This is a genomic window from uncultured Henriciella sp., from assembly GCF_964005855.1.
GTDB lineage: Bacteria > Pseudomonadota > Alphaproteobacteria > Caulobacterales > Hyphomonadaceae > Henriciella.
Genome location: NZ_CAXFSW010000006.1, coordinates 1 through 54977, shown reverse-complemented (window position 1 = coordinate 54977; position 54977 = coordinate 1). Strand labels below are relative to the sequence as shown.

Genomic DNA, 54977 nt, shown 5'->3' with positions numbered 1-54977 from the left:
TACACATTCTCCGTTGCACCCATGATGGACTGGACAGACCGGCATTGCCGGATGTTCCATCGGGCCCTGTCGGACAAGGCGCTGCTGTGGACCGAGATGGTGACGGCGGACGCGGTCATTCATGGGGACCGGGAGCGGCTGATCGGGTTCAGTGAGCAAGAGCATCCTGTCGTGCTGCAGCTTGGCGGGTCCGACCCGGCAAAACTCGCCGAGGCGAGCCGGATCGCAGAGGCGTTTGGCTATGATGAGGTGAACATCAATTGCGGCTGCCCGTCGGACCGGGTGCAGTCCGGCCGGTTCGGGGCCTGCCTGATGCAGGAGCCTTCGACAGTAGCCGCCTGTGTCGCCGCGATGCGCGCAGCGGTGTCCATTCCGGTAACTGTCAAATGCCGTGTTGCCGTCGATGAGGACCCACCGCGCGAGACGCTGTTCGGCTTTGTCGATGAGGTCGCCGATGCGGGTTGCGAGGTTTTTACCGTGCATGCGCGCAAGGCCTGGCTGTCGGGCCTCAGCCCGAAGGAAAACCGGGACATCCCGCCGCTGGACTATGGTCTGGTTGCAGACCTCAAGGCCGAGCGCCCGGACCTCACCATACTTCTCAATGGCGGCATCAAGACGATGGGCGAGGCCGGCGAACACCTGAAGACATTTGACGGCGTCATGTTGGGTCGGGCCGCCTATCAGACGCCTGCCTGCCTGCTGGCGGCGGACCGGCTGATCGAGACTGGGACTGGCGAGGACGCGTTCGACATGGAAAGCGCGCTCGCGGCATTGGAACGTTACCGCCCCTATATGACCGCCCGTCTGGAGGAGGGTGTGAAGCTATCTTCCATGACGCGTCATATGCTGGGCCTCTTTGCCGGCCAGCCGGGCGCGCGGGCCTGGCGCCGGACACTTTCTGAAAAAGCGGTCCGCGAGGGCGCCGGTCTTGAGGTGCTGGATGAAGCGCTCTCTCACCTCCAGCTGGAAAGCGTCACCGCCTGATGGAGAGTTTTCTCGCGGAATATGGCGTTCTCATCATTTCGCTGGTCGCCGCCGGGATCGCAGCCGGGCTGGCTGCGGGCCTTTTTGGTATTGGCGGCGGCGCCGTCATCGTACCGGTTCTCTATTTCCTGTTCGTCGGCCTTGGCTATGAAGAGACGGCCATGCATGTCGCCGTGGCGACATCGCTCGCGACGATCATCCTGACCTCCATACGGTCTGTCATGGCGCATAATGGACGCGGGGCGGTCGACTGGGCTGTCCTGAAAGGGTGGGCGCCGTGGATCGTGATCGGGGCCTGCCTCGGTCAGCTGGTGGCCGGGTTCGTTTCCAAGGATGCGCTGACGCTCACTTTTGGCGGGCTGCTGCTCATCCTCGCCTTACAGCTCTATTTCGGACGCCCGACCTGGAAGCTCGCTGAAGATCTGCCGGGCGGGGCGCCGCGCGCAGGTCTCGGCACGGCGCTGGGCGCGCTGTCGGCCATCATGGGGATTGGCGGGGGTACGTTCGGGGTCAGCCTCATGACGATTTGCGGGCGTCCGATCCATCAGGCTGTCGGCACGGCCGCGGGCTTTGGTGTGGCAATCGGCCTGCCGGGCGCGATCGTCGCGATCCTCAACGGGCTTGGGCGCGACGGGCTGCCGCCATTTTCGCTCGGCCATGTGAACCTGCCGGCCTTTGCGCTGATATCGGTCTGTACCGTGACCATGGCGCCGTTCGGCGCCGCCCTTGCGCACAAGCTGGATGCGGGCCTGCTGCGCAAGCTGTTCGGCGTTCTGCTCGTGCTCGTGTCGGCACGGATGATCTGGAAGACTATTGCCGGATGATCAGCCGGTCGCTGCGAAACTCATAGGAATAAAGCTCACGCAGGAAGCTCATGCCCAGAAGCGACTGGGAGAGGACATCCTGCATGACGACGCCGCGCACATCGCGGGCTTCGACCTCACCGATCCGGATGGACTCGATGACGACATCGGCGCCATAGGTAATGCCGCCCGCCGTGCGGATCTCGATGTCATAGGTCAGCGTATGCGGGCGAAGGCCCATTTTCTGGGCGTCATCCTGTGTCAGGGCGACGGTGCTGGCGCCCGTATCGACCATGAAGTCGACGCTGGCCTTGCGGTTGACGAGGGCGCGCGCCCAGTAATGCCCGTCGGATTTTATCAGCATGACAGCGGTCTTGCGCATCTCGTTCGCATCGCCGGTGTCTTCGGTATCCATGACGTTCACGGCTTCCTCGCGGGGGGCGCCGGCGTCCCGGGCGGCCTCAAGCCTTGGATTGAGGACGAGCATCACCGCGGCCGCAATTGCGCCCGCGCAGAGCATCAGCGTCAGGAAACGGTTATTCATCGAAAGGCCTGCTCCTTCAGCCCAGCTTGCCGAGAGATTTCAGCCGGTCCATGCGGGCATCGAGCTCGGCCATCACGCTTTCGCGCTCGTCTGGCGTGAATGTCGACCATCCACCGATCTCGCGCAATGTCCGCCCGCAGCCAAGGCAGAGACCCGTCTGGCCATCGACGGCGCAGACTTTCGTGCAGGGGGTCTTTATCGGTGGGGTGGCAGGTGATGTCATGGGACCTGTTCTTCAGCAGCAGTTGCTCTATGTCAAAAATTCACGAAAGTATCGTTGACTTAAAAGACCGGATCAGGCGGTTGTCCGCCCGAATGACGGCGAGGAATGTAGAGTGAACGACGCGGCTGAATCTTCGACACCTTTTGACGATGTGCGCGAACTCGCGATGCGCGACATCGAACCCGACGCGGCCTGCAGCAAGAAAGTGCATGAGGCGCTTCTGGGTATGGGGCGCCAGGGCGACTTCGGCAAGCTCGGCCAGGCGGCCGAGTGGCTGGCCGGCTGGCAGCGGCGCTACCCTCCGCGTATCGAGAATGCGACTCTTGCCATTTTCGCGGGCTCCCACGGGGTGACATCGGCCGGCGGAACAGTGTCGCTATCGTCTGATGAGAATACCCGCGGGCGGGTTGAGGACCTTCGGGCCGGCAAGGCGCCGCTTTCTGCCATTGCCGCGGCCAACCAGACCAATATCCGTGTGTTCGAGCTCGCTATTGAAAAGCCGACCGCCGACTTTACCGATGGTGCGGCCATGAGCGAGCGCGAATGCGCCGCAACGATTGCCTATGGATTCGAGGCGCTTGAGGGCAAACCAGACCTTCTGGCCCTTGGTGTGGTTGGCGCGGGCATCGGCACGGCGGCTGCCGCTGTGGCCTGCGCGCTTTATGGCGGTACGCCTGACTATTGGGTGCGGCCCGGCCCCTCCACGCCGAAAGATATCAGCGCCGCCCGGGTCGAGGCGGTCAATGCCGGTCTCGCACGTCACCGCGGCCGGCTGGAGGATCCGCTTGAGGCCCTTCGCTGTCTGGGCGGGCGCGAGCTTGCCGCCTGCGTCGGCGCGATCCTGGCGGCCCGCATCCAGTCGGTCCCTGTCGTTCTGGACGGGTTCGCCACAACGATTGCGGCAGGCGTTGCGCATGCGCTCAATCCGCACGCGGTCGAGCATCTTCTGGCCGCCCATGTGACACGCCGCCCGGCCCACCAGGCTGCGCTCGACCGGCTGGACCTGCCGCCGCTTCTGCCACTGGAATTCAATACAGGGGGCGGAATGGGCTCCGTGACGGCTGTTGGTCTGCTGCGGACAGCCTGCGCGCCGTTTCTTGGCGCCCCCGCCGCCAGCGACAGCTGATCTTCCAGACCTAACAGGTGCGACAGGCTGACGTTGACGTTCGCGTCAACTTGCTTTCGCTGCGGTAGAGAGGCAGAAGACCTCCAGACAAAGCATAATGAGGAGCGCGCCCATGAATCTCGAATTCACGCCTGAAGAAGTGGCCTTCCGTAAGGAAGTCCGCGAATTCATCGAAAAGAACTATCCAGAACGCCTGCGCGGCGTTGGCGCGCGTGAGGATCTCGGCAAGGACGACATGCTCGCCTGGCACCAGATCCTTGGTGAGAAGGGCTGGTCCGTTCCGGCATGGCCGGAAAAATACGGCGGCACCGGCTGGACCCCGACCCAGAAGTATATCTGGTCGGAAGAGAACGCGCGCATGGACACGATCATGCCGCTGCCGTTCGGCGTCTCCATGGTCGGCCCCGTGATCTACACCTTTGGCTCCGAGGAAATGAAAGCCAAGCACCTGCCGGGCATCCGTGACGGGTCAGTCTGGTGGTGTCAGGGCTATTCAGAGCCGGGTGCAGGCTCCGACCTTGCCTCGCTCAAGACGACGGCTGTCCGCGACGGCGACCATTATGTCATCAACGGCCAGAAGACCTGGACGACGCTGGCCCAGCACGCCGACTGGGGCTTCTTCCTCTGCCGCACCGATCCGAACGCATCCAAGCCGCAGGAAGGCATTTCCTTCATCCTGGCTGACATGCGCACGCCGGGCATCGAAGTTAAGCCCATCAAGACCATCGATGGCGGCCATGAGGTCAACGAGACCTGGCTGACCGATGTGCGCGTGCCGGTCGAAAACCTCGTCGGCAAGGAAAATGAAGGCTGGACCTACGCCAAATTCCTGCTGGCGCATGAGCGGTCCGGCATTGCTGGCGTCGCCCGCTCCAAGCGCGGCGTCGAGAAACTGCGCCAGATTGCCTCGACCGAGCTTCTGGAAGGCAAGCCGCTGATCAAGGACGATGACTTCCTGCGCAAGATCTCGCAGCTTGAGATTGACCTGACGGCGCTTGAGTTCACAGAACTGCGCACGCTGGCGGGCGAAGCACAGGGCAAGGGCCCCGGTCCGGAAAGCTCTATCCTCAAGGTGAAGGGCACCGAGATCCAGCAGCGCCTGACGGAGCTGACGCTGGAAGCCGTTGGCCAGTATGGTCATCCGTATTTCCGCGGCTTTCCGGAAGACGGCTCCAACGAGTTCCCGATCGGTCCGGACTATGCCCACCAGGCAGCGCCGACCTATTTCAACATGCGCAAGACCTCGATCTATGGCGGGTCCAACGAGATCCAGCGCAACATCATCACCAAGATGATCCTCGGGCTCTAGACCCGTGACCCGGGTCGCAACTGTACTCGCAGGGCTTATTCTTGGCGCCCCGGCCCTTGCGGCTGGGGCGCAGGATATGCTCGAGCCGGCGCCGGGCGTGACCCTGTCCTGGACGAGCCATTATGACGATTACAGTTCCGGCTTTCGTGAAGTGATCGTTGCCGCTGGTGACGACTGGGCGATCTATCAGAGCCTTTTCGACGATGATCCGGCGCATGAGGTGGGAGCTGACGACTATTACATCGTCTTCTCCGGTATCGACTATCGCGCCTGCGTGGAGGCTGAGTTGCCGGACGAGGCCGAGCGGGAAGCCCTCGCCGCGCTCGCACTTGGAGAGCGGCAGGTGCTTGAGGACAGCTCGATTCAAGGAAATCCAGCTGTTCGCGCCGGGGAAGAGGTCGACTTTTTCCTGATGGGTGAAACTGTCACCGCGCGCGAGATCGTGATCGATGTCGCAGAGGATGACGAAGACAATACAGACCAGACAATCACCGTACTGGGCGCCCACCCCTATACGGCCAAGATCGACTGGGGCGACGGCACCATTGATCGCCTCATGTTGATCGCCGAGGCCGAGACGGTGCCAGACATGCCGCCCGCAGAGCTGCTTGGCGATTGCGCGGCGTTTTTGAACAAGACAGAACAGTAGGAATTCCGGAGGAGACCGATATGGATTTCAATTTTTCAGACGAACAGACAATGATCCGCGACAGCCTCGCCCGGCTGCTGCGCGATCAGTATGACTTCGACACCCGCCGCAAGGTGGTTTCCAGCGAGTCAGGCTGGCGCCCGGAGATGTGGCAGCAATTTGCAGAGCTGGGCCTCCTGGCCGCGCCCTTCTCCGAAGACGATGGCGGTCTCGGCGGCGGCGCGGTCGACTCCATGGTTATCATGGAAGAGTTCGGCAAGGCGCTGGTCGTTGAGCCCTACGTGCCGACCATTGTGTGCGCAGGCGGCTTCCTGAAACATGCCGGTACGGACGAGCAGAAGTCCGAGCATCTGGAAGCGATCATCGGCGGCGAACGTGTGTTTGCCTTTGCCTATGCAGAGCCGCGCGGGCGCTATGACCTCAACGATCTTGAGACCACGGCGAAAAAGGACGGCGACAGCTACACGCTGAACGGCCACAAGGCGGTCGTGATCGGCGCGCCGTGGGCAGATCATCTCATCGTGACGGCCCGCACCTCCGGCGACCGCCGCGACAAGGATGGTATCTCGGTCTTCATCGTGAAGAAGGATTCCGACGGTATCACCACGCGCGACTATCCAACTGTCGACGGCCGGCGCGCATCGGAAGTCTATTTCGAGAACGTCTCGGTCCCGGCCGGCAACCTGATCGGCGACGAGGGCAAGGCCCTGCCGCTGATCGAACGCGTTGTCGACGAAGCAACGGTTGCGACCTGCGCCGAGGCGATGGGCGCCATGGGCGTCGCGCACAAGCAGACGGTCGAATATTCCAAGCAGCGCAAGCAGTTCGGTGTGGCCATCGGCAAGTTCCAGGTACTCCAGCACCGCATGGTCGACATGTTCATGGAGCACGAGCAGTCGATCTCCATGACCTATATGGCGACGCTAAAGCTCAGCGAAGATGAAGTGACCCGCAAGAAAGCCGTTTCGGCGGCGAAGGTCCGTATCGGACAGGGCGGGCGTTTCGTCGGCCAGGAAGCTGTCCAGATCCATGGCGGTATGGGCATGACGGATGAGCTTGCCGTCGGCCACTATTTCAAGCGCCTCACCATGATCGACAGCGAGTTCGGCAATGTGGACTTCCACATGCGCCGCTATTCGCGCCTGTCGGGTGAAGACCAGGCGATGGCCGCCGAATAGGCGCGTTCGCATAGACTGACATAGAGACCCGGCCTGCACGCGCAGGCCGGGTTTTCTTTTGACGCGCGAAGGCCTCGACATGTTTTGCCAGCTGCCATACTCCCGGTCATGACATACAAGACACTGCGCCCAGACACTGAGGGAGACATCATGTCCGTTATCAAGCTCGAAAAATCCGGATCCATTGCAACTCTGACGCTGACGCGTCCGGACATGATGAATGCGCTGGGGCAGGAAGGCGACGGCCCGGCGGTTACCGCCGCCTGCGCAGAGATCGAGGCCGACCCGGATATCCGGGTCGCTATCCTGACGGGTGAGGGCAGGGCGTTTTCTGCGGGCGGCGACGTGAAGGCGATGCGCGACAAGACGGGCGCCTTTGGCGGCAGCCCGAATCAGATCCGCAACGGCTACCGCCGCAACATCCATATGGTTGTGAAGTCGCTCTATAACCTCGAAGTGCCGCTGATTTCCGCCGTGAACGGCGCGGCCATCGGGCTGGGCTGCGATGTCGCCTGTATGGCGGATGTGCGTATCGCGTCCGACAAGGCGAAATTCGGCGTGACCTTCCTCAAGCTCGGCCTCATTCCGGGCGATGGCGGGGCCTGGCTGCTGCCGCGGATCATCGGCAGTGCGCGCGCCGCGCAGCTTCTCTTTACCGGCGATGTGATCGATGCGGAAACGGCGCTCGACTGGGGGCTGATTTCTGAAGTGCACGCGCCGGAGGCCCTGATGGATTCGGCGATGGCTCTGGCTGAGCGGATGGCCGTACAGCCGCCGCAGGCCCTGCGCCTTGCAAAGACGCTGCTGCGTCATGGGCAGACGGCCTCCTATGACACGATCATGGAGCTTTCGGCCGCCTCGCAGGCGCTGATGCACGAAACCGAGGACCATATGGAAGGCGTCCACGCCATCCTCGAGAAACGCGCCCCGAAGTTCGAAGGGAAGTAAATCCCATGCCGTCTCCCCGCCGCCTCATCTCCACGGGCTCACCTTTCGAACAGACCATGGGGTATTCGCGTGCCGTTGTGCAGGGCGACTGGTGTTTCGTGGCGGGCGTCACGGGCTACGACTATGCGACGATGACCATGCCCGAGAGCGCGGCAGAGCAGGCAGAGAACTGCTTTGCCACGATCGATGGGGTGATGCGTGAGGCGGGCTTTGCCATGAGCGATATCGTGCGCGTGCAATACACCGTCACCGACCGCCACCATGTCGAGGAGATTGTGCCCGTCCTTGGTGCAAATCTGGGCGAGATCAGGCCGGCGGCCACGATGGTCATTGCAGGGCTGATCTCGCCGGAAATGAAGGTGGAGATCGAGGTGACGGCCTTTCGCGGATAGGGCCCTCCGCGACGTCATGCCTTGTGAGCTTTCCGCTTGTCGATAAGCTGTCTATCAATAGAGGCGAACAAACGCCCCAAGGGAGGACTGCATGATTGGAATCGTGGCGAAGCTGCATATTGCCGAAGGCAAGACCGATGAGTTCGAGCAGGTCGGCAAGGACCTGATGGCGAAGGTGAAAGGCAATGAGCCGGGCTGCCTGACCTATCAGCTCTACCGCTCCCATTCCGATCCGCAGACCTATATCTTCATGGAACAGTACGCCAATGCCGAAGCGCTCAAGGCGCATGGCGAAACGGATTATTTTCGTGAGGCCGGACCCAAGATGGCAGGCTGTTTTGCCGGAAAGCCCGAAATCGAACGCTACGATATCGTTGAATAGATCCTGACGCCCGAGCTGCTTCAGGAGGGTCCGATATGGTCGAAACCGGCAAGCCAAGCCTCGCCACACGCATCGCCTATGGTGTGGGCGGCGCAGCAGGCGGCATCAAGAATAACGGGTTCGAATACGTCCTTCTCCTGTTCTACAGCCAGATCATGGGGCTGTCGGCCGTGCTGGTCGCGGCCGCGCTCTGGATTGCGCTGCTGATCGACGCCTTTTCCGACCCGATCGTCGGTTACTGGTCGGATAATCTGAGAACGAAATGGGGGCGGCGCCACCCGCTCATGTACACGGCCATGATCCCGGTGGCGGTGGCCTATTTCTTTGTCTGGAATCCGCCGACCGGGCTGTCGGGGCTCAACCTCTTTGGCTGGCTGCTTGGTTTCACGGTCATTGTGCGCCTCATGTACACCTTCTTCGAGGTGCCAAGCACGGCGCTCGCGGCCGAACTGACGCAGGACTATGATGAGCGCACCTCGCTCATGTCCGTGCGTTATTTCTTTGCCTGGGTCGGTGGGCTGACCGTACAGATCATCCTCTTTTTCTTCCTTCTGGTACCGAGCGAGGGAGATCCGTCCGGCTTCTTCCATCTTCCGGGCTGGCATACTTACGGCCTGATCGGCGCAAGCTGCATTCTGGGGTCTATCGCGATCACGAGCTTCGGCACGCACCGCCACATCCCGCATCTGAAAGCCCCGCCGGCGGCGCGCAAGCTGACGCCGCTCAAGATCCTGGGCGAAATCTGGGAGACGGTCTCCAATCCCTCTTTCCGGGCGCTTTTTCTCGCCACCCTGTTCGGGCTTCTTGCCAGCGGCATCTCCGCGACGCTGAACCAGTATATCAACGGCTTCTTCTGGGAGTTCAGCAACGACCAGATCGGCGGGCTGACCGTGGCGGTCTATGTCTCGGCTGTGCTGGCGCTGTTTGTGGCACCTTTGGCGGGCAAGGTGTTCGGCAAGAAGAAGGCGGCGATCTGGGTCGGCGTGCTGGCCTTCACCATTGCGCCGATGCCGGTTCTCCTGCGCCAGTTCGGTCTTCTGCCGCCAAATGGCACCGACCTTCTCTACATTATCGTGCTCAGCGTCACCGTGTTCGATCTGGCGCTCATCATTGCGTACCAGATGCTGGCAGCGTCCATGGTGGCCGACATTGTGGAGCAGAATGAACTGTCCACGGGCCGGCGCTCTGAAGGCATCTATTTCGCGGGCATCAGTTTCATGCGCAAGCTGGCCCAGGGTGTTGGTGTTCTAACCGCGTCTTTCATCCTGGCCGTCGCCTCGATCACGCCCGGCATGCGGGCCGCCGAAGCGAGCGATGAAGCGATCCGCATACTTGGCTGGGGCTATGCGGTCAGCCTCCTCGTCCTCTGGAGCATCATGATGATCTGTATCAGCTTCTACCGGATCAGCCGGGCCGACCATGAGGCAAATCTTGAAGCGCTTCGCACGGGGGCGACCACGCCGCCGCGCTTTGAGAAAAGCTGAGGGTGTTTTTCTGTCCATCTGCCTGACAGAATTGTCATGAACCGCCCGATTGCGTGCGCGGCATGGCCGCAATAGAGCCATTTTCATGATGCAGAACAAACTCATGACCCGCCATGTGTCCAAATTTCTGTTTGCAGCCATCTTCGCTGTCCTGGCCTTGCTGGCGGTGGTGGTGAGCCCGCTCTTCGCCGTCGGTCAGCAAGCCGAGCAGCCCGCGCCGACCCAGACCTCCAGTGAGCGCGCGCACGGGAATGCCTTTGCCCCCGAGCGGCGGGTGCCCCAGAGCCAGTCGGAAATCCAGCTCTCCTACGCGCCGCTTGTCCAGCAGGTCTCGCCGGCGGTGGTAAACGTCTACACAAGCCGCGTCGTGCGCGAGAGCGCCTCGCCCTTCGCCAATGACCCGATCTTCCGCCAGTTCTTTGGCGCGACCCCGCAGGCACGTGAACGTGTGCAGAACTCCCTCGGCTCCGGCGTGATCGTGTCGGAGGACGGCGTCATCGTTACCAACAGCCATGTGGTGAAGGATGCCGACCAGTTCCTTGTCGTCCTGTCGGACCGGCGCGAATATGAAGCGGAGCTTGTGCTGTCCGATGAGCGCACCGACCTTGCCGTCCTGCGTATCGATACCGATGGCGACCCGCTTCCCACAGTCGACTATGCCGATACCCGCGATACGCAGGTCGGCGATATCGTTCTGGCGATCGGCAACCCGTTCGGCGTCGGCCAGACGGTGACCACCGGCATTATCTCCGCCACTGCACGCACCGATGTCGGCGTTTCGGATTACTCCTTCTTCCTGCAGACCGATGCGGCCGTGAATCCCGGCAATTCCGGCGGTGCGCTGATCAATTCACGCGGGGAGCTGGTCGGTGTGAACACCGCGATCTTCTCACGCTCGGGCGGCTCGAACGGGATCGGCTTTGCCATCCCGGCAGAGATGGTCCGCCGCGTCGTGGATGCCGCCGTCAATGAAGGCATGATCGTGCGGCCATGGCTGGGTCTAAAGGCGCAGTCGGTGAGCTATGACATCGCTCAGGCCCAGGGGCTCGACCGGCCGGTGGGGGTCATGGTGACCGAAGTCTTCAAGGGCGGGCCGGCAGACGAGGCCGGCCTCTCGCGCGGCGATCTCGTCACGATGATCGATGGACGCGAAGTCTTCGATGAACGCGGCCTCAAATTCCTCGCCGCGACGCGCTCGCCGGGCGAGAAGTCGGAGCTCACCCTGTTGCGGGGCGGTAATTTCGAGACGGTGGAGGTTGAACTCGCCCCTCCGCCCGGCGCCACCGAGGCCGAACTTGAATTGCTGGAAGGCCGCAACCCGTTCTCTGGCGCGGAAGTGGCAGAGCTTTCGCCGCGCCTTGCCGAGGAGCTTGGCCGCGATCCCTTCGAGACAGGCGTACTGGTGACGCGGATCAGGCGCGGGGCCTATGCCTGGCGCGTTGTGCGCCCCGGCGATCTCATCGTTTCGGTGAACAATAAACAGATCGAAGGCCTTAGCGACCTCGACAAGGCGCTGGCAGAGGAAACCTCGACCTGGGCGATTGAGCTGGACCGCAATGGCCGGCGCATCAGCGGGACGCTGCGCCTCTAATGCCTTCGATAAAGTGACCCACTGAGCCTCGCCACCTGCGAGCGGCGGTGCTAGCGTTCGCGCATCTATTCGATGCGGAGGCGACACCTATGACACTCAGAACCGTTCTGGCGCTTGGCGCGTCAATGCTGGCTTTCGGCTGTGCCCAGACGCAGGAGAGCGGCCCTGTCGCACCGCCGCAGCAGGCCGCGCCGCCGGTGGATGTGGAAACCTATCCCGCGGCCCTGTTTCACCAGACCACCAGCTACAGCCTGGGCGCGTCCAGCGGCTATGTCTTCTCTGCCAAAGATGGTGACATCCTCGCTTCGACCGACGAGAGCGGCATTTTCAACGCGGTGACCCTGGACGAGACGGGGGCGGTCACACAGCTCACCCAGTCGAATGACGATGCGATCTATGCGCAGTCCTTCTTCCCGGAGGATGACCGCATCCTTCTGACCTCTGATGGCGGCGGGGATGAGATCTTCCATGTCTATGTGCGCGAGGAAGACGGCACGCTGCGTGACCTCACACCGGGCGCCGAGGTGCGCGCGAGCGTTGTCGGCTGGCGCGGCGATGGTGAGGTTTTCTATGTCCAGACCAATGAGCGCGACCCAGAGACCAATGACCTCTATGCCTATCAGGCCAGAGATTATTCGCGCGAGCTGATCTTCCAGAATGACGGCAAGGACATTGCGGGCCTGTCGCCCAATGGGCGCTGGCTGGCGCTGTCGAAAGAGCGCACAAACGCGGATTCCAACATCTTCCTTGTCGATCTCTTCGCCGATGAGCCCGCGCAGAAGCTGATCACGGAGCATCAGGGCGATATCGCCTATGGCGTCTATGACTTCACTGCCGACAGCGAGACGCTGATCTATGCCACGAATGAATATGGCGAGTTCAATCAGGCCTGGACCTATAATCTCACCAGTGGTGAACGACATCCGCTGATTGAGGCCGACTGGGACGTCTCATACGTTTTCGACAGCCCCACGGGGCGTTACCTCGTCTCGGCCATCAATAATGATGCGCTGACCGAGCTCACCATTTTCGACAATCAGGCTGGCGAAGAGGTGGTGCTTTCGAACATTCCGGACGGTGAGGTCGGGCAGGTCCGTTTCAACCGAGATGAGACGGCCATTGCCTTTGGTGTGAACACCGATACGTCACCGTTCAATCTCTATCTGGCCGGCCTCGAGACGGGTGAGGCGACGCGTCTCACCTCCGCCTTGCCGGAAGAGATCGATGAAAGCGATCTCGTTGCGGCGAAGATCGTCCGGTATGAGAGCTTTGATGGGCTCGAGATTCCATCGGTCTTCTACATGCCGAAACAGGCGTCCGCCGAGACACCGGTACCGGCGCTGGTCTGGGTGCATGGCGGGCCGGGCGGGCAGACAACGCGCGGCTATTCGGCGACGATCCAGCATCTCGTCAATCATGGCTATGCCGTCCTCGGCGCCAACAATCGCGGCTCGTCAGGTTACGGCAAAACCTTCTTCCATCTGGATGACAGGAACCATGGCGAAAGCGACCTTCAGGACATCGTCTACGGCCGCAAATATCTGGAAGGCGTGGAAGGGGTCGACCCGGACAAGATCGGTATCATTGGCGGTTCCTATGGCGGCTTCATGGTGGCTGCGGCACTTGCCTTCGAGCCGGACGTCTTCGATGCCGGGATCAATATTTTCGGCGTGACGAACTGGCTGCGCACGCTTCAGAGCATCCCGCCATGGTGGGGTTCGTTCCGCGATGCGCTCTATGATGAGATGGGCGATCCGGCAGAGGATGAAGAGCGCCTGCGCCGGATTTCGCCGCTCTTTCATGCCGACCAGATTACCAAGCCGCTTCTGGTCATCCAGGGCGCCAATGATCCGCGCGTGCTTCAGGTGGAAAGCGACGAACTGGTCGAGGCAGCACGCGCCAATGGCGCGACGGTGGAGTATGTTCTGTTCCCGGATGAAGGTCATGGCTTCCAGAAACGCGAAAACCGCATCACGGCGTCTGAGGCCTATGTCGATTTCCTGAACACCTATCTGAAGGGCGAACCGGCCCAGCAGCAGGAAGATGGCGGCGAGGACATCGCCGCCGACTAGGCGATCAGAGTTTCACCTCGCCTTCGTCCATCCCATCCCAGTAATGGATGCGCGTGGCATCGACCTTGATCATCACAAGGCCTTCGGTATCGACGCCGTTTTCGAACCATTCATCGAGATCAGGCGTCCAGTGTTCCTTGAAGGCGGCCTTGTCGCGGACAAGATCCGCGTCGCCCTCAACATGGATGAAGAACGCCTTGTCGCCCTGAAAGCTGAGGCCGACATTGGAGTTCTTTGCGATGTCGCTGACGGTGCGCGTGTCATCCAGGGTGAAATAGAAGGACTGGCCTTCATAATCGACGTCGCGATTATTGCTCATCGGGCGCGCGGCGATCTCCTTGCCGCTGGTATGGGTCGACATCATGGTGATGTCGATTTTCTTCATCTGGCTGGAAATCTCGCTGAGGGTCTTTTCGCTCATACTGGGTGTCCTTGAATGATGTATCAGACAAGGAATGCCGCCGCGATGAAACGCGTTCCCGGAAGCGCCAATGAAAGAGCGGTCATGAAAGGACCGGCCGCGATGGGCCGGTCCTTGAAGAGGTCTGAGACTAGCGGTCCAGCAGTCTAGAGGCCGCTGACCATGAGCTGCAGTTCTGAATTGGCCGCCGTCATCGCGGATGCGTCGGCGTCGAGCGTCTCGGGCCGGTTTGCCGTCGGATAGGCGTCAGCGAGTTGAGCGAGCACGGTATCGGCCTGTTCGGTGAAGTCCGGCGCTTCTGCCTCGATGGCGGCGCGGTGATCCTCCAGCAGGGCGCTCGCCGTGCTGTAGAAGCCATAGCCGTCAAGATAGGGTTCGTAAGCGTCGGTATTGGTGGCCGAGCTGTACTGCGCGACCGCGCGGTCGATCTGGTCGGCAACGACCTTGGCTTCGACAATGGCGTCGCTGTCGCTGCCTTCCGGCGCTTTTTCGCTGGCGGCGCGGATGGTGTCGATAATGTCCTCGGCGCGGGCGCGCAGGTCTTCCGCCGACTCATCGGCAAAGACGGCAGCCGAGGCGTCGCTCAGCTTCTGGGCGAACGGTTCTACGCCTTGCTGGGTGAGAACGGGCTCGAAATCCATCAGGATCTCGCTGACCGGGTGGGCGAACATTTCGCCGGCGGGCCGGCGCTCACCGGCATCCAGCGCATCAATGCCGGCACGGATATGGGCTTCAACCACTGCGAGGGCGCTGCGATAGACGGCCGGATCTTCGGCAGCGGCAGCGATGTTCACGCCGCCTTCGCCACCTTCACCCTCTCCGCCTTCGCCTTCACCTTCGCCGCCGGCCATGGCGTAGGAGCCGGTGTCGGCCTGCGTATCTGGCGCTTCGGCGGCTGGGGTCTCGGCCTCTTCCGGCGCAGCGGTCTCGCTTGGGGCAGGGGTGGTTTCGGGCGTCTCATTGCTGCAGGCTACCAGGCCGCCGAGCAGAGTGGTCGACAGGCCGAGCGCAGCTAGGGATTTGTACTTTGAAGCCATACTTATGCACTTTCATTGTTGCGGGTTTTGCAATACGCGCTAGGTATATCTGCAAATCATTCTCATACGCAAGATGCTGATTACAATTCCCGATATACTGAATGCTGGCGAGCTGGATGAGGTTCGCGATCTGCTGGCAAAGACGGCCTGGTCTGACGGGCGCAAGACCGCCGGCCCCGAGGCCGCCAAGGTCAAACGCAATGAGCAGGCCGACCTGTCCTCGCGCACCGGCGCTACGCTGCACACAAAGCTCAATGACGCGATCCGCAAGAACGCGGTCTTCCAGGCCGCCGCGCAGCCTGCGCGCCTGTCCCGGCTTCTGGTCAGCCGCAGCGGCGTGGGGCAGGGCTATGGCACCCATGTCGACAATGCACTGATGGGGACGGGCGCAAACCGCCTACGGACCGATCTCTCCTTCACCCTCTTCCTGAGTGAGCCGGATGAGTATGAGGGCGGGGAACTGACGATTGACTGGGCCGGCATGGTCCATTCGATGAAACTCGAGGCCGGCTCGCTCCTCCTCTATCCTTCCACCAGTCTGCACCGGGTGGAACCCGTCAGCTCAGGCCAGCGCACCGTCTGCGTCGGCTGGGTCCAGAGCCAGGTGCGAACGAGCGAACAGCGCGACATCCTGTTCGATCTCGCCAACCTCAAAGTGTCCATGCGCAGCTCACTGCCAGAAGCCGCGCCGGAGCATCTCGCGCTCTCCAAGGTCATCGCCAATCTGCGCCGCCTCTGGTCTGAGGTCTGAGACCTTCAGGCGGGGGCGTAGCTTCCAATGGTCGTGCGATGGAGCAGGCGATCGTGGCCCTGATAGCCGCCGGTCGCCATGTGCAGGCAGGAGCGATTGTCCCACATGAGCAGCGTGCCAGCCTGCCATTTGTGGCGGTACTGGAACTCCGGCCGGGTCTGCCAACGATAGAGCTCGGTGAGGAGGGCGAAGCCTTCTTCCTCGCTCATGCCCTCAAAGCCGATGATATAGCCCGCGCAGCCGAACAGGCCTTCCTCGCCCGTCTCAGGGTGTTTGCGGATGATAGGGTGGGTCTGGGTCGCCATGGCTTCATCGGAGGAGCGGATATCCATGCTCCGGCCTTCGTCCTTTTCGCCGTAGAGCCCGGCCTTGCCATAGCCGTTGCGCGCTGAATGGACAGCCAGTTTCCCCTCCAGCTTTTCACGCAAAGCTTCCGGCATGTCGGCCATTGCCTTGTGCTGATTGGTGAAAAGTGTGTCGCCGCCCACTGGCGGTATGGTGATCCCATAGAGGCAGGTGCCAGCCGGCGGATGGGGCTGAAAGCTCCAGTCGGAATGCCAAGTCTCGGCAAAGACCGGGCCGGTCTCATCCGCGTTTCGTTTGACGGCGATGATATGTTTGCGGCCCGGAATGGGGGCGATGAAGGGATCGTCACCGAACGGGCCGAAATACTGCGTGAAGCGCTCCAGATCGTCATCGTCGAGCGACTGTCCGGGAAAGGCAAGGACGTGGTGGGTGAGCCATGCGCCGCGAATATCCGCGACGGTGGTCTCATCCAGGGGACGGCTCAGATCTATGCCCGTAATGCTCGCCCCGCACGCCTCACCGCTTGGGGTGATGGTCAGTGTCATGGTTTCCTCCATCTGCCACCTTATCATGGGCGCCGGCGCGGGCTAGGTGTGAGCCATGAGTGATCTCTTCTCCGCATCCGGAATGGCTGATGAGGCGCCGCGGCCTCTGGCGGACCGGCTTCGTCCGCAATCGCTGTCCGAAGTGGTCGGGCAGGACCATCTGCTGGGTCCGGACGGGGCGCTCGGGCGGATGCTCGCGACCAAGCGGCTTTCCTCGATAATTTTCTGGGGCCCGCCTGGCGTCGGCAAGACAACGATCGCACGCCTGCTGGCGAAGGAAACCGATCTCGAATTCGAAGCGATCAGCGCGGTCTTTTCCGGCGTGAAGGATCTGCGCGCCGCCTTCGACCGGGCCGAGAACCGGCGCTCCACCGGCAAGGGCACGCTGCTCTTTGTCGACGAGATCCACCGCTTCAACCGCGCCCAGCAGGATGGCTTCCTGCCCTTCGTCGAGGCAGGCGTCGTCACGCTGGTCGGGGCGACGACGGAGAACCCCAGCTTTGAGATCAATGGCGCGCTTCTGTCGCGTTGCGCCGTCCTGACGCTAAAGCGGCTGGGGCCGGAGGCGCTTGAAGAGTTGTTGACCCGCGCCGAGGAACTGGAAGGCCGCAAGCTGCCGCTGGAGCCGCGCGCCCGCGAAGCCCTGATCGACATGGCCGACGGCGATGGCCGCTACATGCTGAACCTTGCCGAACAGGCCTTCACGCTGGCTGAAGACGGAAAAACCCTCACGGCCGAAGCCCTGTCGCAGGCGCTCCAGAAGCGCGCGCCCGCCTATGACAAGGACCGCGAGGAGCATTACAATCTCATTTCCGCCCTCCATAAATCGGTGCGCGGGTCTGATCCGGATGCGGCGCTCTACTGGCTGGCGCGGATGATCACGGGCGGCGAGGATCCGCTCTATCTGGCGCGCCGTATCGTGCGCATGGCGTCAGAAGACATCGGCCTTGCCGACCCCACCGCGCTGATGATCGCCGCCGAAGCGGCGCGTACCTATGAACGGCTTGGCAGCCCGGAAGGTGAGCTCGCGCTGGCGCATGCCATCGTCCATCTGGCGACAGCGCCGAAGTCCAATGCCGTCTATACAGCCTGGAAGGCCGCCCAGCGCTCGGCGAAGGAAACCGGCTCCCTGATGCCGCCCAAACATATCCTCAACGCGCCAACCGCCTTTATGAAGGGCGAAGGCTATGGCAAGGGCTATGCCTATGACCATGACGCCGAAGAGGGGTTTTCCGGCCAGAACTACTTCCCGGACGGGATGAAGCGTGAGCGCTTCTACCAACCAAAGGGCGAAGGCCGCGAAGGTCCGATCGCCGAGCGGCTCAAACGTTGGGCAGAGCTGCGAAAAGCGCGCGGCGAATAAAGGTCAGGACATTGCGGTACGGTCCGGCTTCTGCTGGTATCGGGCCACATTCATTGAAGGGGTTATCGGCATGATGGGTTTTGGTTTCAGGAATGGTCTCATGATGGCCGCAGCGCTGACAGTGCTGGCGGCGTGCAATCCGGACGCAGAGCCGAGTGGCAGCGAGATCATCGCGCCGGCCGAAGCGCAGACGGCAGAGACCGAGGCTGCGGCGCCTGCGAGCGTTTCCCAGAATGTCGAGACCATTCATGACGGCATGCTGGTCATGGACACTCACCTCGATACGCCGGCCTACTTCCATTCCAGCGACTATAAATTCTCCGAGCGCCAGACCTTTGAGGAAGACGGCACACATGTCGATCTGCCGCGCATGAAGGAAGGCGGCCTCGATGGCGGCTTCTGGGTGATCTTCACCGCGCAGGGGCCTCTGGACGAAGCTTCCTATCATGCGGCCCGCACATCTGCCGTTCTGCGCCAGATGGCCATCCGAGAACTGGCGGCAAAATATAGCGATGATGTGGAACTGGCCTTCAAGGCCGACGATGCCGAGCGGATTGCCGCCGAGGGCAAACGTATCGTCTATCAGAGCATGGAAAATTCCTATCCCCTGGGCACGGATGTCTCGCTGCTCGAGACCTTCTATGCGGGCGGCCTGCGCATGGTCGGGCCGGTCCACTTCCGCGACAATCAGTTCGCGGACAGTGCCACCGATGTGTCCACCAATTCCTATGGCGGGCTCTCCCCGCTGGGTGAGGAGCTGGTTGCGAAGGCCAATGAGCTTGGCATGGTCCTCGACGGCTCCCACGCCGCTGACGAGACTGTCTATGACATGATTGAGCTCTCCACGACGCCGATCATCCTCTCGCATACCGGCGTTGACGGGGTCTACGACCACTACCGCAACATCCCCGATGAGCTGCTGATGGCTGTCGCCGAGGATGGCGGGGTCATCCAGATCAACGCCTATGGCAGCTATCTCGAAGCGCTTGAGCCGAGCCCGGAGCGTGAAGAGGCGATGGCCGCGCTGGAGGAGCGCTTCGGCGCCAGCTATTACGATCTCGACGAGGCGACGCGCGAAGAATACGTCGCTGCCCGCGAAGAGATCGAGGCGCAGTATCCAGCGCCCCGCTCCACCTTTGAGAAGTTCATGGAGCACCTGCTCTATGCGCTCGACAAGGTCGGGCCGGATCATGTCGGCATGGGGGCTGACTGGGATGGCGGCGGCGGTGTCGATGGGATGAGCGACATCACCTTCCTGCCAAAGGTCACCGCGGCACTGCTGGAAGCGGGCTATAGCGAGGCGGATATCCAGAAAATCTGGAGCGGCAACATGCTGCGCCTTCTGCGTGAGGCCGAAGAGGCCCGCACATCCGAGCTCGAATCGCCGAACGTGCTGAACTAGGCCGCGTCGGCGCGCCGGGGAGGCGGAACATGGCAGACTGGCTGACACTGCTTCCGCCTTTGCTCGCGCTCGCCATTGCGGTCTGGAGCCGCAATGTCTACTGGGCGCTCGGCTTGGCCATATGGACCTCTGAAACGCTGAACGCCGGGTACAACCCGGCGCTCGGCTTTCTGGCCAGTGTTGAGCGGGCGGTCTCCGTGTTCGGCAATGAGGGTAATACCCGCATCCTCCTTTTCTGCCTGATCATCGGCGCGCTGATCGAATATATGCGCCGTTCCGGCGGCATCGCCGGCATGGTCGACTGGCTGATCCGGACGGGGGCGGCCGGAACGCGCCGCCGGGCCGGCTCGGTCACTGTCCTGACCGGCATGCTGATCTTCGTTGAGACCAATATCAGCCTGCTCACCACCGGCATCATGGGCCGTCCACTATTCGACCGCCTCAAGATGAGCCGTGAGCGCCTTGCCTATATCATCGACTCCACCTCCGCGCCGGTCAGCATCCTGATCCTCCTGAATGGCTGGGGCGCCTTCGTGCTGGGCCTCATCTCAGAATACGATCTCGGCAATCCGCTATCGGTGCTCGTCGCGACGATCCCGCTTAATTTCTACGCGCTTTTCACCCTGGCTGGTGTCTGGTTCACCGTTCTGGGCGACCGCACATTCGGACCGATGCACAGTGTCGAGCGGCGCGTCTGGGCGGCCAATGATGATGTCCCGGAAGACGAATCGGGCAGTGGCAGCGCGCTGAATATGGGCCTGCCCATCCTTGTGCTGGTCGGCGGCGCGCTGGGGCTGATGCTGTGGACGGGCAACGGCAACATGCTGGAGGGGTCAGGCTCACAGGCCATTCTGTGGGCAGTTTGCCTGGCGACAGTGGTCGCCTTCCTTCTGCTTGCGCGGTCCGGGAATGAGCCGAAAGGCACACTGATTGAGATCGGCTTCAAGGGCATGGGCGATCTCCTGCCGGCAGTCACGGTGATCTTCCTCGCGCTGGTGCTTGGCGCGAGCCTGAAGGCGCTTGGGACCGGTGAAGTCCTGGGCGGGATGGCGGCCAATATCCCCTTTGCGTGGGCGCTGCCTGCCATCGTCTTCGTTGTGGCGGGGGTCACCTCATTCACGACCGGCACCAGCTGGGGCACCTATGGAATCCTTGTTCCGGTTGCGATCCCGCTGGCGCTCGGCAGCGGCGTGCCCCCTTCGCTGGCGCTGGCGGCCGTCCTCGGCGGCGGTGTTTTCGGCGACCACTGCTCGCCCATCTCAGACACCTCTATCATCGCGAGCCTCGCAGCCGAATGCGACCACCTCGACCATGTGCGCACGCAGCTGCCCTATGCGGTGGCCGCCGGGCTTCTGGCCGTGATCGGTTATCTCGCGGCGGGGCTTGCCACCACGCTCTGAAGCGTCCGGCCATTATCTGCGGACATAAAATAACGGCGCGCCCGGATAGAGCGCGCCGTCACTTGGAAACCTGCTGAGGTCTCTCGGAAAGCCAGACCGGCTAGCCGAAAAGTTCTTCGAGGAAATCCTTCAGGATCGCAAAGCTGCGGCGTTCGGCGGTCGGGTTATAGACCGTGCCGAAGTCGGGGTCGTTCGCTTCCGGGTTGGTGAAGGCGTGCATGGTGCCGCCGAAGGCGTGAAGCTGCCAGTCGGCGCCTGCTTCGGTCATTTCCTTTGAGAAGGCCATCACGTCTTCGGGCTGTGCCATCGGGTCGTCCCAGCCATGGAGGGCGAGGATTTTCGACTTGGTCTTGTGACCGTCCGTATTGCCGGGCGCGCCGAGGATGCCGTGGAAGGAAGCCACGCCGTCAACATCCATGCCTGCGCGAGCCATGTCGAGGACACAGAGACCACCGAAACAGAAACCGATGGCGGCGGCCTTGTCGCAACCCGATTCCTTCTTGGCGATTTCCAGGCTGTATTTCAGGCGGTTCTGAAGCTCGTCGCGGTTAGAGGCGAGCGGCTCCATCAGGGCCTGGCTCTCTTCCTTGGTCGAGCCGCGCTTGCCTTTGCCATACACATCCAGCGCGAAACCGGCATAGCCCCATTCGGCCAGCATCTTTGCCTTTTCATGATCGAACTCGTTTTGCCCGCCCCAGGCGTGCGAGACGAGAACGACCGCCTTGGGCGTGCTTTCCGGCATGGCCAGAAAGCCCTCATATGTCTGTCCAGCCTGTTCATAGTCGAGGGATTTGGTCGAAACGGCCATGAGTAGATTCCTTCCTGTGTGACGTGTCCCAGCCACACTTAGGGTTTCTGCGAGTGATAGCTAGACCTTGCCGGGAAGATCGGAACAGACCCAAATAGGCCAGATGAGGAAACGCCAGATCATAATAGATTGCGATCCAGGGCTCGATGATGCGGTTGCGCTCCTGCTTGCCTTTGCGGCAACCGACAGGCTCGATGTTCTGGGTATAACGACCGTCGCTGGCAATGTGCGCGGCGGTCTGACATTCCGGAATGCGCGCATCATTCGCGATGTTGCGGGTCTTGATCGAAACGTACCGGTTTGCGCAGGCGCGCCGCGCCCTCTGGTTCGCGATCCGGTGACGGCAGAGGATTTTCACGGCACGACCGGACTTGGCGGTCTGGACTTGCCCAAGCCGAAAGGCCGCGCCTCGCGCCAGCATGCTGTGAACTTTCTGATAAAGACCCTGCGTGCCACCAAGGGCTTTCCAGCGACCCTGGTCGTCACCGGGCCGATGACCAATGTCGCCCTGGCGCTGACCATGGCGCCGGATATTGCCGAGGGCCTGTCCGAGATCGTCGTGATGGGCGGCGCCGACAGGGAGGGCGGCAACATCACACCGCACGCCGAATTCAACATCTTCGCCGACCCGCATGCCGCGCAGACGGTCTTCCAGTCAGGCATTGCGATGCGTGTGCTCAGCCTGGATGTGACGCATCAATTGCTGACGGATGACACGATGGTCGAGCGGGTGCGGGCTCTGGGGTCTCCTCAGGCGATCATCGCGGCGGACCTCCTCGCCGCATCGAACAGGCTTGAGGAATCCGTCAAGGCGCGCCACGCCCCGCTGCATGACCCGTCCACCCTGCTTGCTCTCTTGCGGCCCGACCTGTTCGAAGGCCGCAAGGCCCGGGTCTCGGTCGTGATGGAAGAGGGCGAACGGTTCGGCAAGACGCTCCCGGATTATCGTCACGACGGGCATGTCGAGTGGTGCACAGATGTTGATAAGGAGGCTGTCTTTGCAGAGCTTCTCGGACAGCTCGGGCGGTATCCGCTATGAGTACGCCAGCCCTTACCATAATCGGTTCGGTCAATCTGGATCTCGTCGCCTCTGCCGAAAAACTGCCGGTGGCGGGTGAGACGGTCACCGGCGCGACGTTCGCGCAGCATCCTGGCGGGAAAGGCGCAAACCAGGCCCTCGCCGCCCGCCGCCTCGGGGCAGAGGTCTCCATGATCGCGCGCACCGGCGAGGGGCCAAACCGCGATGCCGCGCTTGCCCTGCTCAGACAGGATGGTGTCGACCTCTCCGGGGTCGTGGCGTGTCCAGATGAGCAGACCGGCGTGGCGCTGATCGCGGTGGACAAGGCAGGTGAGAACCAGATCGTCGTGGCGAGCGGAGCGAATGCCACCCTGTCACCGGAAGACGTGAACATCGAAGGCCACCCCGACGCAATCCTCTGTCAGCTTGAAGTCCCGACAGCCTGCGTCATGGCGGCCCTGCGTGCCGGGAGCGGCCTGTTTGCCGTGAACCTTGCGCCGGCCGGCCCCGTCCCGATTGAGCTTCTTGAAGCGGCAGACCTGCTCATCGTGAATGAGGGCGAAGCCGCGTTTTATGGTGAGGGTCTTCACCGCGGCGGTGGTATGGTGGCCCTGACGCTGGGCGCAGAGGGGGCCGTTCTCTACCGCGCGGGCAAGGAAGTGGCGCGCGCTGCGGCTTTTGCCGTCCCGGTGATAGATACGACCGGGGCAGGCGATACGTTCTGCGCGGCGCTTGTCCTCGCTCTTGCCGAAGGGCGTGAGGAGGGCGAGGCGCTGTGCTTTGCCTCGGCCGCCTCGGCCCTCGCCGTGACGAAGGCGGGCGCACAGCCAAGCCTGCCATGGCGCGAGGATGTGGAAGCCTTTCTGCGTGAACAGGACTAGGGCGCCGGGCGTCAAACGGGCGGCGCGACGCTGTAGACCTTGCGTGCGGTCCCCGCGAAAAGGGCCGATTTCTCCTCCTCGGAATAGTCGGCGGTGATCTTCTTCAACCCGTTCCATAGCGTGCGGAACGAGATGGAGAGCCGGTCGACCGGGAAATTGCTTTCCAGCATACAGCGCTCGGCGCCAAAGCAGGCGATGGTGTGGTGGTAGTATTTCGCCTGCGCATCAACGAACTCATCCGAGGAAGGCGGCCTGTCGCGCTCATGCCAGCCAAACCCATTGTCCGGCATGGCAAGGCCGCCCAGCTTGGCGAAGACGTTCTTCTGCTCTGCGACAGCGGCGATGTCGTCCTTCCACTTCTCGAAATTGTCCTCGCGCTTTCCCGCATAGGGGCCGACGCCCAGCGGCGTGCCGAAATGGTCGAGGATCATCGTGGTCTCTGGCACGGCGGCCGCGAGGTCGCGGAACTCCAGGATCTGGTGATGATAGTTCCAGGTGTCATAGGTGAAGCCGCGCGCGCCAAGATGCGCGACGCCGCGCCGGAAATCAGGGTCGTGATAAAGGCCTTCGGGTCCCCGCGGCGAAATGAGGAAGTCCGCACTGGCCGGATCGTATGGGCCGGCATGCCGGATGCCCCTGAACAGGCCTTCGGAGGCCTCGATATGGGCGTCCAGCACCTCGTCCAGCGTCTTCAGGGGCAAACGAAGGTCCGCATGGGCCACCATCGCGGCAATCGTTGCCTGTCCGCATGACGATCTCGATTTTCGGGCGGCCTCTGCGATATATTCGCTTTCGCCGACGGGTTTCAGGTGGTCTGGCCCGTCCTCGCGATAGGCTGCGCCACATTCCATGAAAATGGTCTGGGTCACATTGTGCCCGTCACCGGTATCGCCCCAGAGGTCTTCAAGGTCGTAGATGATGACCGGATGGGTCTTCGGCCAGAGATGGTGGTGTGGATCGACAATCTCCCGGTCCCGGTCGATTACCTCCTCGCGCTGGCGGTTCAGCCAGTCATTATTGTCGAACATCTGTGTCCTCCCCTGAAGTGCCCCAGCCTCTTTTCGGGCTGTCGGTCTACTTCAGGCAGAAAGAGGCCGGCTGGCAAGCCCGACCCGGCGGCAGGTCTACTGCGCTTTTACCAGTCCGATCTCACGCAGGCGCTCCATGAGGTAATCCTGCGCGGTAATCGGCGGCTGAGGTTCACCGCCTTCTTCGAGGCATTGCGGCAGCTGTTCGATCAGGAAGTCCTGATTGAAGTGCAGGAAGAAGGGCGTCGAATAGCGCGGGAACTTCGCGCGTTCCGGCTCCGGATTGACTACGCGGTGCGTGGTGGAGGGCAGGACACCGCCTGTCAGGCGCTGCAGCATGTCGCCGCAATTGATGACGAGCGAGCCAGCCGGCGGATTTACAGACAGCCACTCGCCAGAACGGTGCAGCACTTCAAGGCCGGCCTCCTCGGCGCCCAGCAGGAGTGTGATGACATTAATGTCTTCATGCGCGGCGGCCCGGACCGTGCCCTTGGGCGGCGGATTCTTCTGCGGGGGATAGTGAAGCAGCCGCAGTATGGAATTTCCGGTTTCCACCTTGTCCTCGAACCAGTCTTCCGGAAGACCGAGGTGCAGGGCGATTGCGCCAAGCAGGTCGCGGCCAAATTCGTCCATCTCCTGATAGAAGGCATAGGTCGCCTCATCGAACTCAGGGACTTCATCGACAACCGGCGTGTCCTTCATCGTGGCGCGGTATCTCGACCCTTCCGGCAGCTTGCGCCCGGTGTGCCAGAACTCTTTCAGGTCGGCGGCTTTCTGGCCCTTGGCGTTCTCCGTGCCAAACGGGGTATAGCCGCGCTGCCGTCCACCCTCTGCGTCATGGTATTTTTCCTTCGCCTCTTCCGGCAGGGCGAAGAAATCCTTGGCGGCCTTATTGGCGTGCGCAATTACCTCGTCATCGACAGGGTGATCGGTAATCACGGCAAAGCCTGTCTCGCGGAAGGATCTGCCAATGGCATCGGCAAAGGCTGCCTTGTCGCTTTTCCAGAGCGTGTAGGAAATCGGTTCAAAAAGGTCGCTCATTCCAGGTGTCCGCCTTGTCTGTTCCCTGCGGGAGGCTAGCGCGGCCAGGCTGCCGCGCCAATGCGCCAGACTTGCCAATAGCCGCGCGGGCCTGCGGGGCAAAGGCGGGGCAGCAGCCGCTCTGCAGCCCAAGCCCGCCCTTGGTAAACAGGCCCGCCCTTTTCATTAACACAGACGGGCTCAGGCGCCGATCCTGTTAACCATGTGGCAAAATCCTGGGCGCAACCTCAACCCGGTCACAGGACGTGACAGATGGACAAACGCTTCCGGCAAAGCGGCCGCCAGACAAGGCCGCAGATCGGGGGCACTGGGTTAAAGGAAGAAGACAATGCCGTATTCAGACATGGCGATGGATGTCGCCCCCGAAACCGGTCTCAGCGAACACGCCACGGGTGACGAACTGTGCAAGGTGGGCCTTGCCTATTCAACCGGCGTTGGCGTCGATGCCGACATGGTCGCCGCGCACAAATGGTTCAATCTTGCCGTCCTCAAGGGATCGGAAGAGGCCAAGGAATACCGCCACCAGATGGCCGAAATGATGTCCAGCGAAGAGATCAAACAGGCCCTGAAATCTGCCCGTGCCTGGCTGAGCCTGATGAACTGACCCTACCGGGCGCGAACGGCTTAGCGCCGGGAGTCGCCCGACAGGTCGTAATAGAGTGAAAAATCGATCGGAAGCGCGGAACGGAACCACTGCTCCATGATCAGGTTTTCATGCGCGATCGCCGAGCGCGGCACATAGACCACATCGAACCGGCGAAGCGGCGTGAAGTCGGCCAGCCGCGGATCATTGATACCTGAATTGACGTCAATGACAGCCGTCATGACTTCGCCGCCCGGCATGCGCCGCATCAGGGCGACCTGTTTTGGCTGGGCGCGGTCGGTAAAGCCACCGGCCATGATGACCGCCTGAAGCGGATCGATCTGCCCTGGCAGCTCCACCATACCGGGCGTCTGGACCTCTCCCCCGACAAATATCTTCTGACTGTCGAAAGCGATGGGGATAACTTCGACCAGAGGGTTTTTGAGCTCTCCGGAATAGGCCTGCACGAGATCGGCCTGGACCTCATTTGGCGTGCGTGCAGAAGCCTGGACCGTGCCGACATAGGGCAGGGTGATCGACCCGTCCGGCGCGATGCGGATGTCGCGGTTAAGCTCCGGCACGGTCTGGAAGACAACCGAAACGGTGTCGCCCGGCGCCAGCAGATAGGGCTGGTCCTGCCCATCCTCATGGCGCCATTCGGACACCGGGAAATACGCCGAAGAGACGGGGTCCACATTCTGGCAGGCGCCCAGTATGAGCGCGGAGGTGAGAAGTAGGCTTCGCATGGCGGATCGCTGACGCTGTCTTTACCGGCTGTCGAGGCCCTGAAGCTCGGTGTTAATGTTTAAGGAATTATCAAGCGGCATGCCCGAAGAACGGGGAGAGTGATCCATCAGAGGGTCAGCCGAACACAGAGCGGGACATTCGCGTATGTCAGATTCAGCCGATTGGGGAGCACGCGGCGCGGGGCAAGGCCAGCCCCGGCCTGTCCGTTCGCGCCCGCGTATCGGCCCGGCTGAATTTATCCTGCAGCTCTGGCGCGCCAAGTGGCTGATGATCGCCATCTTTATTCCGATCTTTCTGATCGGCCTGCTTGTCGCTTTCCAGATGCCCAAAGCCTATGAGGCCCATTCGCGTCTCTATGTCAGGATCGGGGACGAGAATATCTATCGCCCCCGCGTTGGCACCGAACTGCAGAGCGTTGCGCCGGAGGAAGAATTGCTCGTCCAGGCCGAACTGGAAGTCCTGCGCAGCCCGGTCATAGCAGAACGGGTACTGGAGCAGTTCGATCTTGCCCGCGTCTATCCCAAACTGGTCGACGCCCGTGACGAGAAAATCGCCGCCTCACCGCCCTCGCAGCATGCGTCCATTGAAGAACAGAGCTTCCAGGCCGGCGTGGCCACGCTCCGCAAGGCTTTCAAATCCGGCACGGCGCCCAGAACACCGGTGATATCGACCTCGCTTGAGCACAAGAATGCGGGTCTGTCGGCTGAACTGCTCAATTCTTGGATCGATACCTATCTCGACTATCGCAGCGAGGTTTTCTCCAGCAATGGCTCCGACAGCCTGCAGGAGCAGCGCCTCAAATTCGAGCAACAGCTGCTTGCTGTCGAAGAAGATATCCGCGACTTTCTGCGGGCCAATAATATCGGTGACTTCGAAAGTGAGCGGGCCACGGTCCAGCAGCTCTTTTCGACCATCTCGTCGGAATTGCTCACGACCCAGTCGCGGGCAAGCGCTGTTGACGGTCAGCTCGACATCTACAACCAGCAGCTTGCCACGCTGGAGCCCCAGCAGGACCTCTATGTGGAGGACAGCTCTGCCCAGACGCTGATGGAATTGCGGATCGAGCGTGAGGACCTTCTCTCGCGTTATACCGAACAGTCCCAGCGCGTTCAGGCCATCGACCGGCGCATCAAACAGGTCGAAAACTATCTTTCCTCGCGTGACGGCCTGTCGGGCACGACCCGGCGGGGGCCGAACCCTGTCTATCAGACTGTCGAGCAGTCAGCCTCGACGCTCAAGGCAGAGGCCCAGTCGCTTGCGCTTCAGGAAGCCGAACTCCAGCGCCAGCTCGACAGCATTGAAGCGCGGGTCGCGCGCCTCAATGAACTTGAGCCGGAATGGCGCGAGCTGCAGCGGCGCAAGGCGCTTATGGAACGGAATGTGGAGAATTTCTCGGTGCGCGAGGTCGAGGAAAGGGCGCTGTCCGAGCTCTCCGATGAGACGGCCGATAGTGTGCGCGTCCTGGAGCCGGCGCGCGTGCCGATCGAGGGCAAGAGTCTGCGTCTGCCCGTTGCGGCGCTCGCCTTTCTCTTTGCCGGCTTTACCGCGCTCATTGCGGGCCTGCTTCGCGCGCTTACCCGCCCGGGCTTTCCCACGGCGGCTTCGGTCGAGCGGACCACAGGTCTGAAAGTCGTGGGCACTCTGAAGGCCGCGTAAACAGCCAGACTCCCATGACGGCATGTTAAGAAAACGGTTAACCAACCGCATGTTAGGGCTGAGCCGGTAAAGGAACGGGCCTGATGAAAGATTTGCGCGACAGGATGGAGCCGGTCTGCCGGGCAGCCGCGCGGCTGGCCCCGGAGCAAGGTGCGCGCTGCATCATGTTCATGTCTGCGCGCGACGGCGAGGGCACGAGCAGTGTTGCCGCCTCTGTTGCCCTGCTCGCCGCCCAGAAATCCCATCGCCCGGTCTGGCTGGTGGATCTTGGGCTGCGGCGCAATGATCAGTATCGGGGTTTCCAGAAAGGCTTTGCGAAAAAGGTCGGGAAACCGGGGCGGGCCTTTGATGGATCGCTTCGTACACTTCCATTCTATTCTGTGGGCGCCGAGGCTGGGGTGAAATCCGATCCGCCGAAGACGCAGCGTCTTCTCGCCGTGCATCAGATTGAAGGCAGCCGTCTTCTGGTCACGCGCTTTCGCAATGAAGCGCTGAAAAAAGGCCAGCGCGTACAGCTTCGTACACGGCCGGAATGGTGGCAGCAGGTGCGCCGCGCGGCCAGCACCGTCATTGTCGATGCCCCCTCGCTATCGCGTTCGCAGGCCGGTCTGGCCATGGCCTCGCAGATGGACGGCATCTTCATTGTGCTACAGGCGGATTCGACGGGCGTCGATGAGGTGATGGCCCTTCGCGATGAGATAGAGGCGCATGGCGGCGTGATTGCCGGCGTGGTCATGAACAGGATCGGAGCGGATGCCAGATTCGCAGACCGGCTTGCAGGATAGACAGGAAAGGTCGCTGGTCGAGCAGGGCGTGCTGGCGATTGAGCTTGGCCTTGCTTTCGTCTGTCTTGTCCTCTTTAGCGAAGGTCTTCTGCCGCGCCTTTTTGCGCATGAACATGATCCCGAAAGCAGCGCCTTCCTCCGGCTGCTCTGGCTGCCCGTCTACGTCCTTGTCCTTGCCGGGTGTGCCTCCAGGATCGTCACCTTGTTTGCCGCAGCTGTCCGGCTGCCCTTTCTGATCGCTCTGCTCGCCCTGGCCGCGGCGTCCTTTACCTGGTCGCTTGACCCGGCCGTGACAGAACGCCGGGCGGTGGCCGTGATCGCAACCACGCTGGCGGGGCTCTATCTCGCCGCGCGCTATGACTGGAGAACGCTTCTTCGTCTGCTTGGGGCCGTCTGGCTTTTCATGGCGATTGTGTCCCTCGTTGCCGGTCTGGTGGCGCCTGGTTTTGCGATCATGACCGAAGTGCACCCCGGCGCCTGGCGAGGCCTCTGGTGGGAAAAGAACTCGCTGGGCGGACACATGGCGCGGGCGGGTTTCCTTTGCGCCTTCCTGCTGGTCCTTGACAGGCCGTGGCGGCTGATATGGGGCGTGGCGGTGCTTCTATGTACCGCCCTCGTCCTGCTCTCGAGCTCCAAAACGGCATTACTCGGCCTGCTCGTTGGTTTCGGGGTGCTTGTCGCAGGGGCGTGGAGCCGGCGCGGTGTTGTAACAACCCTGTCCGGTCTCTGGGTCGGCGTCATGCTGATATCGGGGTTTGCTGCCCTCCTGGTGTTCGCGCCCGAACTGGTTTTCGGCCTGCTGGGCCGGGACGCGACTCTGACGGGGCGCACAGACATCTGGGCCGCGTTGATCGACGCGATAGGCGACAGGCCGCTCCTGGGTTATGGGTACGGTGCGTTCTGGCAGCTGGATTCCATGCCGGCCTACCGTGTGCGTGCCGCCACCGAATGGCTTGTGCCAACCGCGCATAATGGCTGGCTTGAGACAGCGCTCGCGGTAGGTCTTGTCGGGCTTTGCCTTCTTCTGGCCAGCTTCATCCTGTTCGTCGCAAGGGCCGCATGGCTTGCCATTCACAACTGGCTGGGCGTCTTCGCGCTTGGCGTGACGGCGCAGTTCCTGCTCTTCAGCCTGTCAGAGAGTATCGCGCTGCAGCAGAACACGATTGTCTGGGTGACCTATGTTGCGGTAGCGGCGAAGACGGCGCTCAGCCTCAGGCAGCCAGTCCACGCTCCGACCGGTTCAGCGCCGCGCCCATTCCCCGCTGCAGCTGAGCTCCAGCGGCGCCGGGTGAGCGGTGTCCGCCCCATGCGTGTCCACTGAAGGGGCCGGGAGGGGCTGGCTGACAGTCGCTGTGCCGTAGAAGCGAAGCTGTTTCCAGAAAAGGATCTTGCCGAGCCCGCGTACAGCCTTGTCCAGCTGAAAGGCCCGCCGGGGATGGCCGGCAAGGCGCATGCCAAGCCAGACAAGCCCGTGCAGGCCCAGTTTTCCTGCCCCGATGATCATCCACATGACAAGGAGGTCGTATCGGGCCGGCTGTTTCCGGCGCGCCAGTGTGCTCGGCCCCTGACCATAGGCAAAGGCCCGGCGCAGCGTGTAGGACAGGGCGATACGCTGGCGAAGCGGGTGCTCATGGACCGGGGCCGTCGCGGCCCAGGCAAACCTGCCGCCGGCGCTGCGGATACGTTCGAACAGGATATCGTCCTCACCGCCGCTATCGTTCATCCGCACATCGAACCAGGGCTTCTTCATCGTAACCTGGCTTGTGTCGATAAGGCAGTTGCCGCATCCGAAAGGCTTGGCGATATAGCCGGACTCAAAGCCCGGCTTGCGCGCAAAGAAGGCTTCGAAATAGGCCCTGTGCCGGGTCACATCCTCAGGCAGAACGGTCTCTACCGGCCCGAAGGTCACGGCGGCGCGAAAGGTTTCATAGGTGTCCAGCAACCCTTCCAGCCAGTGGCGGGGCGCAGACTGGTCGTCGTCCAGAAAGGCAATAAGCGGCGTTGTGACACGCTCCACCGCGCCGTTGCGAGCATTCGCGACCCCGGCTTCTGGCACGTGCAGATAGATCAGCTCCAGCGTCTCAGGCGCGCGGGCTTTCAGCATCTCAAACGTCTCGCGGGCTGTGGCGTCTGCGGAATTGTCGGCCACAAGCACGCAGAAACCCTCATCGGCCACCCCTTGCCGGAACAGGCTCTCTACCGCGCGGTAGAGGCTGTCGGGGCGGTTATAGGTGGGAATGACAACGGTGAGGTGCCTCGGCGTCATGCGCGTTCAGCTTGCATGATGGCGTCGAGTGCGCTGGAGGGTGTCTGCAGGATCGCGCCTGTGTCGTGTGCAAGGTTCACCAGGCGCCGGAAATGCGCCGGGGTCGTGCCCCATTTACTATGCTTCTGGCGGACGTCATGCGTGAAGACGAATATCCAGGCCGGTGCGCCCGTCGATTGCTCGATCATATGGGCAGCCCGCTCGATAGTGGACTCGTCGGCATTCAGCTCCAGCGCAAACAGCTGCATCAGGTCGGCGCGCCTGCCATTGACGCCGGGATGGATGCCGCGCACCGCGTCAAAGCGCGTGGCAAGGCGGGGTTTGAGGTCCCGGCGGGTCTCGCCATAAGGCCAGGCGAACTGGCGCACGATTTCGTCATGACCCATGGCGACAAGGTTGCGCAGATTGGCATCGATATCGGCCAGAACAATGTCGGCGGGGGCCTGGCTGCAGTCGAGATGGGTCTGGGTATGGGCACCGATTTCATGGCCGGAGGCCGTCAGCGTTTTAAGGTCACCTTCGTCGAACATCTCACCCAGATGGTTCTCGGTGCCGACCATGCCGGTACAGGCGTAATAGCAGCCCTTGGCCCCGACACTGTCCAGAATGTCCGCGCCCGTGTCGGCGGCCGATTTCGGAAAGTCATCGAAGGTGAAACAGATGCGTGTGCGGCGCGGGGCGGCGTCGAGCGGGCGGGCCACATGCCAGCGCGCGGTCCGCCGGCGCAGCTTCGCAAGAAGCGAGTCAGAGGGCTGGTAGGCCGATAGAGCTGCAGCATTCATGTCAGATCCTTCGAATAGGCAATCGCTCTGAACGTTTTCAGGCATACAAGCCGCAGGCCATCTGGCAGGCGGGAATTCCGTGCGCCCCAGCGGGTGAGCGCCTGTAGCGCGCCTTTCGCCGGCAGGTGGCGAAACCGGCGGGCCATGCGATAAAGCGGCATCTGTTGCACCGCTTCGGGATGGCGCCTGGCCAGATGCGCAAAATTGCGCCCCGACCCGCCAAACTTCTCCAGCAGCGTGTCGGTATCGACCAGCCCAAGATGGGTGGCCGGATTATCGATATGGAGCACCGGGTAGCGGGCGGCAATGCTGAGCCCCCAGTCGATATCCTCCCAGCCCCAGCCCTGATAGCCAGGATCGAAAGGCACGGCATCCAGAACGTCCCGGTGGACCAGGATGTTGGAGGAAAAGACATAGCGGCCCGGAGCCCGGTTTCGGGTGGCGGCGTCAAGGCATTCGGAGGTCTGGGACTGGGCCTCATGGAGCGCTGTTTCGCGCGTCGATTTCACCTGTTTCAGGCTGAACCCACCCGCGATCAGGGCCGGGCCGAGGGTCTTTTTCATCGCCTCCAGATAGCGCGACAGGAAGCGCTCATCATCGGGCTGCATGTCTGCATCGAGGAAGAGAAGCCAGTCACAGTCTGCAAGCTCCGCAAGACGGTTCCGGGCATCCGAGCGGCCCCGGTTCTTATGGGCAGTGATCAGCCGGGCCGCGAACGGTGCCTCTTCCAGCTGGGACTTCAGGCGCGCGGTCAGCGCCTTGTCATCGCTTCCATCATCGAGAATGAGAAGGTCGATCTGGTCAGCGTCCTGCATCGTCCGGAGGCTGTCGATCAGGAGGGCCGCATCGTCGTGATAGGCTGGCACGCAAACCGTTATGATGGACGCGCCTACGGTCTTATTCGCCCACACGTCCTCACCCGCGCCAGCACGAGGCGGCGTCCTTCTGGCTGGCGGTGTGGACGAAACGAGGGTGGGGGGCATCCGGTCTCCTAGCGCTGGCGCTTATAGTCGCCAAGAAGGCAGGGCGCGGTGATAATCATGATAAACAGGTCAAACCAGAACGAGGCGCGGTTCACATATTCCATGTCCAGGCGGACCCGCGCGCGCACTTCTTCCCGGGTGTGGACCGGCCCGCGCGAGCCATTCACCTGCGCCCAGCCCGTAATCCCCGGCTTGACCCGGTGGCGGTGGGCGTAGTCGCTGACAATCGCCTGCACCTCGGCATCTTCTGCCGTCATGCCAATGGCGTGCGGGCGCGGCCCGACAATCGACATTTCTCCGCGCAGCACATTTATGAGCTGCGGCAGTTCGTCGATCGAGAAGGCGCGAATGAACCGTCCGACCCGTGTGACGCGGGTATCGTCGGCAACAGTCTGGCGGGCCATCTGTTCTTCCGCCTCCGGGTTGTCGCGCATCGAGCGGAACTTCCAGACCCGGATGATCTGGTTGTTGAAGCCCTGCCGGCGCTGGCGGAAGAAGACCGGGCCCGGACTGTCGAGCTTCACGGCAATCGCTGTCAGAAGCAGAACCGGGCTGAATGCAACCAGAAGCAGCGACGCAAAGACGATGTCGGAGACGCGCTTGATCGTCGTGCGGCGCGTATCGTCCGGTGAGCCCGAGACATAGGCGGCTGGCGAGCGGGCGATTTCGGCCAGTGTTTCGGTTTCCGGGTCAAAGCCTTCAAGGTCGAGCAGCAGGACCACCCTCTGGGGCAGGACTCGAAGCCGGTCGATCAGCTCGCGCACCCGGTGGCGGGCATCCGAGGTGACGGTGACGATGATCCGGTCGATGTCAGGAAGACGCTCCCAGTTCATGAGATCGTCGAGCCGTCCGAGGACAGGCACCCCCGCCATCGATTTTGGCGCCCGCGACAGCCGGTCGTCGAACACGCCGACCACGTTCAGCTCGCGGGTCTCGTCATTGCGCGACAGGAGACGCTGCGCGTTCGGGGTCGCCCCCACAAGTACAACATTCTCCGATAGAACACCGCGGCGCGTCAGGATCTTGAAGAGGACAATGAAATGGGCGTGCACGGCCAGAACCAGACAGAAAGCAAGATAGCTTGCCCCGATGACCCAGCGCGTCTGCGTTTCACCATAGAAGAGCGCGGTCAGGACACAGAGCGAGGCAAGGCCGTAGCCGGCGCCAATCGCCGCGCGGATCATGTGTTCGGTGACAGGCCGGGCATAGGAGAGGCTATAGGATTCGCTGGCCTTGAGCCCCAGGCGGACACTGACGGGCAGGGCCACAAAAGGTATGACGACGCTGACACTGGAATGGAGCAGGCTGTGACCGGAGAGGTCCAGGACGAACCAGGCAATAAAGGCCGCCGCCAGAAAATCTGATAGCCTCAGAAGCGCGCGCAGGAAATTGCGGCTCACCGGATGCTTGCGCTTCTGGATTCGCTCTGCACCCGCAGACAGGTCAGCCAGCGCGCTCGGCGCCCGTGCGACAAGCTGCGGTCCGCGTTTCGGCCGCTTGCTATTGGCCGCGGGGGCCACATGGGGGAATCCTTCGGCCATCGCCTCGGTCTCGTTCAACTCTTCGGCATATCTGCCAGAACAGGGTCAAGACGAGCTTTTCCCGATACATGAAATTTCAGGCAAAACAGCCGAAACGCTCTTTGCCAGCAGTTCCTGATTGCGCAATCCATGGTTTGTTATTCCTCCCTGATTTTGACGCTATATCTTATCCTTATACCATTCCCGCGTCAGAAAGCCGTCAATTAGATCGCACACGAGGCCAATCTCTGTCAGCGTCTCGACATAGCGATCAGGGTCGGCCAGCGGTTTGAAGATCGAACCGGCCTCGAACTGATTGTCAGCCTCCAGCGCAAGCGTGAGATGGCCTTCCTCGAAAACACCGCGCAGCTTGCCGCCCTTGAAGTGGCGTTCCAGCGCGATCAGCCTTTCCATGCGGTCCGGCGTAAGGAGGGTGCGCGCTTCGACCTGATCGGTTGAGTAGACGGTGAACGCGTCTTCGAGTTCTTTGGAAACCAGATCGACTTGCTGCATGCCGTTCTTGCGCCCCCAGCTCCACCAGCCATCGCGCGCAATCAGTGTGCGGCCCAGGAAACGGTCCGGATAGTCGATATTCAGGAGCAGGCCCTGAAATGTTGTGACCGTGCGGCGGTTCTTGCCGGACCCCCGCTGTTCGGTGAGCTTGCACTCCACCAGCGTGAAATCTGCATTTGCGCGCTGGCCTTCGATCAGATCCTCGAATTTGCGGGTGTCGTAACTGGGCAGCAGGCCGACGGCCTTGAGGCGGTCGAAAGCAGGGGTTGGCGGCGCGTTCTCGCTTGAAAAGACGCTTCTCCTGTTGGTGCTGATCCATGTGCCAAGGCTACGCAGCCCGCTCACGCCCGACATGTCCATATGCAGCGTCTGATAGCGAAAGCCGAACGGCTCACACGCCGCGCCGACGACCAGCTCCTTGGTCTGCGACTTCATCGTGAAGACAGGCATCCAGACGGCCGAGCATGCGATGAACGTGGCCACGACCGCTGCGAAAATGCCGAAAGGGAAGACGGTCTCAAATCCAAACGCGATGAAGGCCGCCGCTGTGAGCGCGGCAATGAAGACGCCTACCGCAAGTGTGTGCAGCGTCGCGCGCCGGATAATGGATTTGCGCGCGGCTTCCATCTCTTCCAGACGCGGGTGCAGCTTGTCGCGCCAGAGAAGGGCTGCGCCTTCATGCTCGGGACGCGGTGGCGAAAGGCGCGCAAACCGGTCTTCAAGTGTGATGTCTGTAGTCATCCCCGTCCCCCAGAGGCGCTCGTCTCAGTCTTCCCGGTGCGACCAGAGATCACGATCCGGCGAGGCAATCTCCGCCAGCCGGGTAAGCAAAGCATGAAGCGCGTGGCCTTCTTCATCGCTGAGCGCAGCCATGAGCTCTGCCTCATAGGCGAGGGCGCGCGGTATGACTGCATCATAGACCTCGCGGCCGGCGTCAGACAGCCTGAGGGCCGACTTGCGCCGGTCCACGCTGTCGGAGGTCCGCGTGACCAGGCCCCGCTCGATCAGGCTGGCCGTTGCACGGCTCACCGCCGGCTTGTCCATCAGTGTCCGGCCGGCGACCTCGGTGGAGGTCAGCCCGTCATTCTCCCCCAGCACCGCCAGGATGCGCCACTGCCAGATCGAGATGTCGAATTCGCGCTCATACATGTCCGCGATCTTGCGGGAGACCGCATTGGACAGCACCGAAAGCCTGAAGGGGAGGAAAGTGTCGAGGCGAAGCGTATCGCCGGCAGCGTCATTCATGATCGTGCGAGGTCCCACCTTTGCGAGAGTTAACTTGATTTAGTTGCAAATGAAACTATTATCAGTCTCAAACGCAACAATCTGGAGGTTAAGCACATGGCAGACCTGTTTGAAAATCCGGCTGGCCTCAACGGCTTTGAATTCATCGAGTTTTCCGCACCTGAGAAAGGCCAGCTTGAGCCTGTTTTCGAAGTCATGGGCTTCACGAAGGTTGCAAAACACCGCTCCAAGGATGTTGAGCTCTGGCGCCAGGGCGGCATTAACCTCATCACCAATTACGAAAAAGGCTCGCCGGCCTATTATTTCGCCAAGGAACACGGGCCGAGCGCCTGCGGCATGGGGTTCCGGGTCCGCGATGCCAAGGCGGCCTATGATCATCTCATCGCCAATGATGCAGAGCCGTGCGATGTGCCCACAGGTCCGATGGAGCTGAAGCTACCCGCCATTCGCGGCATTGGCCACTCGCTGATCTATCTGATCGACCGCTATGCGGACGAAGGCGATGAGGGGCTTTCGATCTATGACATCGATTTCGAATATCTGCCGGGCGTGGAGAAGTATCCCGAGGGCGCAGGCTTCAAGCTCATCGATCACCTCACCCACAATGTCTACAAAGGCCGGATGAAGTACTGGGCGGACTTCTATGAGAAGCTCTTCAACTTCCAGGAAATCCGCTATTTCGACATCAAGGGCGAATATACCGGTCTTACTTCGCAGGCGCTGACCGCCCCCGATGGCAAGATCCGCATTCCGCTCAATGAGGAAGCCGAGGGGGGCAAGGGCCAGATCGAGGAGTTCCTGCGCGAGTATAATGGCGAAGGCATCCAGCATATCGCGCTCATTTGCGACGATCTCGTTGAGGCCTATGACCGTTTGAAAGAACGCGGCGTGCCGATGATGACGCCTCCACCGGACACCTATTACGAAATGCTGGGCGAACGCCTGCCGGGCCATGGCGAGGACGAAAACGCGCTGCGCACACGCGGTCTCCTGCTTGACGGGACGACCGAAGGTGGCGAACCGCGCCTCCTTTTCCAGATCTTCGCAGAACCGCAGATCGGTCCGGTCTTCTTTGAATTCATCCAGCGTAAGGGTGACTACAAGCAAGGCTTCGGTGAGGGCAACTTCAAGGCCCTGTTCGAAAGCATGGAACGCGACCAAATCAAGCGCGGCGCGCTGAAGGTCGATGAGAAGGAGGACGCATAATGGCCACCGCTGCCCCCAAACTCGGCGGCGTCCACCACGTCGCCTATCGCTGCAAGGATGCGAAAGAGACGGTCGAGTTCTACAACAAGCTGCTCGGCATGGATTTCCAGCTCGCCATTGCAGAGGACAAGGTTCCCTCGACCGGCGCGCCAGACCCCTACATGCACGTCTTCCTAGACGCCGGGAATGGCAACGTCCTGGCCTTCTTCGAGCTGCCGACCAAGCCGGACATGGACCGCGACCGCAATACGCCTGAATGGGTTCAGCACATCGCCTTCAAGGTCGAGACGATGGACGACCTGATGAACGCCAAGGCGCGCGCCGAGGAAATGGGCCTCGACGTTGTCGGCCCGACCCATCACGGCATCTTCAAGTCGATCTATTTCTTCGACCCGAACGGCCACCGGCTCGAACTCGCCTGCGATATCGGCACGCCCGAGCAGATGAGCGAACTCAAATCGGTCGCCTATGACATGCTGGATGAGTGGTCGCGCACCAAGAAAGCGCCGCGCCACGCGGCATGGCTGCACGAAAAGATTGCCGAAGAGTCGGCCTGACCTACCCTTGTGATAGAGCAAAGAAGCAAGCGCCGCCCATACGGGCGGCGTTTTGTGTTTTCGCAACCTATACGAGCAACCGATCAGGAAGTGCCGCGTTCATGCTTAACGGCATGCAAGGACTTCCCCATGAAAGACACGACGCTGCGCATCAATGGCGAAGAGCGAAAGCTTTCCGCCGATACGCGCACCACGCTTCTCGACGCGCTCCGAAATCATCTTGGCCTGACCGGGTCTAAAAAAGGCTGCGACCACGGCCAGTGCGGCGCCTGCACGGTCATGGTGAATGGCCGGCGCATCAATAGCTGCCTGACGCTCGCCTGCATGCATGATGGCGATGAGATCACCACCGTCGAAGGCCTCGGCCAGCCCGGTAATCTCTCCCCGCTTCAGGCCGCTTTCGTCAAACATGATGGCTTCCAGTGCGGTTATTGCACGCCCGGCCAGATCTGCTCGGCGACCGCCATGCTTCAGGAGGTGAAGGATAACTGGCCGAGCAATGTGTCCGAAAGTCTGACCGGCGAAGCCGAACTTACGCCAGAAGAGATATCCGAACGCATGAGCGGCAATCTCTGCCGGTGCGCGGCCTATCCCAATATCGTCAACGCCATCCGCGAAGCCGCGGAGGCCAGCTCATGAGGCCGTTCGACTATCACCGCTCAGAGAATGCCGGCGACGCAGTAAAGGCCGCCGCCGGTGACGGCGCGCTCTTCATCGCGGGCGGCACCAACCTTCTCGACCTCATGAAGCTCGACCTGATGACGCCCAGCCGCCTGGTCGACATCAACCGGATCGGCCTCAACGACGTCACGCAAACCGAGGAGGGCGGCCTCTCCATCGGCGCGCTCGTGACAAACAGCGATTGCGCCGCCGACGCTCGTATCCGGAAAGACTATGAAGTCCTTTCCCGCGCCATCCTTGCGGGCGCCAGCGGACAGCTCCGCAACAAGGCCACCACGGGCGGCAATCTCTGCCAGCGCACGCGCTGCTATTATTTCTATGACCCTGACATGGCCTGCAACAAAAGGAAGCCCGGCTCCGGCTGCTCGGCCATAGGCGGCGCGAACCGTATTCACGCTATCCTCGGCGCCAGCGATGAATGTATCGCGACCTATCCGGGCGACATGGCCGTCGCCATGTCCGCGCTGGACGCTGAGGTCGTGATTGAAGGCGAGGGCGGCGAGACCCGCACCATCCCCGTTCGCGACTTCCACCGCCTGCCGGGCGACCGGCCGGATCAGGACAATATCCTCGAGCCCGGCGAGCTGATCACCCATGTGACCCTTCCGGCGCCCGCGAAAGGTCGCCACATCTACCGAAAGGTCCGCGACCGCGCCTCCTATGCCTTTGCGCTCGTTTCGGTCGCCGCGATTGTGGAAATGGATGCCGGCAGAATTGCCTCGGCCTCTCTGGCTTTCGGCGGGCTCGCCCACAAACCCTGGCACGATCCTGCGATTGAAGACCTCCTCACAGGAGAAGCCCCGTCCGAGGCCCTGTTCGACAAGGCTGCCGACATCCTGCTCGCCGATGCGAAAGGGCAGGGCCAGAATGACTTCAAGATACCGCTTGCCCGGCGCACGCTGAAAGCCGTGCTGCGCGAAGCGACAGGAGAGCGCTCATGACACGCCACCTTAAAATGGACGAACCGGCGACCAACCGGCTGCTGGACAAGCTGCCCAGCCGTCTCACAGGCGCACCGATGGACCGCCCGGACGGCCCGCTCAAGGTCTCCGGCACGGCGACCTATGCCCATGAATGGCAGCTGGATGGCAAGGTCTTCGGTGTGCTCGCCCGTGCGCCTGTCTCAAAGGGCAAGCTGGTCCGCATCGACAAGTCCGCGATCGAGAACCTTCCCGGAGTTCTCGGCGTCTTCAGCGAGGAGCGCTTCCTGCGTAACCCGGCCCAGGGGATGGCAAACGAAGCCCCGGAACAGGGCGTCAGCGAAATTTCCTATTTCGGTCAGCCGATTGCGCTCGTTGTTGCAGAAACCTTCGAGCAGGCCCGCCATGGCGCCCACCGGCTCGAACTTGTCTGCGAGGCCGCCAGCGACGGCGTCTTCGACCCGGAGGCGAACAATATCGCGCCCGAAAAGCCGGAGGATGACCAGCTCGATCAGGGTGACCTCGACAAGGCCATGGCCGAGGCCGCCTACACCGTCGATTCCACCTATCGCACGCCCAGCCACAACAGTGCGGCCATGGAGCCCCATTGCGCCATCGCCAGCTGGGAAGGCGATCAGCTGACGCTGTATGCAAGCTATCAGATGATCAAGTTCAATGTGAACGAGCTGGCCGACTCCGTCGGCATCGAACCGGAAAAGGTCCGCATTGTCTCGCCCTATGTTGGCGGCGGCTTCGGCTCCAAGCTGGGCATCGCCCCTGAAGCGGTTTCGGCGGCCATTGCCGCGAAAGAGCTTGGCCGGCCCGTCTGTGTGACCCTTACCCGCCAGCAGGTGTTCGAGAATGTCATGCGGCGCTCGGAGTCGCGCCAGCGTCTGCGGCTTGCGGCCGACAAGGATGGAAAGCTGACCGGCCTCGGCCATGAATGCCGCGTTTCAAACCTGCCGGGCGAGAGTTTCCACGAGCCGGTCCTGCAGGCGACCCACTTCATCTATGGCGGCGACAACCGCCGCCTCGGCATGGAGGTCGCCCGCCTCAACCGGATGTGTGCGGGCTCGGTCCGTGCACCTGGCGAAGCCATCGGCATGCAGGTGCTGGAAAACGCGATGGACGAACTGGCCCATACTTCCGGCATAGACCCGGTTGAGCTGCGCAAACGCAATATCCCCGACGCTCATCCTGAAGAGGGCACCCCCTACAGCTCGCGTCCTTTCGCAGAAGCCCTTGATGAAGGCGCAAAGCGCTTTGGCTGGAACAAGCGCAATCCAAAGCCCGGCCAGCAGCGCGAAGGCGAATGGCTGATCGGGATGGGCATGGCGGCTGCCGCCCGCGTCAACATCCTGATGGAATCGAAGGCTCGTGTGATCCTGAAGGAAGACGGCAAGGCCATCGTCGAAACCGACATGACCGATATCGGCACCGGCACCTATGCCATTCTCACGCAGGTCTGCGCCGACATGCTCGGCCTTGAGCCGGAAAACATAGAGACCCGCCTTGGCGACAGTAATTTCCCGAAAGCATCCGGTTCGGGCGGCTCGTTTGGCGCCGCCTCATCAGGCTCGTCCGTCTACCTTGCCTGTCTCGATATCCGCGCGGAACTCGCTCGCCGGCTGGGCTGCGAGGAAAGCGAGCTTCAGCTCGATAGCGGGCAGGCCAGGGGCGGCAGCAAGAGCGGCTCACTGACCGGCCTTCTGGCGGGCGAGGCGATTGAAGCCGAAGGCCATATCGAGCCCGGTGAGACGAAGGAAAAGGTCAAGCAGGCGACCTATGGCTCATACTTTGCCGAAGTCGCCGTCAACGCCGTCACGGGAGAAACGCGTGTGCGCCGCATGCTCGGCGTGTTCGGGGCAGGGCGTATCCTCAACCGCAAGACCGCCACATCGCAATGCTATGGCGGCATGACGTGGGGGATCGGCATGGCACTGCATGAAGCGATGGAGTTCGACATGCGTGATGGTCACGTCGTCAACAACGACCTCGCCGAATACCACATCCCGGTCAATCTCGACGTGCCCCAGCTGGACGTTGTCCTGCTGGAAGAACGCGATGACTGGGCGAGCCCCATACAGGCAAAGGGCCTGGGCGAGCTTGGTCTTTGCGGCGCAGGCGCGGCGATCACCAACGCCATCTTCAATGCGACCGGCGTGCGCGTCTATGACTATCCCGCCACGCTGGACAAGATACTGGACGGGCTGCCCGAGTTGGACATGGTCTGACGGGAGAACACACGATCTGCTAGGGCTGGGGCGTCATTTTTCCGGAGCTTCAGGACCCATGTCTCTTCCAGCGCCTGCCGCAGCCATTCTGCCCGTGCTGATGCTGTTCGCATCGAATATCTTCATGACGTTTGCCTGGTACGGGCATCTCAAATTTCCTGGCCGGGCGCTCTGGCTGGTGATCTTTCTCAGCTGGGGCGTCGCGCTTTTTGAGTATCTGATCGCCGTTCCCGCCAACCGGATCGGGCATCAGGTCTTCAGCGTGGCCGAACTGAAGACCATGCAGGAAGTCATTACACTGATTGTCTTTGCGGGATTTTCTGTCCTCTACCTCAAGGAATCCCTCAACTGGAACCATCTCCTCGGTTTTACCCTGATCGCCAGCGGAGCGGCCGTGATCTTCCTCGGCCCGATCCGTTAAGGGCGGAGGGGGGCTGTAGGACCAAACAAATCCATCCCCACCCTCTCAAACCACTCCCATACTACACGCCTCCCATCACCAGACAGGGCGGTCCGGACCGACCGGGTGGAGATGGTTCTCGTCAAAGCCCCGCGTGCCGGTACAGACCCCGGCAGGCGCGGTAGAGGCGGGAGGGCTCGCCTGCATCAGCAATGATGCGGGCTGAGTGGAGTGCGAAGGTGACCGGTGCTGCGGGTGGGGTGTAACGCCCCTGCCATGTGGTCGGCGTCATGTGGGGTAATCAGTGCTGCGCAGGCTGTCCTGCGTACGAAAATGTTTCCGAGACGGGCCGGGAGTGAGACATCCGAACGGCCGATACCCTTCGCAAGGGCGCGTCCATGGCGGTCGCTCTACAGCCACGCCGAAAGGCTGGCATTACCTATAGCGTCCACCAGGGACGCGCCCGGCCCTGTCACTACGGGGCGAGACTAAAGCGCACCGCCAGCGGGAGAGCCCGCGTGGCGATAGTGGTGTTTGTGGAGACTATTCCGCCTCTCCCTCGGGAGAAGGGAGAAGCGCACACTCTCTCCCAGAAAGCTTTTTCAAAATCGGCCTTCCGCAATACCCGCCCCGGGCCTAGGTTGCGCAAAAACCAATTTGGGAGGGAAACCACATGACGTCCAGACTGGCCGTATCGGCGCTCGCACTTGCCTTGGCCGCTATGCCTTCACTCGCGCAGACGGGTGAGGAAGCGTCGACTGCCCCCGCGCCGCCGCCCGCGGGTGAGGCGAGTGAGGCGACCGCGGCCGCAAATCGCGCCGTGGCTGAACGCCTGCCGCTGAACGATCAGGGTGATTTCGAAGACGCCTCACGCGGCTTCCTGGCGGCCCTTGAAAGCGATGCCATTCTGGACGCCGAGGGCAATACGGTCTGGTCCATACCGCAATTCGATTTCCTGCAAGGCGAAGCGCCCGCCACAGTGAACCCGTCGCTCTGGCGCCAGTCGGCGCTCGCGGCCAGGCATGGCCTGTTTGAGGTGAAGGATGGCATCTGGCAGGTGCGCGGCTACGACCTCTCCGTCATGACCATCATCCGGGGCGATACCGGCTGGATCATCGTCGATCCGCTCCTGGTGAAGGAGACGGCCGCTGCGGCCCTCAAACTCGTCAATGACACACTGGGCGAGCGGCCCGTCACTGGCGTCATCTACACCCATTCGCATGCCGATCATTTCGGCGGCGCCCGCGGTGTGATCAGCGAGGAAGACATAGAGGCGCGCGGCGTGCCCGTGCTCGCGCCGGAAGGCTTTACCGAAAGTGCCGTTGCCGAAAACCTCATCGCCGGCAACCTCATGCAGCGCCGCGCCGTGCTGATGTTCGGCAATACGATTCCGCGCTCGCCAGAGGCCGTGGTCGGCACTGGTCTTGGCCCTGGCCTGTCGCAAGGCACGACAGGTCTGGTCCTGCCAACCGAAGAGGTCGGCGGCTGGGGCACTGTGCGCGAGATTGACGGGGTCACCTTCGAATTCATGGATGCCGGCGGGACCGAAGCACCGGCGGAGTTCATGTTCTACCTGCCGCAATTCGATGCGCTTTGCACCGCTGAAGTCGCGACGGGCACTTTCCACAACGTCCTGACCTCGCGCGGGGCAAAGGTACGCGACGCGCTGAAATGGAGCCGGGTGATCGACCATGCGCTCGCCGATTATGGCAGCAAGTCGGAGGTTGTCTTCGCCTCCCACCACTGGCCGACATGGGGCGCCGAAAACGTCCAGACATTCCTCAAGAACCAGCGTGACACCTATCGTTATGTGCATGACCAGACGCTACGGCGCGCCAATGCCGGCGCCACGATGACCGAAGCGGCCGAGACGATCCCCGAGCCGGCTTTCAGCCAGGAGGATTTCTCCACGCGCGGTTATTACGGCACGCTGAACCACAATTCCAAGGCGGTCTATCAATACTATTATGGCTGGTGGAGCGGGGTGCCCGCCAACTATCACGCCTTGCCGGATGAAGAGACGGCGCCCCGCTATGTTGAGGCGATGGGCGGGCTCGATGCCGTTCTCGCGCTCGGGGCTGAGGCCTATGAGGCGGGCGACTATCGCTGGGCGGCCGAGCTCTTCAACAGGGCTGTCTTTGCTGCGCCGGACAACCAGACCGCAAAAGACTGGTTGGCGGCTGCCTATGAACAGATGGGTTTTCAGGCCGAAAGCGGCTCATGGCGCAGTTATTTCCTCACGGCGGCGTCTGAACTCAGAAATGGTGTGCCCAATGCCGGCGGGCCCAATCTCGGCAATGCCGATTTCCTTGCCGCTGTGCCGACGCTTGATCTCTTCGATGCGCTGGCGAGCCGCTACAATCCGCAGAAGCTGTCACGAGAGCCGTTCGCCGTCGCCTTCGACTTCTCCGACACCGGTGAGACTATCCGCGTGGAGGTCGGCCGCGACGTGGTCGTCCCGCGCGACGTCAGTGAAACGGGCGAGGTTGCCGCGACCCTCAGCCTGGCGCGCAGCGACTTCAACCGGCTCATCCTGCGCGAAGCAGGCGTGCCGCAGCTGATGGAGTCCGGCGCCCTGACCGTGGATGGGGACGGGCAGGCGGCCGCAGCCTTCCTCGGCGCGCTCGACCAGCCCGATTTCTGGTTTCCTGTGGTCACGCCATAGGGCGATATGCAGACACCGGGGATTGGCCTCTTGCCGGGGCCAATCCATCCGGTTAGTCAGGCAAACTGGCGCGGAGAGGTGGCCGAGTGGCTGAAGGCGCTCCCCTGCTAAGGGAGTATACGGCAATCCCGTATCGAGGGTTCGAATCCCTTCCTCTCCGCCAGCTTTCCTTTCGGCATCTCGATTCTCCTGATTGTGTTGAAAACACTGGAGGTTTCGGGGGTTCGAAATCCTTCATTCCGCTGATATTCAAGCGGCCCCGAAAACACCAATCTGAGCACGGTTTTTCTGTCTTCCGCGCGCCCGTTTTTCCAGAGATTATAAGGGTTTGACAGGAAGCGCAGCGTGAGTTCGAACATCTCCTCGAAGGGGCGCTGCTTCTTTGGCTGCTGAACGAGCTTTTCATTCAGTGCCAGCTTCTCCCGCTCAAGCGCATCGATACGAGTCTCATAAGCGCCAATGACACGCTCATTCTGAGCTGACACAATGCGGTCGAGCAAAGCGGCAATATCCTTGTCCAGCCCCGCAATCTTGGTTTTGACCGTCTTGAGGCCCGCCTTGGCTTGAGCAGCCTGCCGGTCCCAGGCATCCTTGAACATGGCTGAGACCAGCTTGATCAGCACAGGGCCGGGTGTGAGCTGGCGGAGCATGGCTTCAAAAGCGCTCTCCATCTCATCGCGGCGGATCGACTTGCGATAGTCCGAACACCCTTTGCGAAAGCACATATAGTAAGGGTGGCGCTTTCCAGTCTTGCTCTTCGACCAGCAGGACGTCATCACATGGCCGCAACAGCCGCAGGCAACAGCGCCGCGCAACGGGAAGTCGTGATTAATGTCGGCACGTGCTGGTGCATAGGCCTTGCCTTGCAGGCGCTCCTGGATCTGCTCGAACATCTCGAAGCTGATTAGGCCGTCATGCTTGCCCTGGCGCAGCGAGACACCCCATTCCGGGCGCTCAACCATACCCGCGTAGAGCACGCGCGTGAGGATGTCTTTGACGAGCTGGCCCCGGACCAGACCTCGCCCATCGCGCGGAAAGGCCGGAAAGCTTTCGAAGAAGCGCTTCACTTCTGCCTGTGTCTGGAACCGGCCAGAGGCAAAGCCTTCCAGCCCTTCCTGGATGATCGAGGCAATCGGCTCATCACGGGTGAGCACATTGCCATGGCCCTCCATCTTCTGGAATTTGAAGCCAATGCACGCATGGAACGGCCAATAGCCGGAGCGAATACGCGCTTCCATCCGGTTGCGCGTTTGTTCGGCGTTCTTCACCCGCGCATGCTGGCTAACAGAGGCCAGCAAATGCTCGATCAGCTGGCTGTCGGAATCCTCGCCAAACTCGATAGAGGGCGATTCCAGAACACCACCTGCCTGAGAGATGGCTGTGCGGAGTTTGAGATGCGCGTCGAGGCCGCGTGCAAGGCGTGAGATGTCATCGATGATGACGCGCACTGTCTCCTTGCGGTGCTTGCGCACATAGTCGAGTAGCGCCTTGATGCCGGGCCGGTCCACGATACTGCCGGAGACCGCCTTGTCCTCGAAGATATGGACAAGCTCATAGCCCTTGATACGGGCGAACTCACCACAGCGGGCCGCCTGGCTTTCGGCGCCCTGTCCCTTCTTGACCTGAGCCGCCGAAGACACGCGCACATAGGCAACAGCCTTTTGATTGGGTTTGCTTGCTGTCTCTGTCATGGCTGCCCTCCTGAATATGCTTCCATAGAGGATAGCAAAATGTCCGCCCGCATGGTGGCTGAGCGTCGACTTTTTGCGACTTGTCCACAGGCACGCGCGTGATCCTCACGCATGGCTTCTGCCTGCTGGACCGGATGCACGCCGAAGCCCAACTGGACGAAGCTGGAGACGATGGACCAGAGCGCTTCGAGGAGCGCTGTTTTGTCCGCCTCGCTCATATCGCTATCGGCGAGTAGCGCCTCATAGGCGGAGAGATCGATCCCGACCGACGGCGGGTCCTTTCTATAGGGTGAGTTTTCTGATGAGGCCTCACTGCCGGATGCAGCGGTGCCATACGCATGGATATCCATGACGGTCCTCCTTTCGGTAGGTTGGGGTTTACTCAATTGTTTGAGTTTCGGGATCGAGCACCGCGCGCGATCAGTCCGCGTACGGATATATCAAAATATGTGGATAAAATTCAAGTAAAATTTTAAATATTTCAACGATCTATAAGCGCGACTGGCGCTATCCCGTATCCGGCAAGGGATACAGCACGTAAGAAAGTTACGGCAATAGGATCGGATTCATACAGGCGCATTGCGCGGCGCACAAAATTTGGCGCATGACGGCCTGAATTTTGGAAGGAAGAAAGCGCGCTTTAAAGCGTCTTCGATTTCTGGATGCTTTGGGTCTGCGCATCCTGGCGCTGCGCGCGCTCTTTTTCGATGGCTTTCAGCTCATCCTGGATGCTTGCATGCTGCTGGCTGAGACGCGTTCGGACCTGTTCATTGGTCTGCACACGGACCGTCCCCTTTGGCTGATAACTGGGCTGCGGGGTCTTGGGATGGCCGAGCATTTCTTCGATCTTGTCGGCCTTGGCCTGCAAATCGGCTTCACGCGACGCATAGGTCTCGCCAGACTTCAAATTGAAACGCTGTTTGACCATGGCGGTTCTCCGGGAAAGTTTGGATTATTCGGCGGCGACAGCCGCTCGCCTGTCCTTAGTCGCCACAACTGGTTGAGACGTGGTGGCCTCATTCGGCATGGCCAGCATATCCCACTGGTCGTAATTGGCGCGCGGCAGACGCATCGGCTTCATGCCCGAGACGAAGAAGAAGGCATCACCTGCTTGGCGGCTCACTTGCTTTTCGACCTGGTCGGGCCGGGCGACATCGCGCATCTCCCAACTCGATGTGGTCGAGTTTGATTGGGCGCTCTTGGTGCGGGTGTATTTCTGATAGTGCTCCTTGCCGAGCCGGGCCGACAGGTAGCGCTGGCTCTCCAGATCATTATTGGCGAACATGATCAGCAGGCCGGAATTGGCAACGAAGGTCTCCCAGGCATCGCCATAGTGTTCCTTGAGCTGCGTGATGTCCTGGGCGCAGATAAACAGCTTCACGCCGAACTTCGCCGCTTCCCCGGCAGCCCGCTTGATGCGGTCCATACGCCCAAGCAGCGGGAACTCGTCCATGAAGAACAGGGTCGCATGCTCTGGCTTGTCGATGCTGAGATCCTGCATTGCCTCGAAAGCAGCGTTAAACAGGAGGCGCAGCCAGGCCTTGTAGGTGTCGCCCATACCGGCCGGCAGGACGAGATAGAGGCTTAGCTTGCCCTCTTTCAGCTCACGCATGGAGAAGGTGCTAGTGCGGGTGAACTCACTCATCACCCCGCTATCGAGCCATTTCATCGCCGTGCGGGCGATCTCCATGGTCGAGGCCAGTTCTTCCTCATGCCGGTTTTCGTTGCTTTCGCCGAAGCGGCGGATCAGGCCACCGAAGGCGTCATTCCGAGATAATGCCACCCAAAGCGCGCCAAGGTCCGAAGTCATCAGCAAGTCGCGTACCTGCCCGAGATTCATATGCTCAGGCAGTGCACGCGTGCCGACATAGGCGATCAGCATGGCCAGCATTTTACGGGGAGCATGCATCCAGTACGGATCGGCACTCTGGTCACTATGCAAGCTCTCTGCCAGCATGTGGCATTTGTCGATGGCATTTGGATCATTGTCGAAATCGACCTCCGCCATCGGATTCCAGTGATCGCTTGGATCGCCCGTCACACCAAACGGATCGAGCAAGACAACACGCTGGCCCAGCACGTCCCGGCGATACTTGGCGGTCGCGGCATAGTTCTCACCGCTTGGGTCATAGATGATGGCCGAACCCTGCCAATGTGCCAGATTGGGGATAATCAGCGAACGGCCTTTACCGGCCCGGCTACCCGCAATCATTGTGATGTGGCGGTCATCATCGAAGGTGATCTTGCGCGGCGGACGGGCGGGCACGAATTGTCTCGGCGCCATGGTCAGCATGAAGCCGTCCTTGGCGGACTCTTTCTGGTCGCCTCCGCCCAGTCGCTGACGCACTAGACGGAAACGCGTTGTCACCGCCGCGCGCCTGTCACGGAAGCGGTCCCATTTGGTCATGCCCCAGTCGAGAAACTCTTCCCACCCGCCGGTCAGCGTGAGCAGGCCGGCAATCGCAATCGCCAATACGACGACCACCCCGGCCAGGACAGCAACGGCTTGCCAGGCAAAGCCCAGCCACTCCCACCAGTAATAGACGCTATCTGCGATCGCGCTCATGATCAGCGTCGGCAGGGTCACGAGCAGCAGCAAGCCAAGCCCCACCGTCATGATCCAGAATGACAGGGGCGAAGTCAGGCCGAAACGGCTCTTGAGAAGCTGCTGCATTGGGTAAAACTCCTGAAAGAGAGAATTGATGTCCTTTTGAGGGACCAGCCGCTGCCCAAGCAGCGGCTGGTCATTCGCTTAGAGATCGTCTGAAAGCTTGGATGCTTGCGGAAGGAAGTCGATGAGCAGGATGTCTCGTTCGGCGGTCGTTCCATCAGGCCCCAGCGCGATTTCTTCGACGTGGTGTGATATTTTCCTATCATCTATGACCCACGCTTCGAACGGCTGGCTCAATTGGAGCCACCTGATCTTTTCGCCAGGCTTTAACTGATCAGGACGTTTTCCTGCTGCTTCTGGAACAGCAATTAGGTTGCCTCCGCCAACACAGTTCTGACGCTTCAGAAGAATGCCAAACGTGATTACTTCACCATCTCTGTGAAGCTTGTTGGGGCTGGCTGCCGCCAACACGCCTGGTTCGCTAGCGCTTAAGCGCACCCAGTGCGTACCGACCATTAACAGCCCATCGGGATGTAGAATGTTGGCCATTACGCCGATTTCGGCGCACATCTGGATGATCTGATGAACCGCTGAATTGTTGCCTTCGCGCTCACTTAGAGAGGGAAATATTCTCTCAACATCAGCAATTTCTGGATCGGGATGGTATTGGCCAGATTGGCTATATCCCGTGATAGGCGAACCATTCTCATCACGTTTCAAGGCCCAGCGCACAAGCTCGCCTGTTCCCGTAAAGTGAAGGTATCTGGCAAAGCGCCGGAACCTGGTTCCTGTCACGTCATAGTCGTCGACAGGAAGACTTGAGCAGATTCGCCGTTGAAATGCATCAAAACTTCGTTTGGTCTTGCGATTCATCAGAGCCGAAAAATCAAACTCTGCGAACCCTTGAGCCTCCAGCTCGTCAGCAATTCCAGCCATCGTCAAAAGCCGTTTGCTGTAGGATGAAGATAATATCTTCATGCGAGATCCTCCCATATCCATCGCCGCCCAGCATCCTGAGTAGAAGCGATCTACGAAAGAAAGTCAACTAAACACAAAATAATTTTCTAAAGTTATGTATTTTTAGCGTATTTTGCTTACTTTATGGCTCGTGCATGCAGGCGTTGCGCCATACTGTATAGCTTCGAAATAGCATCAATGGCGTCAGGCTCGGCTGACAAAACTCTCTCAGCGACTTCATCATAATGAGCGACCTGCTTGCAGAGCGTCACGCCTTCTGGAAGCTCATTTTTCCGTAGCCAGTTACTTAACGCTTCGTACAATTTCGGATCGATCCTTCGAAGATGTGCCCTGGGCATTCCTTCTTCCATAAACTCAGCATAGACTCGTTCGATGAATGCGGCTGGGTTTTCAGATCTTCTCTCACGATTAGCATAAAGCTCCGGTGCCTTTGCCGGTAAATCGGGCTCCTTTAGGGCTTCAGCAAAAGCAAATACTAATGTTCTTTTTTCGCGCGGAAGGCCTTTCAAAACTTCTGCTATTTGACTGTTTATGTAATTCTCATCCACAAATCCCCCTTGGTTAAGACTGGGCCAATCCTGCACAGGAAGGCCAGATGGGATTTTATCATCTTTGTCCTTGTTTTTGCTAGAAATATTTCTCTTTTGCGCTTTCTGCGACATCACCAGCCAACCTCTGCCAAATATCCTACGTTCTTCCTGCCGTCCTTACCGTGACGGGCGCTTCTAAAGCTCCAACACAAGCATCCTAAAACGCCCGCGTCAGGCCGGCTCCAGAGTTTAATGTATTCCTCGCGGTCGTACTGCGCTTTGTAATCCGGATAAAGTTGGTTGCCTCGCTCATTCTTCATAAGGTCCTCATACATGGTGCGCGTGTGCTCCAGAATGTGGGGGTTCGAAACCACGCGACCGCCGAGCAAGACTACGGTAGGGGTAAAAAACAACGTCATGTGATGCACAGCTTGAGCGATGTAGAAGCTCAGCCAACGCAAAGTTTCGGAGTCCGATCCGAGCGATCGGATGTCCTCTGCGGTCAAATGCCAAAACTCCTTCAGTGCCGGAAGAGAAATCGTCCCCTCTAGACAGGGCAGGTAATGTGCCCCGCAGTTCGCGACGGGATATTTATCCTCAAGCCCTGGAGGCGGGTATGCAACGGTATGACCGATTTCGAGCGATGCTTCCCCGCGTTTAAAATAGTTCCGCTGAAAAACAGCTCCGCCGACGCCGCTGTCCAAGAGAATATAAGCGACGGTGTCCTGACCAAGCTTATACTCTTTCTCACGATAAGCCTTCGACCCATGAGTATGTCCACGTAACCGAAACTGCCGGAAGTGATAGTGCTCGCCCAGCACCATGGCCTCGGCGTCAGTGAGACAACGCACGATCACATGGTCATTCCCATACTTGGCGAATTCGCTTTCCACTGCCCCTGCAAGGTCGAACCCGGACCATTTTTGTAGCCTTGCCCCGCTGATAATGCTTCCACCTGCCACGAGACCGGATATGCCATCCTGGAAAGGTCCTATACTCGCCGTGGTGACCGCCTCGATCTTTGAGATATCCGCACTCTCAGCAAGTCGGGCAACGGCTTCTGCCACATCATCTGTGGCATTAGGGTTTGATGGAAATCTCTGGGCGTGGGGAGGCTTCTGAGGATCTGACTTATTTATGAAATCGGGGTTAGACCGGAATACCATGCCGGGGTAAGCAAACTCTCGGTCTGTAACTGAAGCAGTTGCCCAAATCACATCGTCGTCGGCAAAAAAAATACCCGCAAGGAATTGTGAGTCTGTCATGAAAGCACCTCCGCTGATTTCAATTAAGCATTGAACACATCGCGCTTGACCTCAAGGCTGGCCCACCCTTGTGTCGGCGCTGCCTTCGGCCCGGGCTCTAGGCGCAAAGCGCCCCGAGCCAGCAAGGGCTGTCTCGGCCCATACGGGTGACGATCCCTAACGCAAGAGAGTCCTAGAGGTTTGGAGCCGCTCAAGCTCACCAAAGGAAACCACCGGCCCCTTCTTGATGAACCTTATTGCTTCCCGCTGCGGGTATGATTTTTGTCCCCAGCCAAGGTGAGGAACAAAAATCCTCCCCTCCGCTAGCGGCAGCGACGGCGGCTCCGAAGGAAACCGGCTAATCGGTACGCCGAAAAATGACTTGGCTTTCTTGTTCCTCCACGAGTTCAAAGGGTCCCCAGCACATATCTTCAATCAGGCGCTCTCGTCCTGTGATCAGGTGATCCATATGAGGAAATTTCGCAAAATACGCCAGGAAGGTCTTATTAAGGCCTATAGCAGTTTCCTCATCAATTGCCTCATTCGAGAACGCACCGTTGAACTCGCCTTCTACTAAAATGATGAGAGTTGTTGGATCGACCGCAAGTACACGCTGAAATGGCACCATACCAGGTAATGGCAGGTTCATCGCAGGGTGATGTGGTGCTTTGATAGGAATCACAGGCGTCGTTGAGGTGCGCAACGCAATCGGTGACCGTTTTACTAAAACCATACTGGAGCTGGTCTGCAGCTGTTCAATCGACGTGGTCGACCTGCGATTTTGAAGGACTTTTGCAGAACCGGGCGATTTGCCCAATAGCTCAAAGAATCGCCTTTCTTCATCAGCAAAGGGAATCTCTTTTTGATCGCTTAGAGCAAGGCTTACAAGCTCCTCACCAGTCGCACGGTAGTGCGGTGTTCGAAATTCGAAATGCTTGATAAGCGCTTGCAAGACGCCTCGATCTGAAGCGTCCAATGTCTCTGTGTGGCCATTTTTTATTTTTGCCCAAGTCTGGCTACGGGTGATAGGTGTTTCAACCAGACGATTTATGTCTTCCTCGACTGAGACGGCCTGACCATTGCGCGAATGTACGTAAAAATCGGGTTCGTAGCCGATACTTCCAATCGAACGTTCTTTCCAAACGGCCATTTTGCCAAACTTCGCAACTGAGGTGACCTTCTTTTTCTCTAGATCTACTGCAAAGTTTCTTAGAAGGAACTGAGGTACGGTATGGTGTTTCCTGGCCCTACTCATACAGATCCTCAAGAGTTTTACGAAAGCACACGATTAGTCCCTGCTGACCTGCTCCCCGAAGGGTACCCGTTTATAAGTTAGCTCTGTTCCACATTTGATCTGTGTTTGCGTATTCGACTGGCGTCAAGCCGTCGAGGCTCGTGTGGGGTCTGTTGTGATTGTAGTCGCTCCTCCATGTGTTGATGATGAGGCGGGCATGACCGAGGCCTTCGAAGAGGTGTTCGTTCAGGCATTCATCCCTCAGCCGGCCGTTGAAGCTTTCGATGAAGCCGTTCTGCATCGGCTTGCCGGGGGCGATGAAGTGCCAGGACACGCCGCATTCCCGGCACCATCTGAACATGGCGTTGGAGGTAAACTCCGTCCCGTTATCAGAGACGATCATGCAGGGCTTGCCTCTAAGCTCGATGAGCTGATCCAGCTGGCGCGCAACCCTGACGCCTGAGATGGATGTATCCACCAGGAGCGACAGGCACTCGCGCGTGCAGTCATCGATCACGGCGAGTATCCTGAACCGCCTGCCATCTCTCAGCGTGTCCGAGACAAAGTCGAGGCTCCAGCGCTGGTTCGGCTCAGCTGGTATCAGCATTGGACGTCGCGTGCCGATAGCCCGTTTGCGGCCACCTCGCTTGCGTACCGTCAGCCGCTCCTCCTTGTAGAGCCGATAGAGCTTCTTGTGGTTCAGGCAGATGCCCTCGCGCTCAAGCATCATGCCGATCCGCCGATACCCGAACCGGCGGCGCTCAGACGCGATCTCGCGCATACGCTTGCGGACACCGCCATCATGGCCGCGTTGCGGCTGATAGCGATATGTCTTCGGCGCAATGCCAGCGAGGGCGCAAGCGCGGCGCTGGCTGTACTGTCTTTCATTGATCGCCCAGGTCACGGCGTCTCTCCTCGACTTGGGCGTTAGAAGTTTTTTGCCAGCATCTCTTTGAGCGTCGCATTGTCCAGCATCTGCTCCGCCAGCATGCGCTTCAGCTGGCTATTCTCTTCCTCCATCGCCTTCAGGCGCTTGGCGTCAGAAACGGTCATCCCGCCATACTTCGAACGCCATTTGTAAAACGTCGCATCCGATATCCCGTGCTTGCGGCACAGCTCAGCCGCCGTCATGCCAGCAGCATGCTCCTTCAGGATCCCGATAATCTGCTGTTCGCTAAATCTGCTCTTCTTCATCCGTCTACTCCTCGTCAGGAACAGACTAACCTCAAAACGAGGGCAATTCAGGGGAGCAGGTCAATA

Annotated in this window: 54 protein-coding genes and 1 tRNA gene (1 of these 55 running past the window's edge); 32 read left to right on the top strand and 23 right to left on the bottom strand. The window is 60.8% G+C overall.

The features are described 5' to 3' along the window. Both dusA and ABNU55_RS09525 read left to right on the top strand, forming a co-directional pair. Window positions 1-984, top strand: partial view of a tRNA dihydrouridine(20/20a) synthase DusA gene (gene dusA / locus ABNU55_RS09530; RefSeq protein WP_348764334.1) — the 3' portion only. It extends 18 nt beyond the left edge of the window; only the last 984 of its 1002 coding nucleotides appear in the window; its start codon lies off the left edge, out of view; its stop codon occupies window positions 982-984. Further along, complete coding sequence (locus ABNU55_RS09525; protein ID WP_290754880.1) at window positions 984-1808, top strand: sulfite exporter TauE/SafE family protein; 825 nt, start codon at window positions 984-986, stop codon at window positions 1806-1808. The genes dusA and ABNU55_RS09525 overlap by 1 nt, the downstream gene beginning before the upstream one ends. Here the strand turns inward: ABNU55_RS09525 and ABNU55_RS09520 are convergent. Together ABNU55_RS09520 and ABNU55_RS09515 are read right to left on the bottom strand one after the other, a co-directional pair. After that, a complete protein-coding gene (locus ABNU55_RS09520) occupies window positions 1795-2331 on the bottom strand; it encodes a TIGR02281 family clan AA aspartic protease (RefSeq protein WP_290754881.1) in 537 nt (178 codons plus the stop codon). The two genes, ABNU55_RS09525 and ABNU55_RS09520, sit on opposite strands and share 14 nt — an antisense overlap. Before the next feature lie 16 nt (window positions 2332-2347). Continuing rightward, the gene (locus ABNU55_RS09515) at window positions 2348-2554 is read right to left on the bottom strand and encodes a DUF1289 domain-containing protein (RefSeq protein ID WP_290754882.1); all 207 of its coding nucleotides are present in this window, start codon (window positions 2552-2554) and stop codon (window positions 2348-2350) included. A 112-nt stretch (window positions 2555-2666) separates the two neighbouring features. Here ABNU55_RS09515 and ABNU55_RS09510 point away from each other — a divergent pair, with 112 nt between their 5' ends. The 10 genes from ABNU55_RS09510 to ABNU55_RS09465 all read left to right on the top strand — a co-directional run bounded on the left by ABNU55_RS09510 (window position 2667) and on the right by ABNU55_RS09465 (window position 13685). After that, the gene (locus ABNU55_RS09510) at window positions 2667-3680 is read left to right on the top strand and encodes a nicotinate-nucleotide--dimethylbenzimidazole phosphoribosyltransferase (RefSeq protein WP_290754884.1); all 1014 of its coding nucleotides are present in this window, start codon (window positions 2667-2669) and stop codon (window positions 3678-3680) included. 112 nt (window positions 3681-3792) lie between these two features. Next, window positions 3793-4989, top strand: a complete 1197-nt coding sequence (locus ABNU55_RS09505; protein WP_290754885.1) for an acyl-CoA dehydrogenase family protein — start codon at window positions 3793-3795, stop codon at window positions 4987-4989. 76 nt (window positions 4990-5065) lie between these two features. Next, complete coding sequence (locus tag ABNU55_RS09500) at window positions 5066-5638, top strand: hypothetical protein (protein ID WP_290754887.1); 573 nt, start codon at window positions 5066-5068, stop codon at window positions 5636-5638. A 20-nt stretch (window positions 5639-5658) separates the two neighbouring features. Then, the gene (locus tag ABNU55_RS09495) at window positions 5659-6816 is read left to right on the top strand and encodes an acyl-CoA dehydrogenase family protein (RefSeq protein WP_348764333.1); all 1158 of its coding nucleotides are present in this window, start codon (window positions 5659-5661) and stop codon (window positions 6814-6816) included. Between the two features lie 150 nt (window positions 6817-6966). Further along, window positions 6967-7764 (top strand): crotonase/enoyl-CoA hydratase family protein, encoded by a 798-nt coding sequence (locus tag ABNU55_RS09490; RefSeq protein WP_290754535.1) that lies wholly within the window; start codon window positions 6967-6969, stop codon window positions 7762-7764. A 5-nt stretch (window positions 7765-7769) separates the two neighbouring features. After that, a complete protein-coding gene (locus tag ABNU55_RS09485) occupies window positions 7770-8156 on the top strand; it encodes a RidA family protein (protein WP_290754534.1) in 387 nt (128 codons plus the stop codon). Between the two features lie 91 nt (window positions 8157-8247). After that, entirely contained in the window at window positions 8248-8538 is a 291-nt protein-coding gene (locus ABNU55_RS09480; protein WP_290754533.1) for a putative quinol monooxygenase, read from the top strand. A gap of 35 nt (window positions 8539-8573) precedes the next feature. Beyond that, window positions 8574-10022 carry an MFS transporter gene (locus tag ABNU55_RS09475; protein WP_290754532.1) on the top strand — a complete coding sequence of 483 codons (1449 nt, stop codon included), beginning with the start codon at window positions 8574-8576 and terminating at the stop codon, window positions 10020-10022. 85 nt (window positions 10023-10107) lie between these two features. Then, the gene (locus ABNU55_RS09470) at window positions 10108-11613 is read left to right on the top strand and encodes a Do family serine endopeptidase (protein ID WP_290754531.1); all 1506 of its coding nucleotides are present in this window, start codon (window positions 10108-10110) and stop codon (window positions 11611-11613) included. Window positions 11614-11702: 89 nt separating this feature from the next. After that, the gene (locus tag ABNU55_RS09465; protein WP_348764332.1) at window positions 11703-13685 is read left to right on the top strand and encodes an alpha/beta fold hydrolase; all 1983 of its coding nucleotides are present in this window, start codon (window positions 11703-11705) and stop codon (window positions 13683-13685) included. 4 nt (window positions 13686-13689) lie between these two features. Here the strand turns inward: ABNU55_RS09465 and ABNU55_RS09460 are convergent, their stop codons facing one another. Together ABNU55_RS09460 and ABNU55_RS09455 are read right to left on the bottom strand one after the other, a co-directional pair. Then, a complete protein-coding gene (locus tag ABNU55_RS09460; protein ID WP_290754529.1) occupies window positions 13690-14106 on the bottom strand; it encodes a pyridoxamine 5'-phosphate oxidase family protein in 417 nt (138 codons plus the stop codon). A gap of 146 nt (window positions 14107-14252) precedes the next feature. Then, entirely contained in the window at window positions 14253-15143 is an 891-nt protein-coding gene (locus ABNU55_RS09455) for a hypothetical protein (protein WP_290754528.1), read from the bottom strand. A 73-nt stretch (window positions 15144-15216) separates the two neighbouring features. On the opposite strand from ABNU55_RS09455, the gene ABNU55_RS09450 reads away from it, so the two are divergent. After that, the gene (locus tag ABNU55_RS09450; RefSeq protein ID WP_290754527.1) at window positions 15217-15894 is read left to right on the top strand and encodes a Fe2+-dependent dioxygenase; all 678 of its coding nucleotides are present in this window, start codon (window positions 15217-15219) and stop codon (window positions 15892-15894) included. 5 nt (window positions 15895-15899) lie between these two features. Here ABNU55_RS09450 and ABNU55_RS09445 read toward each other — a convergent pair whose 3' ends face one another. Next, window positions 15900-16745, bottom strand: coding sequence for a TauD/TfdA family dioxygenase (locus tag ABNU55_RS09445; protein WP_290754526.1), 846 nt, complete (start codon window positions 16743-16745; stop codon window positions 15900-15902). A 55-nt stretch (window positions 16746-16800) separates the two neighbouring features. On the opposite strand from ABNU55_RS09445, the gene ABNU55_RS09440 reads away from it, so the two are divergent. From ABNU55_RS09440 to ABNU55_RS09430, 3 genes are all read left to right on the top strand, one after another. Continuing rightward, window positions 16801-18108 carry a replication-associated recombination protein A gene (locus tag ABNU55_RS09440; protein WP_348764331.1) on the top strand — a complete coding sequence of 436 codons (1308 nt, stop codon included), beginning with the start codon at window positions 16801-16803 and terminating at the stop codon, window positions 18106-18108. 70 nt (window positions 18109-18178) lie between these two features. After that, window positions 18179-19510 (top strand): dipeptidase, encoded by a 1332-nt coding sequence (locus tag ABNU55_RS09435; protein ID WP_290754524.1) that lies wholly within the window; start codon window positions 18179-18181, stop codon window positions 19508-19510. A gap of 29 nt (window positions 19511-19539) precedes the next feature. Next, entirely contained in the window at window positions 19540-20910 is a 1371-nt protein-coding gene (locus ABNU55_RS09430; RefSeq protein ID WP_348764330.1) for a Na+/H+ antiporter NhaC family protein, read from the top strand. 100 nt (window positions 20911-21010) lie between these two features. Here ABNU55_RS09430 and ABNU55_RS09425 read toward each other — a convergent pair whose 3' ends face one another. Beyond that, entirely contained in the window at window positions 21011-21718 is a 708-nt protein-coding gene (locus ABNU55_RS09425; RefSeq protein WP_290753813.1) for a dienelactone hydrolase family protein, read from the bottom strand. A gap of 103 nt (window positions 21719-21821) precedes the next feature. Here ABNU55_RS09425 and ABNU55_RS09420 point away from each other — a divergent pair, with 103 nt between their 5' ends. Together ABNU55_RS09420 and ABNU55_RS09415 are read left to right on the top strand one after the other, a co-directional pair. Continuing rightward, window positions 21822-22757 (top strand): nucleoside hydrolase, encoded by a 936-nt coding sequence (locus ABNU55_RS09420; RefSeq protein ID WP_290753815.1) that lies wholly within the window; start codon window positions 21822-21824, stop codon window positions 22755-22757. Beyond that, window positions 22754-23617, top strand: coding sequence for a ribokinase (locus ABNU55_RS09415; protein ID WP_290753817.1), 864 nt, complete (start codon window positions 22754-22756; stop codon window positions 23615-23617). The genes ABNU55_RS09420 and ABNU55_RS09415 overlap by 4 nt, the downstream gene beginning before the upstream one ends. Before the next feature lie 11 nt (window positions 23618-23628). Here ABNU55_RS09415 and ABNU55_RS09410 read toward each other — a convergent pair whose 3' ends face one another. Then, on the bottom strand, window positions 23629-24645 hold the full coding sequence (locus ABNU55_RS09410) for an amidohydrolase family protein (RefSeq protein WP_290753820.1): 1017 nt from the start codon (window positions 24643-24645) through the stop codon (window positions 23629-23631). 96 nt (window positions 24646-24741) lie between these two features. Then, a complete protein-coding gene (locus tag ABNU55_RS09405) occupies window positions 24742-25686 on the bottom strand; it encodes a 2-oxoglutarate and iron-dependent oxygenase domain-containing protein (RefSeq protein WP_290753822.1) in 945 nt (314 codons plus the stop codon). A gap of 328 nt (window positions 25687-26014) precedes the next feature. Here ABNU55_RS09405 and ABNU55_RS09400 point away from each other — a divergent pair, with 328 nt between their 5' ends. Continuing rightward, window positions 26015-26290, top strand: coding sequence for a hypothetical protein (locus ABNU55_RS09400; protein WP_290753825.1), 276 nt, complete (start codon window positions 26015-26017; stop codon window positions 26288-26290). A gap of 20 nt (window positions 26291-26310) precedes the next feature. Here the strand turns inward: ABNU55_RS09400 and ABNU55_RS09395 are convergent, their stop codons facing one another. Further along, complete coding sequence (locus ABNU55_RS09395) at window positions 26311-27015, bottom strand: polysaccharide biosynthesis/export family protein (protein ID WP_290753827.1); 705 nt, start codon at window positions 27013-27015, stop codon at window positions 26311-26313. Window positions 27016-27160: 145 nt separating this feature from the next. Between ABNU55_RS09395 and ABNU55_RS09390 the strand changes: the two genes are divergently transcribed. From ABNU55_RS09390 to ABNU55_RS09380, 3 genes are all read left to right on the top strand, one after another. Continuing rightward, window positions 27161-28672 carry a Wzz/FepE/Etk N-terminal domain-containing protein gene (locus ABNU55_RS09390; RefSeq protein ID WP_290753829.1) on the top strand — a complete coding sequence of 504 codons (1512 nt, stop codon included), beginning with the start codon at window positions 27161-27163 and terminating at the stop codon, window positions 28670-28672. Between the two features lie 83 nt (window positions 28673-28755). After that, window positions 28756-29457: a hypothetical protein gene (locus ABNU55_RS09385; protein ID WP_290753831.1), complete on the top strand. Its 702-nt coding sequence runs from the start codon at window positions 28756-28758 to the stop codon at window positions 29455-29457. Next, window positions 29426-30778 (top strand): O-antigen ligase, encoded by a 1353-nt coding sequence (locus ABNU55_RS09380; RefSeq protein ID WP_290753834.1) that lies wholly within the window; start codon window positions 29426-29428, stop codon window positions 30776-30778. The genes ABNU55_RS09385 and ABNU55_RS09380 overlap by 32 nt, the downstream gene beginning before the upstream one ends. Here the strand turns inward: ABNU55_RS09380 and ABNU55_RS09375 are convergent. The 6 genes from ABNU55_RS09375 to ABNU55_RS09350 form a co-directional block, all read right to left on the bottom strand. Further along, window positions 30698-31723, bottom strand: a complete 1026-nt coding sequence (locus ABNU55_RS09375; protein WP_290753836.1) for a glycosyltransferase family 2 protein — start codon at window positions 31721-31723, stop codon at window positions 30698-30700. The two genes, ABNU55_RS09380 and ABNU55_RS09375, sit on opposite strands and share 81 nt — an antisense overlap. Beyond that, the gene (locus ABNU55_RS09370; protein WP_290753839.1) at window positions 31720-32505 is read right to left on the bottom strand and encodes a polysaccharide deacetylase family protein; all 786 of its coding nucleotides are present in this window, start codon (window positions 32503-32505) and stop codon (window positions 31720-31722) included. Before ABNU55_RS09370 ends, ABNU55_RS09375 begins: the two co-directional genes overlap by 4 nt. After that, a complete protein-coding gene (locus ABNU55_RS09365) occupies window positions 32502-33488 on the bottom strand; it encodes a glycosyltransferase family A protein (protein ID WP_290753842.1) in 987 nt (328 codons plus the stop codon). The genes ABNU55_RS09370 and ABNU55_RS09365 overlap by 4 nt, the downstream gene beginning before the upstream one ends. An 8-nt stretch (window positions 33489-33496) precedes the next feature. Then, the gene (locus tag ABNU55_RS09360; protein ID WP_290753844.1) at window positions 33497-35029 is read right to left on the bottom strand and encodes an exopolysaccharide biosynthesis polyprenyl glycosylphosphotransferase; all 1533 of its coding nucleotides are present in this window, start codon (window positions 35027-35029) and stop codon (window positions 33497-33499) included. A gap of 159 nt (window positions 35030-35188) precedes the next feature. Further along, entirely contained in the window at window positions 35189-36262 is a 1074-nt protein-coding gene (locus ABNU55_RS09355) for a DUF3137 domain-containing protein (protein WP_290753847.1), read from the bottom strand. Window positions 36263-36286: 24 nt separating this feature from the next. Continuing rightward, entirely contained in the window at window positions 36287-36766 is a 480-nt protein-coding gene (locus ABNU55_RS09350; protein ID WP_290753849.1) for a MarR family transcriptional regulator, read from the bottom strand. Between the two features lie 96 nt (window positions 36767-36862). Between ABNU55_RS09350 and hppD the strand changes: the two genes are divergently transcribed. The 10 genes from hppD (at window position 36863) to ABNU55_RS09300 (ending at window position 46853) form a co-directional block, all read left to right on the top strand. After that, window positions 36863-37972 (top strand): 4-hydroxyphenylpyruvate dioxygenase, encoded by a 1110-nt coding sequence (gene hppD / locus ABNU55_RS09345; protein ID WP_290753851.1) that lies wholly within the window; start codon window positions 36863-36865, stop codon window positions 37970-37972. Further along, a complete protein-coding gene (locus ABNU55_RS09340; RefSeq protein WP_290753853.1) occupies window positions 37972-38529 on the top strand; it encodes a VOC family protein in 558 nt (185 codons plus the stop codon). The genes hppD and ABNU55_RS09340 overlap by 1 nt, the downstream gene beginning before the upstream one ends. A 129-nt stretch (window positions 38530-38658) precedes the next feature. After that, window positions 38659-39168, top strand: coding sequence for a 2Fe-2S iron-sulfur cluster-binding protein (locus ABNU55_RS09335; RefSeq protein WP_290753855.1), 510 nt, complete (start codon window positions 38659-38661; stop codon window positions 39166-39168). Continuing rightward, window positions 39165-40151 (top strand): xanthine dehydrogenase family protein subunit M, encoded by a 987-nt coding sequence (locus ABNU55_RS09330; RefSeq protein WP_290753857.1) that lies wholly within the window; start codon window positions 39165-39167, stop codon window positions 40149-40151. The genes ABNU55_RS09335 and ABNU55_RS09330 overlap by 4 nt, the downstream gene beginning before the upstream one ends. After that, window positions 40148-42364: a xanthine dehydrogenase family protein molybdopterin-binding subunit gene (locus ABNU55_RS09325; protein WP_290753858.1), complete on the top strand. Its 2217-nt coding sequence runs from the start codon at window positions 40148-40150 to the stop codon at window positions 42362-42364. The genes ABNU55_RS09330 and ABNU55_RS09325 overlap by 4 nt, the downstream gene beginning before the upstream one ends. 58 nt (window positions 42365-42422) lie before the next feature. Continuing rightward, complete coding sequence (locus ABNU55_RS09320; protein ID WP_290753861.1) at window positions 42423-42785, top strand: DMT family protein; 363 nt, start codon at window positions 42423-42425, stop codon at window positions 42783-42785. Between the two features lie 652 nt (window positions 42786-43437). After that, window positions 43438-45429 (top strand): alkyl sulfatase dimerization domain-containing protein, encoded by a 1992-nt coding sequence (locus ABNU55_RS09315; RefSeq protein WP_348764329.1) that lies wholly within the window; start codon window positions 43438-43440, stop codon window positions 45427-45429. 72 nt (window positions 45430-45501) lie between these two features. Beyond that, window positions 45502-45592, top strand: a tRNA-Ser gene (locus tag ABNU55_RS09310). A gap of 616 nt (window positions 45593-46208) precedes the next feature. After that, window positions 46209-46337, top strand: coding sequence for a hypothetical protein (locus ABNU55_RS09305; protein ID WP_348764328.1), 129 nt, complete (start codon window positions 46209-46211; stop codon window positions 46335-46337). 6 nt (window positions 46338-46343) lie between these two features. Further along, complete coding sequence (locus ABNU55_RS09300; protein ID WP_348764327.1) at window positions 46344-46853, top strand: hypothetical protein; 510 nt, start codon at window positions 46344-46346, stop codon at window positions 46851-46853. 263 nt (window positions 46854-47116) lie between these two features. On the opposite strand, the gene ABNU55_RS09295 is transcribed toward ABNU55_RS09300, so the two are convergent. The 8 genes from ABNU55_RS09295 to ABNU55_RS09260 all read right to left on the bottom strand — a co-directional run bounded on the left by ABNU55_RS09295 (window position 47117) and on the right by ABNU55_RS09260 (window position 54911). Then, the gene (locus ABNU55_RS09295; RefSeq protein ID WP_348764326.1) at window positions 47117-47470 is read right to left on the bottom strand and encodes a hypothetical protein; all 354 of its coding nucleotides are present in this window, start codon (window positions 47468-47470) and stop codon (window positions 47117-47119) included. A 290-nt stretch (window positions 47471-47760) separates the two neighbouring features. Further along, window positions 47761-48048: a hypothetical protein gene (locus tag ABNU55_RS09290; RefSeq protein ID WP_348764325.1), complete on the bottom strand. Its 288-nt coding sequence runs from the start codon at window positions 48046-48048 to the stop codon at window positions 47761-47763. Between the two features lie 24 nt (window positions 48049-48072). Beyond that, the gene (locus tag ABNU55_RS09285) at window positions 48073-49794 is read right to left on the bottom strand and encodes a type IV secretory system conjugative DNA transfer family protein (protein WP_348764324.1); all 1722 of its coding nucleotides are present in this window, start codon (window positions 49792-49794) and stop codon (window positions 48073-48075) included. Window positions 49795-49872: 78 nt separating this feature from the next. Further along, window positions 49873-50709: a 2OG-Fe dioxygenase family protein gene (locus ABNU55_RS09280; RefSeq protein WP_348764323.1), complete on the bottom strand. Its 837-nt coding sequence runs from the start codon at window positions 50707-50709 to the stop codon at window positions 49873-49875. A 116-nt stretch (window positions 50710-50825) separates the two neighbouring features. Further along, window positions 50826-51371: a hypothetical protein gene (locus ABNU55_RS09275; protein ID WP_348764322.1), complete on the bottom strand. Its 546-nt coding sequence runs from the start codon at window positions 51369-51371 to the stop codon at window positions 50826-50828. After that, on the bottom strand, window positions 51371-52504 hold the full coding sequence (locus ABNU55_RS09270; protein WP_348764321.1) for an ROK family protein: 1134 nt from the start codon (window positions 52502-52504) through the stop codon (window positions 51371-51373). The genes ABNU55_RS09275 and ABNU55_RS09270 overlap by 1 nt, the downstream gene beginning before the upstream one ends. A 337-nt stretch (window positions 52505-52841) precedes the next feature. After that, the gene (locus ABNU55_RS09265) at window positions 52842-53738 is read right to left on the bottom strand and encodes a DUF4238 domain-containing protein (RefSeq protein WP_348764320.1); all 897 of its coding nucleotides are present in this window, start codon (window positions 53736-53738) and stop codon (window positions 52842-52844) included. 70 nt (window positions 53739-53808) lie between these two features. After that, a protein-coding gene (locus ABNU55_RS09260) for an IS3 family transposase (protein WP_348764319.1) occupies window positions 53809-54911 on the bottom strand; the annotation gives its coding sequence in 2 pieces (ribosomal slippage) (window positions 53809-54662 and window positions 54662-54911; 1104 coding nt in all). Window positions 54912-54977 lie beyond the last annotated feature (66 nt).

Excerpts from the sequence above, each read along its gene's own strand:
- ABNU55_RS09525 (WP_290754880.1), top strand. The coding sequence starts at position 984 with ATGGAGAGTTTTCTCGCGGAATATGGCGTTCTCATCATTTCGCTGGTC.
- ABNU55_RS09520 (WP_290754881.1), bottom strand. The coding sequence starts at position 2,331 with ATGAATAACCGTTTCCTGACGCTGATGCTCTGCGCGGGCGCAATTGCG.
- ABNU55_RS09515 (WP_290754882.1), bottom strand. The coding sequence starts at position 2,554 with ATGACATCACCTGCCACCCCACCGATAAAGACCCCCTGCACGAAAGTC.
- ABNU55_RS09505 (WP_290754885.1), top strand. The coding sequence starts at position 3,793 with ATGAATCTCGAATTCACGCCTGAAGAAGTGGCCTTCCGTAAGGAAGTC.
- ABNU55_RS09500 (WP_290754887.1), top strand. The coding sequence starts at position 5,066 with ATGCTCGAGCCGGCGCCGGGCGTGACCCTGTCCTGGACGAGCCATTAT.
- ABNU55_RS09495 (WP_348764333.1), top strand. The coding sequence starts at position 5,659 with ATGGATTTCAATTTTTCAGACGAACAGACAATGATCCGCGACAGCCTC.
- ABNU55_RS09490 (WP_290754535.1), top strand. The coding sequence starts at position 6,967 with ATGTCCGTTATCAAGCTCGAAAAATCCGGATCCATTGCAACTCTGACG.
- ABNU55_RS09485 (WP_290754534.1), top strand. The coding sequence starts at position 7,770 with ATGCCGTCTCCCCGCCGCCTCATCTCCACGGGCTCACCTTTCGAACAG.
- ABNU55_RS09480 (WP_290754533.1), top strand. The coding sequence starts at position 8,248 with ATGATTGGAATCGTGGCGAAGCTGCATATTGCCGAAGGCAAGACCGAT.
- ABNU55_RS09475 (WP_290754532.1), top strand. The coding sequence starts at position 8,574 with ATGGTCGAAACCGGCAAGCCAAGCCTCGCCACACGCATCGCCTATGGT.
- ABNU55_RS09470 (WP_290754531.1), top strand. The coding sequence starts at position 10,108 with ATGATGCAGAACAAACTCATGACCCGCCATGTGTCCAAATTTCTGTTT.
- ABNU55_RS09465 (WP_348764332.1), top strand. The coding sequence starts at position 11,703 with ATGACACTCAGAACCGTTCTGGCGCTTGGCGCGTCAATGCTGGCTTTC.
- ABNU55_RS09460 (WP_290754529.1), bottom strand. The coding sequence starts at position 14,106 with ATGAGCGAAAAGACCCTCAGCGAGATTTCCAGCCAGATGAAGAAAATC.
- ABNU55_RS09455 (WP_290754528.1), bottom strand. The coding sequence starts at position 15,143 with ATGGCTTCAAAGTACAAATCCCTAGCTGCGCTCGGCCTGTCGACCACT.
- ABNU55_RS09450 (WP_290754527.1), top strand. The coding sequence starts at position 15,217 with ATGCTGATTACAATTCCCGATATACTGAATGCTGGCGAGCTGGATGAG.
- ABNU55_RS09445 (WP_290754526.1), bottom strand. The coding sequence starts at position 16,745 with ATGACACTGACCATCACCCCAAGCGGTGAGGCGTGCGGGGCGAGCATT.
- ABNU55_RS09440 (WP_348764331.1), top strand. The coding sequence starts at position 16,801 with ATGAGTGATCTCTTCTCCGCATCCGGAATGGCTGATGAGGCGCCGCGG.
- ABNU55_RS09435 (WP_290754524.1), top strand. The coding sequence starts at position 18,179 with ATGATGGGTTTTGGTTTCAGGAATGGTCTCATGATGGCCGCAGCGCTG.
- ABNU55_RS09430 (WP_348764330.1), top strand. The coding sequence starts at position 19,540 with ATGGCAGACTGGCTGACACTGCTTCCGCCTTTGCTCGCGCTCGCCATT.
- ABNU55_RS09425 (WP_290753813.1), bottom strand. The coding sequence starts at position 21,718 with ATGGCCGTTTCGACCAAATCCCTCGACTATGAACAGGCTGGACAGACA.
- ABNU55_RS09420 (WP_290753815.1), top strand. The coding sequence starts at position 21,822 with ATGAGGAAACGCCAGATCATAATAGATTGCGATCCAGGGCTCGATGAT.
- ABNU55_RS09415 (WP_290753817.1), top strand. The coding sequence starts at position 22,754 with ATGAGTACGCCAGCCCTTACCATAATCGGTTCGGTCAATCTGGATCTC.
- ABNU55_RS09410 (WP_290753820.1), bottom strand. The coding sequence starts at position 24,645 with ATGTTCGACAATAATGACTGGCTGAACCGCCAGCGCGAGGAGGTAATC.
- ABNU55_RS09405 (WP_290753822.1), bottom strand. The coding sequence starts at position 25,686 with ATGAGCGACCTTTTTGAACCGATTTCCTACACGCTCTGGAAAAGCGAC.
- ABNU55_RS09400 (WP_290753825.1), top strand. The coding sequence starts at position 26,015 with ATGCCGTATTCAGACATGGCGATGGATGTCGCCCCCGAAACCGGTCTC.
- ABNU55_RS09395 (WP_290753827.1), bottom strand. The coding sequence starts at position 27,015 with ATGCGAAGCCTACTTCTCACCTCCGCGCTCATACTGGGCGCCTGCCAG.
- ABNU55_RS09390 (WP_290753829.1), top strand. The coding sequence starts at position 27,161 with ATGTCAGATTCAGCCGATTGGGGAGCACGCGGCGCGGGGCAAGGCCAG.
- ABNU55_RS09385 (WP_290753831.1), top strand. The coding sequence starts at position 28,756 with ATGAAAGATTTGCGCGACAGGATGGAGCCGGTCTGCCGGGCAGCCGCG.
- ABNU55_RS09380 (WP_290753834.1), top strand. The coding sequence starts at position 29,426 with ATGCCAGATTCGCAGACCGGCTTGCAGGATAGACAGGAAAGGTCGCTG.
- ABNU55_RS09375 (WP_290753836.1), bottom strand. The coding sequence starts at position 31,723 with ATGACGCCGAGGCACCTCACCGTTGTCATTCCCACCTATAACCGCCCC.
- ABNU55_RS09370 (WP_290753839.1), bottom strand. The coding sequence starts at position 32,505 with ATGAATGCTGCAGCTCTATCGGCCTACCAGCCCTCTGACTCGCTTCTT.
- ABNU55_RS09365 (WP_290753842.1), bottom strand. The coding sequence starts at position 33,488 with ATGCCCCCCACCCTCGTTTCGTCCACACCGCCAGCCAGAAGGACGCCG.
- ABNU55_RS09360 (WP_290753844.1), bottom strand. The coding sequence starts at position 35,029 with ATGGCCGAAGGATTCCCCCATGTGGCCCCCGCGGCCAATAGCAAGCGG.
- ABNU55_RS09355 (WP_290753847.1), bottom strand. The coding sequence starts at position 36,262 with ATGACTACAGACATCACACTTGAAGACCGGTTTGCGCGCCTTTCGCCA.
- ABNU55_RS09350 (WP_290753849.1), bottom strand. The coding sequence starts at position 36,766 with ATGAATGACGCTGCCGGCGATACGCTTCGCCTCGACACTTTCCTCCCC.
- hppD (WP_290753851.1), top strand. The coding sequence starts at position 36,863 with ATGGCAGACCTGTTTGAAAATCCGGCTGGCCTCAACGGCTTTGAATTC.
- ABNU55_RS09340 (WP_290753853.1), top strand. The coding sequence starts at position 37,972 with ATGGCCACCGCTGCCCCCAAACTCGGCGGCGTCCACCACGTCGCCTAT.
- ABNU55_RS09335 (WP_290753855.1), top strand. The coding sequence starts at position 38,659 with ATGAAAGACACGACGCTGCGCATCAATGGCGAAGAGCGAAAGCTTTCC.
- ABNU55_RS09330 (WP_290753857.1), top strand. The coding sequence starts at position 39,165 with ATGAGGCCGTTCGACTATCACCGCTCAGAGAATGCCGGCGACGCAGTA.
- ABNU55_RS09325 (WP_290753858.1), top strand. The coding sequence starts at position 40,148 with ATGACACGCCACCTTAAAATGGACGAACCGGCGACCAACCGGCTGCTG.
- ABNU55_RS09320 (WP_290753861.1), top strand. The coding sequence starts at position 42,423 with ATGTCTCTTCCAGCGCCTGCCGCAGCCATTCTGCCCGTGCTGATGCTG.
- ABNU55_RS09315 (WP_348764329.1), top strand. The coding sequence starts at position 43,438 with ATGACGTCCAGACTGGCCGTATCGGCGCTCGCACTTGCCTTGGCCGCT.
- ABNU55_RS09305 (WP_348764328.1), top strand. The coding sequence starts at position 46,209 with ATGGCCGCAACAGCCGCAGGCAACAGCGCCGCGCAACGGGAAGTCGTG.
- ABNU55_RS09300 (WP_348764327.1), top strand. The coding sequence starts at position 46,344 with ATGCTTGCCCTGGCGCAGCGAGACACCCCATTCCGGGCGCTCAACCAT.
- ABNU55_RS09295 (WP_348764326.1), bottom strand. The coding sequence starts at position 47,470 with ATGGATATCCATGCGTATGGCACCGCTGCATCCGGCAGTGAGGCCTCA.
- ABNU55_RS09290 (WP_348764325.1), bottom strand. The coding sequence starts at position 48,048 with ATGGTCAAACAGCGTTTCAATTTGAAGTCTGGCGAGACCTATGCGTCG.
- ABNU55_RS09285 (WP_348764324.1), bottom strand. The coding sequence starts at position 49,794 with ATGCAGCAGCTTCTCAAGAGCCGTTTCGGCCTGACTTCGCCCCTGTCA.
- ABNU55_RS09280 (WP_348764323.1), bottom strand. The coding sequence starts at position 50,709 with ATGAAGATATTATCTTCATCCTACAGCAAACGGCTTTTGACGATGGCT.
- ABNU55_RS09275 (WP_348764322.1), bottom strand. The coding sequence starts at position 51,371 with ATGTCGCAGAAAGCGCAAAAGAGAAATATTTCTAGCAAAAACAAGGAC.
- ABNU55_RS09270 (WP_348764321.1), bottom strand. The coding sequence starts at position 52,504 with ATGACAGACTCACAATTCCTTGCGGGTATTTTTTTTGCCGACGACGAT.
- ABNU55_RS09265 (WP_348764320.1), bottom strand. The coding sequence starts at position 53,738 with ATGAGTAGGGCCAGGAAACACCATACCGTACCTCAGTTCCTTCTAAGA.